The following is a 55,916-nucleotide window of genomic DNA, read 5'->3' on the forward strand; positions in this document are numbered from 1 at the left end:
ACTGAAAGAGCCTTATTTAGAGAAATCTAGGTAAGGCTCTTTTTGCATTCCATCGTGAGCGTAGATCCCGATGGAACTGGATTAGCTGTAGAAACAACAGTTAATATCATCGATTTGCCCGAAAAAAATGATTTGGATGGAAAACCTACAGCTAAAAACGGCCGAACTCTTATTTTTTGAGTCCTACATCAAGATTAGCTGTACAAAATCCATTTATATTGCTGAATGAGGCATATAGAGGGTGAATTACCTGTATGAAATCCAACTATTACAACCGAATGTGATCAATGAGTGCTTCATGACCCATAGGGAACATAATTGAAGTAGCCGGATCGGTGATACTTAGTAGAATGGTGGTTAATTGAGTGGTAATAACAGTTTTTTATTAAAGAACTTTCGAATAAATACCTAGGGAAAGTCAACAATAGTAAGGTTCAGATGAGGCTATCGGACCTGTGAGGAAGACATTTTAAGAGCAGTACTTGTCAAAAAGAAAGGAAATGATTATAATTTAGTTAAGGTCAAAGAAAGTCAAAGTCAATTTACTTCTAGAAATCTGGGAGGCCGAATTGATGCGCAATGTATCAGAAATTATTGAACAGTATTTGAAGCATGTTCTGCAACAAAGTACGGAAGGGGCTATCGAGATTCAACGAAACGATTTGGCGGACCAGTTTCAATGCGTGCCATCTCAAATCAATTATGTCATAAGTACAAGGTTTACCTTGGAAAAAGGCTATGTGGTGGAGAGCAAACGCGGCGGCGGTGGCTATATACGGATTCAGAAGATCGAGCTCAAGAGTCATGGATCTATTCTAGATCACATTTTCCGTACGATTCACACCCACATTGATCAAGTCACCTCAGAGGGGCTTATTTATCAATTGCAAGAGGGGCATTATATTTCCACCAGAGAAGCTAACCTGATTCGGGCAGCGATATCCAGAGATGTATTGACCTTTAAACTCCCGCTGCGCGATGAAATTCGGGCTAAGATTCTCAAAGCAATGCTGATATCCTTGCTTAGCAGATAAGGAGGCAGATGGAATGGTTTGTCAGGAATGCGGGAAACGACCGGCGACTCTTCACTTCACGAAGATTGTGAATGGAGACAAGAACGAGTTCCACATTTGTGAGAATTGTGCCCGTGAGAAGGGCGAGATGATCCCAGGAACATCGAATGGCTTTTCGATTCACAATTTGCTATCAGGTTTACTTGATTTTGAACCATTGTCCGCGGCAAAGTCTCAGGCAATTCGCTGTGATAACTGCGGTCTTACGTACTCGCAATTCAGTAAATTAGGTCGGTTTGGTTGTGGGTCCTGTTATCAAAGCTTCTCGGTCAAACTAGACCCTCTTTTCAAGCGAGTGCATGGGAATATCGTGCATGTTGGGAAAGTTCCTAAGCGAAGTGGCGGCATCATTCAAAGCAAGCGTGAAATCGATCTTTTGAAGAAAGATATGATGACCTGTATTGAAAGCGAAGAATTCGAGCAGGCTGCCCAGATACGTGACCAGATTCGTGATATTGAGAAGAAGATTGCGGGTATGTAGTTTGTAAGGGAGTGTGAATCCAGTGACTTTACAGCGGTTTACAGGAGATGCTTTGAGTGAATGGATGAAGGGTGAAGGGCCAGAGTCGGATATTGTCATAAGCAGTCGGATTCGTATTGCTCGTAACCTGAGAGATTATCCATATCCCATGCTCGCCACCAATCAACAATCCCAAGAAGTGCTAGAGCAGTTATCTGGTGTTCTTGAGAATGAAGAGTTGGAGACGATAAGCAACTTCTCGCTCATTCCACTCGCTGAGCTGAATGAGCTCGAGCGAATGGTGCTAGTGGAGAAACATTTGATTAGCCCAAATTTAGCTAACGAATCCAGGAATGGGGCCGTTATTTTAAGCGATAATGAATCAATCAGCATCATGATCAATGAAGAGGATCATCTTCGCATACAATGTTTATGTCCTGGTTTCCAGATTAAAGAAGTTTGGGATCTGGCTAACCAGATTGACGATATTTTTGAAACACAGATGGATTATGGATACGATGAAAAAAGAGGCTACCTCACGAGCTGCCCGACCAATGTCGGCACAGGAATTCGGGCTTCGGTTATGATGCACCTTCCTGCGTTAGTGCTTAGTCAGCAAATTAATCGCATTCTATCCGCAGTTACACAAGTTGGGTTGACGGTTAGAGGATTATACGGGGAAGGCAGCGAAGCTTTAGGTAATCTATTCCAAATCTCTAATCAAATTACATTAGGTCAGTCGGAAGAAGAGATTATAGATAATTTATATAGTGTGGCCAGGCAAATTATTGAGCATGAACGCGCTGCGAGACATAAGCTATTGCAAGAGTCTAGAATGCGGATCATTGATCGTGTGAATCGATCACTTGGTATTCTATCTTATGCGGGGATTATGGACTCTAAGGAAGCTGCACAGCGGTTATCAGATGTACGATTAGGAATCGATCTAGGTATCATCAACAATGTATCGTCACATGTTCTCAATGAATTACTGGTCATGACGCAACCTGGTTTTCTTCAGCAATATGCGGGTGAGAAGCTGAATGCGGAAGAGCGAGATATGCGACGTGCAGAATTGATTCGTGAGAAGTTTGGCAGGGTATGAAGAAAGAAGAAGCAAGATGAGATTCATCCTTTAGGAATTCTATAGATATACTACTTTTGGAGGTGTTCGCTATGATGTTTGGCAGATTTACGGAACGTGCGCAGAAGGTGCTTTCTCTTGCCCAAGAGGAGGCTGTTCGATTAGGACATAACAATATTGGAACAGAGCACATTTTACTAGGACTTATTCGTGAAGGTGAAGGCATTGCTGCTAAAGCACTCGTTGCGCTCGGCCTTGGTCTTGAGAAAATTCAAGATGAGGTTGAATCTCTAATTGGCAGAGGGCAAGAGCAGCCGACTAACATCGCGTATACACCTAGAGCTAAAAAAGTCATCGAGCTTTCGATGGATGAAGCGAGAAAATTAGGTCACACTTATGTGGGGACTGAACATATTTTGCTAGGACTTATCCGTGAGGGTGAAGGCGTAGCAGCAAGAGTGCTTAATAATCTAGGGGTTTCCTTGAATAAGGCACGTCAGCAAGTTCTACAGCTTCTAGGGAGCAGCGAAACGGTGTCACCTAGTCATGGTACCAATCCTAATGTGAACACGCCTACATTGGATGGTCTGGCAAGAGATCTGACTGCGTATGCGAAAGAGGGACATCTGGACCCAGTTATCGGCCGCAGCAAAGAGATTGAGCGTGTTATTCAAGTATTGAGTCGTAGAACGAAGAACAACCCAGTTCTGATCGGTGAACCAGGGGTTGGTAAAACAGCTATTGCCGAAGGTCTTGCTCAGAAAATTATTAACAATGAAATTCCGGAAACGTTAAAAGATAAACGTGTTATGACACTTGATATGGGGTCTGTTGTCGCTGGAACGAAGTATCGCGGTGAATTCGAAGATCGCCTCAAGAAAATCATGGACGAAATTCGTCAAGCGGGCAATATCGTATTGTTCATTGATGAGCTTCACACCTTGATTGGCGCTGGTGGAGCGGAAGGTGCAATTGATGCTTCAAACATCTTGAAGCCGGCTCTTGCTCGAGGTGAGTTGCAATGTATCGGTGCTACAACACTTGATGAGTACCGCAAATATATTGAGAAAGATGCTGCATTGGAGCGTCGTTTCCAACCGATTACGGTAGATCAACCATCACCGGAAGAAGCGGTTCAAATCCTTTATGGATTGCGTGATCGTTATGAAGCACATCACCGTGTGAAAATTACTGATGCTGCGATCCAAGAGGCTGTAAAGCTGTCGGATCGTTACATTACGGATCGTTTCTTACCGGATAAAGCGATCGACTTGATCGATGAAGCGAGTTCCAAAGTGAGATTGCGTTCCTATACGACGCCACCTTCATTGAAGCAGCTTGAAAGCAAGCTAGAGAACATCCGTAAAGAGAAGGATGCTGCGGTTCAAAGCCAAGAGTTTGAGAAGGCGGCAGGACTTCGTGATACGGAGCAAAAGCTTCGCGAAGAGCTAGACTCCACGAAGAATGAGTGGAAAGAGAAACAAGGTCGTCTGGATACAGAAGTAACCCCAGATGACATTGCACAAATTGTAGCGAGCTGGACGGGAATTCCGGTTAGCAAGCTTGCTGAAGAAGAAACAGATCGTTTGCTCAAGATGGAAGAAATTCTTCATGAGCGCGTCATTGGACAAGAAGAAGCGGTTAAAGCGGTAAGCCGTGCGATCCGCCGCGCAAGAGCAGGTTTGAAGGATCCGAAACGTCCGATGGGCTCCTTTATCTTCCTTGGACCAACGGGTGTTGGTAAAACCGAGCTTGCACGTGCCTTAGCAGAGTCCCTCTTCGGAGACGATAACGCCGTTGTTCGTATCGATATGTCCGAGTACATGGAGAAACACTCGACTTCACGATTAGTTGGGGCCCCTCCTGGGTATGTGGGATATGAAGAAGGCGGTCAGCTGACTGAGAAAGTTCGCCGTAAGCCATATTCCGTTGTTCTACTCGATGAAATCGAGAAAGCACATCCTGAAGTATTTAACATCTTGCTGCAAGTGTTGGAAGATGGTCGTTTAACGGATTCCAAAGGTCGCACCGTTGATTTCCGTAACACACTGATCATTATGACTTCCAACGTCGGCGCGGATATGATTAAAAAGAATTCTTCCCTGGGCTTCACTGCTGCACTGGATGCGGGTAAAGACTACAGCAACATGAAAGACAAAGTGATGGGCGAGTTGAAGAAAAGCTTCCGTCCTGAGTTCCTTAACCGGATCGATGAAATCATCGTATTCCACTCTTTGGATGAAGCGCACATTGCACAAATCGTTAGCTTAATGGCTGATGATCTACGCAAGCGTCTCAAAGAGCAAGAGGTTGATTTCTTGTTAACGGATAAAGCGAAGATGTTCCTCGCCAAGGAAGGCTTTGATCCAACGTATGGTGCTCGTCCATTACGCAGAGCGATTCAGAAGCATATTGAAGATCGCTTGTCAGAAGAGTTGCTAAGAGGCAATATTTCCAAAGGTGATTCTCTCACAATTGATGAGAATGAGGGCGAACTGGTTGTCCTGAAGGGCGAAGGCGTCTCTTTAACGAAATAAAAGCAAGTGAAAGAAGCATTTCACTTCATCCAATGAGGATGGGGTGAAATGTTTTTTATTTCAAATCGCAATCATCCTGGCATGACAGAATGCATTGAACGAAATTCCTTTCCTTATGTGTGTTGCCTGTCCAATGGGACAGTGTCGTCGTTTATTTTGTTTGGGCACTTTCATGAGAAACATAAAAATGGTAAACTTTATTGGTAAGGATAACCAAAAAGGATATCCCGATGTTAAGGAGCAATTTCTTCTATGAGTAAACAAAAAACCAAATTTAGTTGTCAAGAATGCGGTTATGATTCACCGAAATGGATGGGCAAATGCCCAGGTTGTCAGTCATGGAATACGATGGTGGAAGAAATTGAAACAGTCGTTCGTACGCAAGGTATGACATCTTCAATTCCCAAAACGAAAGAAAAAGCGATCCCCATCATACATATAGAAAGCAGCTCTGAACCGAGAGTTGTCACAAGTAACAAAGAATTGAATCGCGTCCTAGGCGGCGGAATTGTCCCTGGGTCACTAATCCTCGTTGGTGGAGATCCCGGTATTGGGAAATCAACCTTGCTTCTGCAAACGTCCTTCGAACTCACACAAGCCCAGCAAAAGGTCCTTTATATATCAGGAGAAGAATCCATTAAGCAGACTAAGCTTCGTGCCGACCGCTTAAATGCGTCATCCCCGCTGTTATACGTACTATGTGAGACGAACCTCGAACTCATCGAGGAAGCTATACAAGAAACAAATCCTGACTTTCTCGTTATTGACTCGATCCAAACGGTATTTCACCCGGCGATTACATCAGCCCCTGGGACGGTTTCACAGGTCCGAGAATGCACAGGCCATTTTATGAGAATAGCTAAGGGTAAGGGAATTGCAACGGTCCTAGTCGGGCATGTGACCAAGGAAGGGGCAATAGCGGGACCTAGAATGTTGGAGCATATGGTTGATTGCGTGCTCTACTTTGAAGGGGAGCGGCATCATTCCTATCGTGTATTAAGAGCGGTAAAGAATCGTTTCGGTTCAACCAATGAAATCGGTATCTTTGAAATGCAAGAGGTTGGACTTGTAGAAGTGAACAACCCATCGGAGCTGTTTCTATCCGAAAGGCCGCTTGGTGTGGCGGGTTCTGCCGTTGTGGCTAGTATGGAAGGGACGCGTCCCGTTTTGGTGGAAATTCAAGCACTGGTGTCCTCGACAAATTTCCCCTCTCCGAGAAGGATGGCGACGGGTGTGGATCACAATCGTCTCTCCTTAATTATTGCGGTATTAGAGAAACGCATGGGCATGTTCTTGCAAAATCAAGATGCTTATCTTAACGTGGCAGGCGGAATTAAGCTGGATGAACCAGCCGTGGATCTAGCTATAGCAATTAGTATCGCATCCAGTTTCAGGGATCAATCGACACAACCTTTTGATGTTGTGTTCGGTGAAATCGGCTTAACCGGAGAAGTCCGCGGCGTCTCTCGTATTGATCAACGTGTAAAGGAAGCAGAGAAGCTTGGGTTCCGCAGAGTGATTATGCCTGAGAAAAGTTTGAAGGGGTGGACACATCCGAAAGGGATGGAGATTATTGGGGTTAACACGGTAGCTGAGGCATTGAAAGCAGCACTGGGTTAGGATAAGTTCTGCAAGCTATAAGCCTTCAGGAGGAAAATGATGAGTAAAGAAGAGATGAAACGAGATGTGATGAGCCAATTGCTCCAATTGGTAGCACCTGGTACGCCATTTCGTGATGGTTTGGAGAATGTCTTACGCGCCAAAACAGGCGGACTGATCGTTGTTGGCTTCAGTTCTGAGGTAACTGAAATCGTGGATGGCGGTTTCTCCATAAATTGCGACTTTTCACCTAACTATTTGTATGAACTTGCTAAAATGGATGGTGCGATAATCCTTAGTGAGGACATCAAGCGCATTCTTTATGCGAACACCCAATTGATTCCGGATTCTTCTATTTCCTCCTCCGAAACGGGGATTAGACACCGAACGGCGGAGCGTGTGGCGAAGCAAACGAATAAATTAGTTGTTTCCATTTCACAGCGGCGGAATGTGATTACGCTGTATCAAGGAAATTTAAGATATGCGCTTAAGGATATCGGCGTCATCCTGACCAAAGCGAACCAAGCGATCCAAACGTTGGAGCGATACAAGGTTGTGTTGGATCAGTCGTTAACCAATCTAAGCGCATCGGAGTTCGAGGAGCTAGTTACCTTACATGATATTACGAATGTTATCGCCAGATTCGAGATGGTCCTACGCATCAAAGCAGAAATTAATCGTTATATTAACGAACTTGGCAACGAAGGACGACTAATTAGTATGCAATTAGAAGAACTTGTTGGGAATGCGGAACTTGAAGCGCGTTTGCTCGTAAAAGATTATGTAAGAGAATTATCAGAAGATAGAGTCAAGGAGATGCAGGCTGGTTTGAAGCGTCTATCATCTGATGAGCTGCTTGAGCCCCAGCAAATTATTCGCTTGCTAGGGTATTCTCATACCAATTCGATTGCTGAAGAGCCTGTTTCCCCACGTGGCTTCCGCATTTTAGGCAAAATTCCGCGATTACCATCCATCATTATTGGTAATCTAGTGGAGAAGTTTGGCTACTTGCCACACATGATGATGGCGACGATCGAGGAATTGGATGAAGTTGACGGAATCGGAGAAGTGAGGGCCCGCGCCATTAAGGAAGGTCTCAAAAGAATTCAGGAACAAGTGTTCATTGACAGACATATTTAAAGTGGATACAATCATAAAGTATCATTGTTAAGGTTTCATGTAGTCAAGTTTAGGGTATAGTAAATCCAGAGGTGGACAAAAACATATGTTAACGAAATCAATTCCCAGTCTCTTTACAGTAGGGAACTTATTCCTAGGCGTACTATCGATTATCCTAGCCTTCAGTGGAGAGCATGGCGTAGCTGCCGTTCTTGTCATTGTCGCTATGCTGTTGGATGGACTCGATGGACGTGTTGCGAGAGCGTTGAACGCTCAAAGTGAATTTGGTAAAGAGTTAGACTCCTTATCCGATGTGATCTCTTTCGGTGTCGCTCCTGCTTTCATCATGTATGTCGTTGCATTTAACGATCCAACAGTCATTAGCCCAGCTTTTGCTTGGATTGTCACAGCGATCTTCCCGATTTGTGGAGCGCTGCGTTTAGCTAGATTTAATGTCGTTGCCGGTACGCCTGGCTATTTCATCGGTTTACCGATTCCAGCAGCAGGCGGTGTTCTTTGTACATTAGCTCTTTTCGTGAATGATATTAACGTGTATGTGCTTCTCGTAAGTACAGTTCTATTGTCATACTTAATGGTTTCCACAGTGAAGTATCCGAATTTCAAAAAAGCGGGTATTCCTAAGGCTGCGATTTGGATTACGCCAATTATCGTTGCAGCTGCGATTCTGATTGCGATCAAATGGCCAGAATCCATTTCCAAAATGATTTTCGTACCGCTTCTTGGGTACGCGCTCTACGGCCTAAAAAAAAACGTTGATGGATACTTCATCCGTCTCCGTAATCTTCGCAGAAAGAACAAAAGACGTGGCGTAGACGACAACAACTCAGTGAAATCTGACGTGTAGGCACTTTGTTCGAAAATAAAAAGCATTTATTTTCTCCTGATATCAGGAAGAAAATAAATGCTTTTTTTGTTTTTCATCATCATGACATGTTGAATAGGCCTAGTGTTGTACATTTCTTTGATTCATTCTCAACGACTTGCTCCAAATTAATATCAAGAATGTTACTTAGGGCAGACATATAGAAGAGATTCCTGCCTAGCTCGCTACTAACGACCTCGATGCATTGTTCACACAAGTGACCAGATACATGGGTGCCTAGAACATCCTTAGCCTCATCCAAGGTCATCTCTGGATGATACTCTTGCTTAGCTGCATGAACTTGGATACATCCACACTCGGTAATGGATTTCACCACGGAACGGTTGGCAGCTGCGCCTGATTGTTGAAATTTGGATAAGACATCAAGCAGACTGCGGTGACGGAGTAACAATTCAGACACTTGATCTTGAAACTGCTTTAAAGTCAAGGAGCTCATTCCATCCACCTCGGGTAGGTTGGTAACTTCCATTTCATTATAATGGATGCCCTCTAATATTTCAATTTTCCGACGAAAGAAGTGATTAGCGTTGCATAAATTGGAACATAATTGTAATAAGGCTTGAAAAATGTGATACAGGAGGTGAATCTGTGATGAAGAAATGGGTACAAATCATTTTAGCAATCATGGGTGGCAGTTTAGGTTATAGGTGGAGTGATTCGTTCTTACAAACGACGGATATGACAAGTCAAGCAGGACAAGTATTTTGGATTAATATGTTATGTGCAGTAGGGATGTTTTTGATTTCAGCGTGGGTAGCTAACGTTGGCATGAACTTGCTGATGAGAGGTGAGCGCAATGTCACGGATATTCCCGTGTCGGACTTGCTTTCTGGTACATTGGGACTCGTGATTGGGCTATTGGTTTCAGTCATGTTATTTCCTGTGCTTGAGCAAGCCAAATGGGCAGGGCCATTTTTACCATTTCTCGTATCAGCTGTATTGGGCGTTATGGGCTTCCGTATCGGTTACAGCAAGCGGGAAGAACTTGTGCAGGTTATTGTGAAGAGCCGATCTGGCGGTCCTGAGAAGCAAACACATCGTCCGTACGAGGAACATAAGATTCTGGATACGAGTGTGATCATCGATGGCCGGATCGCGGATATTTGCAAGACAGGTTTTATCGAGGGAACCCTAGTTATCCCGGAGTTCGTCTTGGAAGAGTTGCAGCATATTGCGGACTCATCCGATCTCTTGAAGCGAAACCGTGGACGTCGCGGACTGGACATTTTGAACAAAATCCAAAAAGAACTTGAAGTGAAGGTCCTCATCTATGAAGGGGATTTCGAAGAAATTGCGGAAGTGGACAGCAAGCTGGTGCGCTTAGCCAAAGTACTTCAAGGGAAAGTGATTACGAATGATTTTAACTTAAATAAAGTGTGTGAACTACAAGGCGTATCCGTGCTTAATATCAACGACCTTGCGAATGCGGTGAAGCCAGTTGTTCTGCCGGGAGAAGAAATTATTGTTCAAGTCATTAAAGACGGCAAAGAACATGGACAAGGTGTCGCTTACCTTGATGATGGAACGATGATCGTAGTCGAAGGCGGACGCGATTTCATCGGTATGACGCTGGAAGTCATGGTAACGAGTGTGCTTCAGACTTCGGCGGGCCGGATGATTTTTGCGAAACCAAAACTATTGGAAAAAGCACAGTAAAACCAGTATGATAAGGAGATGTAACATAGCTCTTTCAAGTTGACTTGGGCTTATGATTACGAAGAAAGCTTTCGTGTGAAAGCGCCAAGTTGGAGGACTTATGGGGAAGCTAGGAGTTATCATCGTGGCAGCGGGCAAAGGTTCGCGCATGGGTACAGCAGAAAGCAAACAATACCTGCAACTGGGACAGAAGCCAATTCTGGTACATACCTTGCAATTATTTCAAAACATACATGAAGTGGATGAAATTATTCTCGTTGTGGGTGCCCATGATGTGAATCGCTGTAACGGCTATGTCACGAGCTATGAACTTACGAAGGTTACATCTGTGCTGGCGGGTGGCGCGGAGCGGCAAGATTCCGTTAGACAAGGTCTTCAGGCTTTACAAGAGGGCACGCATTGGGTACTTGTGCATGACGGAGTTCGTCCTTTCGTGAAAAAAGAACATATGTTCGAGTGCCTGGCGAAGGCGCAAGAAATAGGAGCAGCGGTCTTAGCCGTTCCGGTCAAAGATACAATTAAAGTAGTGGATGCCGCAGATAAGCGCATTCAATCAACACCTGATAGACGAAGCTTGTGGGCGATCCAAACGCCGCAGGCTTTTCGTCTTTCTCTCCTGCAGGAGGCCCATGAGAAGGCGCAGCAAGATGAATTCATGGGGACAGATGACGCGAGTTTAGTGGAACGTTTAGGTGCTGCAGTGCATGTGGTAGAAGGGGACTATTATAATATCAAAATAACGACCCCAGAAGATTTACCTTGGGCAGAGTGGATTTTACATAACGTAAGGGGAGAGGAACGTACATGATTCGTGTAGGAAATGGATTCGATGTTCATCAATTGGTAGAGGGCCGTAAATGCATCATTGGAGGCGTAACGATTCCTTATGAAAAAGGGTTGCTGGGGCACTCCGATGCGGACGTGCTATTGCATGCCATTAGTGATGCGATTTTAGGCGCATTAGGTCTAGGTGATATCGGGAAGCATTTCCCAGATACGGCTGCCGAGTACAAAGATGCGGATAGCTTAGTCTTGTTGAAGCAGGTATGGCAATTAGCGAAGGAGAAGGGGTACAAATTGGGGAATGCAGATTCCACGATTATCGCTCAGAAACCGAAGATGCTGCCATATATCCCGCAAATGATTGAAATTATAGCCGCTGCTTTGGAGACAGAGGTGGATCAAGTCAATGTTAAAGCGACGACGACAGAGTGGCTTGGTTTTACAGGACGTGGCGAAGGAATAGCTGCACAATCGGTTGTTTGTTTAATTCGTGATGTGATAAAATAGCAGATATTCATGCATGGAAGATGAAAAGGGGATACAACGATGAGTCAGCCTTTACGCGTGCGTTATGCACCTAGTCCGACTGGACATTTACATATTGGCGGTGCCCGTACGGCACTATTTGATTATCTATTAGCTCGTAAGAATGGCGGCGCATTTGTTGTGCGCTTTGAAGATACGGATCAAACACGTCATAAGGAGTCTGGCATCGAAGATCAGTTGAATGGTTTGAGATGGCTTGGCCTAGAATGGGATGAAAGTGTGGATATCGGCGGCCCTTACGGTCCTTACCGTCAGATGGAGAGACTAGATATCTACAAGACATACTTAGATAAATTGTTGGAGAGCGGTCACGCCTACGGTTGCTATTGCTCCGAGGCAGATTTAGAGCAAGAACGTGCTGAGCAAGAGGCTAGCGGTGAAATGGGCGGCTATTCCGGCAAATGCCGCAACTTGACGCCTGAGCAAATCGCTGCGTATCAAGCGGAAGGCCGTGTGCCTTCAACGCGTTTCCGTGTGCCAGCTGATCGTATCATTGCCATTGAAGACAAGGTACGCGAGCATGTAGAATTCGATTCCAATGGGATTGGCGATTTCATTATCGCGCGTCCAGATGGCATTCCGACCTATAACTTTGCCGTCATCGTGGATGATCATTTGATGAAAATCAACTTGGTTATTCGTGGGGAAGAACATTTATCTAATACGCCAAGACAGGTTTTGATGTACGAAGCTCTGGATATGCCGATTCCGGAATTTGCACATTTATCTTTGATTTTGAATACAGATCGTAAAAAGATGAGCAAACGGGATGAGTCCATCATCCAGTTCATTGAGCAGTACAAAGAGCTGGGCTATCTGCCTGAAGCAGTAGTAAACTTCATTGCGCTTCTTGGTTGGTCTCCTGGCGGAGAAGAAGAGATGTTCACGAAGGAAGAATTGATCGCGCAGTTTGATCTGGAACGTGTATCCAAGAGCCCGGCTGTATTTGATATGGATAAATTGAACTGGATGAACAATGCCTATTTGAAAAAGGCGCCGCTGTCTCGCATCGTAGACCTGTGTCTGCCTCATTTGCGTAAAGCGGGCTACCTTCAACAGGGTGACTTGGATGCGGCTACTGGGGCTTGGGTAGAGGCGCTTGTTGGTCTCAATCAAGAAAGAATGCGCTACGCGGCGGAAATCGTGGACTTGTCTGCGATCTTCTTCAAGGCAGAGCTGGTCATCGACGATGAAGCGGCTGCCATTCTGAAAGAAGATCATGTGCCAGTCGTGTTAACGAGCTTCTTGGCGCAGGTTGAGCAAGCGGAAGCTTTCACAGTTGAAGCGATGCCGGCGCTGCTGAAAGCCGTGCAGAAGGAAACAGGCTTCAAAGGGAAGCAACTGTTCATGTCAGTTCGCTCAGCATTGACAGGGCAAGTCCATGGACCGGACCTGAATGTATCCCTTTTCCTACTTGGGAAAGAAAAAATTGTTTCACGCCTTCAGAGCTTATTGTAAAGCGAGGTTCTTTTCGCTATACTTAATACAATGAAATAGGAAATGCGATGATCAGGAGAGTATGGTTCCGTGAGGATTTTTCAGAGAGGATAATCAAGGCCGTGAGGCTTTGGCTGTGAGTTATCCAATCCTTGTAATCAGAAATGCACCTGGGAGCAGCCGCGCCGAACACTCGTTAAGAGTAAGGTAGGCGCAGCCGGAACACCCACGTTACGGGTTTGAGTTGGGAGACTTCCGAGTCACCAAGCAGAGTGGAACCGCGATAACCACGCCTCTGCAGCCTTAGGGCTGCAGGGGCTTTTTTTAATTTGTACCAACATTATTCTAGCAAGAAGGTGAGCAATATGTGGTCAACGATCAAATCTGATATATCCGCCGTGTTCGATAACGACCCAGCAGCGCGCAGTTGGTTTGAGGTTGTTTTTACGTATTCGGGGCTTCATGCGATTTGGTCGCATCGGATTGGGCATTGGTTCTATACAAGAAGGATGTATACCCTCGCACGTATCGTTTCTCAAATAAGCCGGTTCATGACAGGCATCGAGATACATCCAGGAGCAACGATAGGCAGAAGGCTGTTTATTGATCACGGGATGGGCGTGGTCATTGGAGAAACCTGTGAGATCGGTGATGATGTCATCTTGTACCAAGGTGTAACTTTGGGTGGAACGGGGAAAGAGAAAGGTAAGAGACACCCAACAATTGGCAATAATGTAGTTATTGGGTCTGGTGCCAAAGTTCTCGGATCCTTCCTCGTCGGTGAGAATTCACGGGTTGGGTCGAATGCGGTTGTTATCCAGGAAGTTCCCCCTAACAGCACAGTTGTTACGGTTCCGGCTAAGGTAGTGAAACGAGATGGTGTTCGTGTAAACCGATTGGACCATGGCAATTTGCCTGATCCCATCGTTGATATTTTTCAAGAATTGCAGCAACAAATTAATGAGTTGAAATTCCAGTTAGAAGAAGAACGGAAGCAGAATGGAGAATTGAGGAGAACATGACACTCAAAGTTTATAATACCTTAACGCGCAAGAAGGAAGAGTTCATTCCGATTGAGCCTGGCAAAGTGAAGATGTACGTATGTGGACCAACCGTATACAACTATATTCATATTGGTAATGGCCGTCCTGTTATATTTTTCGACGTGGTTCGCCGTTATTTGGAATCGCAGCAGTATGAAGTCAACTACATTACAAACTTTACCGATGTGGATGATAAAATGATTCGTAAAGCCGAAGAAATGGCGGTTTCCGTACCCGAACTTGCCGAAACGTTCATCGCGGCTTTCTTGGAAGATATCCAATCTTTAGGTGTTCATGAAGCGACGCTGAACCCGCGTGTAACAGAGAATATTCAAGAAATCATCGATTTCATAGCTGCGCTTGTAGAGAAGGATTTTGCCTATGAAGCCCGTGGCGATGTTTACTATCGGACTTCTAAGTTTACGGATTACGGCAAGCTGTCTAAACAAAATTTGGAAGAACTTCAGCACGGAATTCGTATTGAGGTGGATGAGCGCAAAGAGAATCCACAAGACTTTGTCTTATGGAAAGCAGCGAAGCCAGGTGAGATTTATTGGGATAGCCCTTGGGGCCAAGGTCGCCCAGGCTGGCATATTGAGTGCTCCGCGATGGTGCGCAAATATTTGGGCGAAACGATCGATATTCACGGAGGTGGCCAAGACTTAACGTTCCCTCACCATGAATGTGAGATTGCTCAAACCGAAGCGGTAACGGGTCATCCGATGGCCAATTATTGGCTGCATAATGCTTTTCTAAATATCGATAATGAGAAAATGTCGAAATCACTCGGAAATGGTATTTTAATTCGAGATCTCATTAAACAAATTAAACCGCAAGTATTCCGTTTCTTTATGTTATCCGCTCACTATCGGAATCCACTTAATTTCAGTGATGAGAGCTTGAAGCAAGCGACCAATGCGTTGGAACGGATTCAGAATGCTTACGATAATATGAAGCACCGATTAGCTACGGCATCTGCAACTGGTGAAGTTGAAGCGGGCATCACAGATAAACTGCAGTCCATATCGAATCAATTTGTGGATAAAATGAATGATGATTTCAATACCCCCGATGCGATTACCGCGGTGTTCGATCTTGTCGCGGAAGCGAATTTGTACTTGCAACAGGAGCGGGTGAACGCGGAAGCGGTGAAGCTATTCATAGAGCAATTAGAAGCATTCGATGCAACGCTCGGCATTCTTTCCCAACAAGGGGATGAATTGCTGGATGAAGAGATTGAGCAACTGATCATTGAACGTACAGAGTCTCGGAAATCGAAGAATTGGGCGCGCGCGGATGAAATTCGTGATAGGCTGACGGAGAAAGGGATATTCCTTGAAGATACACCGCAAGGTATTCGCTGGCGCCGCAAATGACCGAGATGAAGCTAGATGCTGCTAACTTATTTTTGTTCCCCCCATCGAAAAGTCCGCATTTATTAAACCCATTAGTTTTAGCGTATATTGGAGATGCGGTGTATGAAGTCTACATCCGGCAATATGTGATCTCAGGAGCGAATCATCGCCCTAATCATTTGCATAAGGCTTCAACGGGATTTGTCTCAGCCAAAGCGCAGTCCAAATTACTAACGGCCTTGATGCCAACACTTACGGATGAAGAAGTGGACATCGTGAAGCGGGGGCGCAATGCCAAATCAGGAACAACAGCCAAAAACGCGGATGTGTTGGAATACCGACACAGCACCGCGTTTGAGTGCTTAATCGGCTATTTATATTACACACAATCGTTCGAACGATTGAAAGAGATATTAGACTTTGCAATCACGTTTAATGATAAACAGAAATAAAGAGACATAGAGAAGCATTCGCACGTACTTTTAGGAGGAATTAGGATGGATGAAGACATTATCGGAGGGAAGCACTCCGTATTGGAGGCGCTTCGTGCTGGACGGACGATTAATAAGATATGGATTGCCGAAGGCGCTCAGAAGCAGTTCGCAGGACCGATTGTGGCAGAAGCCAAAAATCTAGGCATTATTGTCCAATTTACGGACAAGCGTAAGCTGGATCAGATGGCAGAGGGGCTGCAGCATCAAGGTGTTGTTGCACAAGTTGCAGCGTATGCTTACGTGGAAGTTGAGGATATCTTGGCCAAAGCGAAAGCGTTGGGGCAAGAGCCGTTCATTTTGATACTCGATGAAATTGAAGATCCGCATAACCTAGGCTCCATTCTGCGTACGGCCGATTGTACGGGAGTTCATGGTGTGATCATACCGAAACGTCGATCCGTAGGGCTAACAGCAACAGTGTCCAAAACCTCGGCAGGCGCAGTAGAATATGTGCCGGTGGCTAGGGTGACGAATATTTCCCAAACGATTGAGCAATTAAAAGAACAAGGTGTATGGGTTGCAGGTACGGATGTTACTGCTGCTCAAGATGTATACAAAGCTAACTTTACGATTCCGATTGCTTTAGTTATTGGAAACGAGGGTAAAGGTGTGGGGCGACTCATTAAAGAAAGATGTGACTTCTTAGTCAAGCTGCCGATGGCCGGGCATGTTAATTCGTTGAATGCTTCCGTTGCCGCGGGTGTATTGATGTATGAAGTGGTCAGACAGCGCAATAAGGGCTAAATAGGATGGAACAGATCCTAATTGTAGATGGCTACAACATTATCGGCGCCTGGCCCGAGTTAAGTAAATTAAAAGATACCGATCTTGAAGGTGCTCGTGATGGTCTGATCCATATGCTTGCGGAATTTCAATCTTTTTCGGGTATGAAAGTCTATCTAGTCTTTGATGCTTACATGGTGCCTGGACTGGGTAAAAAATATGTGCAGAACAAATTGGCTGTGCTCTATACCAAAGAGAAGGAAACCGCAGATGAGCGAATCGAACGATTGGTGACAAGTCTGATGGGCAGGCGTAAGGAAATATTCGTGGCGACGTCGGATATGATCGAGCAGCATGTCATATTTGGCAAGGGAGCGCTTCGGATGCCCGCGAAAGAATTATTAGTGAAAATCAAACAAAATCGTAAAGATGTTCGTGAACGCATAATACCGGAGACAACAACCAAACGAAATCCATTCGGAGGCAAGCTGAGTGACGAGATGAAAGCGGAGTTAGAACGATGGCGAAGAGGGGAGTAAATCCTCCAAATGCTAGAAATGGTGGGGTTCCCCGTTGACGGTGTGAGATTTCATCATGTATACTTAACCTAACTTTTATAGTGAAATCTGGGTAGTCTTGCAGGCCGGAGGGATTGTTGGTGAGTGTCGACCTCAAAGAACTGAGAATGTATGATTATGACCTCAAGCCAGATGAAGACATTGTCGAAGCAGTCCGTGAAGGCAGTAGCGAAGCTTTGGAATATCTTATCAATAAGTATAAGAATTTTGTCCGTGCTAAAGCACGTTCATATTTTTTGATAGGTGCTGACCGAGAAGATATTGTGCAGGAAGGCATGATAGGTTTATATAAATCTATCCGCGACTTCCGAGGAGACAAGCTTGCTTCATTCAAAGCCTTTGCTGAACTGTGTATCACGCGGCAGATCATCACGGCGATTAAGACAGCAACTCGTCAAAAGCATATACCTCTTAATTCCTACGTGTCACTGGATAAGCCCATCTATGATGAAGATTCTGATCGTACGCTGCTTGATGTTATTAGCGGCTCCCGGGTGACAGATCCTGAGGAATTAGTTATTAATCAAGAAGAGTTTACGGGACTTGAAGATAAAATGGGAGAGATTTTAAGTGACTTAGAGCGTAGAGTGCTTATGCTCTATCTCGATGGCAGATCCTATCAAGAGATTGCAGTGGATCTCGATCGCCATGTGAAGTCAATTGACAATGCTCTCCAACGTGTTAAGCGCAAGCTTGAGCGGTATTTAGAAGTTAGAGATTTGTAGAAATGCCCGTGCTGCATAAGCTGTACGGGTGTTTTTCTTTCTTTATATGTTTAGTAACCCTCGGGAGAGTCTATACTGGTGATACTCTTGCATTTGTGAGACTTCTACCTTGACACTCGGGGGGCAGTTGTGATAAAGTGTTTCAGGTAGCCCTAAAAGTCGCTTTCTTTTTGATGCGCTTAGAAGGGCTTTAATTAGAAAGTGTCTGTAGGAGGTGTACATCATGCGGGTCATCATCACATTAGCGTGCACAAATTGCAAACAAAGAAACTATGCATCCACTAAAAATAAGCGCAACAATCCCGACCGTATTGAGTTGAAGAAATATTGCAAATTTTGCAATGAACATACTGCTCATCGCGAGACTAGGTAGTTCTTTGGAGGTGTAGTTTGTGGCGTTCTTGGCTAGAATGAGACAAAGCTTCGGATCCACTTTTTCCTTCTTCACCGATAGTTGGTCAGAACTCAAAAAGGTCAAGTGGCCAAGTCGCAAAGAGATGACTACTTATACGCTTGTCGTTATAGGTACAGTAACTTTTGTTGCTATTTATTTTTTTGTGCTGGATCTAGGAATTTCTGAGTTGCTGCGCCTTGTTTTTAAATAAACAGGACTATAGGTGAATTTATTCATGGAAAAAAGATGGTACGTCGTACATACCTATTCAGGGTATGAGAACAAAGTGAAAGCCAACTTAGAGAAGCGCGTTGAGTCTATGGAAATGACGGACAAGATCTTCCGTGTGCTTGTGCCTATGGAAGAAGAAATGGTAAACAAGGATGGCAAGAAGAAAGTTGTCATGCGTAAAGTTTATCCAGGGTATGTCCTCGTAGAAATGATTCAAACTGACGACTCTTGGTACGTAGTTCGTAATACGCCAGGAGTAACTGGATTCGTAGGTTCTACTGGATCTGGCTCTAAACCAACTGCATTATTACCTGAGGAAGTTGAATCAATCCTGAAGCATATGGGAATGGAAGAGCCGAAGGAAGTAATTGACTTTGAGCTCAAAGAGACTGTACGCGTTAAGGTTGGTCCATTTGCAAACTTTGTTGGCTCTGTCGAAGAGATTATTGCCGATAAGGGGAAACTGAAGGTACATGTTAACATGTTTGGAAGAGAGACACCGCTTGAACTCGATTTCGACCAAGTTGAGAAACTCTAAGAACATGACAACCAAAAGGCTCTACCAGGTCTATTCCTTGGGATAGACCTACGTTAGTGGGATCGCTTAGATTCATGAGTAGTGAGACTTTGATTCGTCAAGGACTCCTATATTACTGCAAGGAGGTGTCTATCATGGCAAAAAAGGTTATTAAAATCGTGAAGCTTCAAGTTCAAGCTGCGAAAGCAAATCCAGCACCACCGATCGGTCCAGCATTGGGTCAAGCAGGTGTGAACATCATGGCTTTCTGTAAAGAGTTTAACGCTCGTACTGCTGATCAAGTTGGTCTAATCATTCCAGTTGAAATCACAGTTTTCGAAGACCGCTCCTTTACATTCATCACTAAAACGCCTCCGGCTGCAGTTCTACTTCGCGTCGTTGCTGGTATCGAAAAAGGATCAGGCGAACCGAACAAGAAGAAAGTTGCAACTGTGAAACGCGCGAAAGTTCGCGAAATCGCGGAACAAAAAATGCCTGACCTAAATGCTGCATCCGTTGAGGCTGCAATGCGTATGGTTGAAGGTACTGCTCGCAGCATGGGAATCGTCATCGAAGATTAATTCCGCAAGGAATGCGACTGCGTAAGCATGATGCTTACAGAAATGTTTTCTACGAAAACACGGAAGTCGCTCGGTGGGAGGATTATCCGCTAATACCACTAAGGAGGATAAATATTATGCCTAAACACGGTAAAAAATACCGCGAAGTAGCTCAGCTTGTAAATGCTGAAACTTTGTATGATCCGTCAGAAGCAATCGAGCTTGTTAAGAAAACAGCTCCTGCTAAATTCGATGAAACTGTAGATGTTGCAGTTCGTCTGGGTGTAGACCCAAGAAAACAAGATCAGGCTGTTCGTGGTGTCGTTGTACTTCCACACGGAACTGGTAAAACAAAACGCGTTCTCGTATTTGCAAAAGGCGAGAAAGCAAAAGAGGCTGAAGCAGCTGGTGCAGATTTTGTTGGTGATGCAGACATGATCAACAAAATTCAACAAGGTTGGTTCGAGTTCGATGTTTGCGTAGCTACTCCGGACATGATGAGCGAAGTTGGTAAACTGGGTCGTATCCTCGGGGGTAAAGGTTTAATGCCAAACCCTAAAGCAGGAACAGTTACTTTCGACGTTACTAAAGCTGTTCAAGAGATCAAAGCTGGTAAAATCGAATACCGTCTTGATAAAGCAGGTCAAATTCATGCTCCACTTGGTAAAGTATCTTTCGATGCAGACAAGTTGAACGAAAACTTCAAAGCATTGGTTGATGCACTTGTTCGTGCGAAACCAGCAGCGGCTAAAGGTGTTTACCTTAAGAACATTGCTGTATCTTCCACAATGGGTCCAAGCGTACGTGTTAACCTGTCATCCTTCAGATAAGTAAAAGCTACCAGTTGACTTCGGTTGCTGGGCGTGATACTCTATCAAAGGTCCTAAAAATGAATATGCAAACCGTAGACAGTAGGTGCTGAATAGCTTAATTTCCTACCGAGGTGTTATGATATATATAACGATTTCTTTGTACATCAGGGAAAAAGTGAACACATCATGCCTTCGTAGCGTCTACGAAGGCATTTCTTATTCATAGATAAGAAATGCTAATGCTCCTACTGTTTGCGATCTTGAAAGATAAATGCATAAGAAGTGAGGTGTACTATGGCAAACGCGAAAATTCTTGCAGAGAAAGAACAAGCAGTAGCTGAAGTGACTGAGAAGTTTAAAGCTAGTGCTTCTACAATCATAGCGGACTACCGCGGTTTGAACGTAGCTCAAGTAACTCAGCTGCGCAAAAGCTTGCGCGAAGCTGGTATTGAATTCGTAGTTCTCAAGAACTCGTTGGCTAGACGCGCATCGGCGAATGCTGAACTTAGCGCATTGGATGAGTACCTAACAGGTCCAACTGCTATTGCTTTCAGCAAAGACGATCTAGTTGCTCCAGCGAAAATTTTGACTGAATTTGCGAAAAAGAATGATAAATTGAGCGTAAAAGGTGGCGTGGTCGAAGGCCGCGTAGTTGGATACGATCAAATCAAAGCACTTGCAGAACTTCCATCCAGAGATGGTCTTCTCTCCATGTTGCTTAGCGTTCTTCAAGCTCCAGTTCGTAACTTTGCACTTGCTGTTAAAGCAGTTGCAGAGAAAAAAGAAGCTGAAGGTCAAGCTTAATATTAACGAACGATTTGTTTTACAAACCCAAAAAATAATTTATTAATGATAATGGAGGTTTAACCATGAGCACAAATGCAACGATCCTAGAAGCAATCAAAGGCATGACAATCTTGGAATTGAACGACCTGGTTAAAGCAATCGAAGAAGAGTTTGGCGTAACAGCAGCAGCTCCAGTAGCAGCAGGCGGCGGCGCAGCAGTAGCAGTTGAAGAAGCTCAAACTGAGTTTGACGTTATCTTGACAAGCGCTGGCGCATCCAAAATCAACGTAATCAAAGTAGTTCGTGAAATCACAGGTCTTGGCCTGAAAGAAGCGAAAGACCTTGTTGACGGAGCTCCAAAAGCAGTTAAAGAAAAAGTTAGCCAAGAAGAAGCAGACGCTGTTAAAGCTAAGCTTACTGAAGCTGGCGCTTCCGTAGAAGTTAAGTAATTTCTTTTCGTGAGAAACCTCTTGAAGCTTGACTTCAAGAGGTTTTTTTCAACATATAAGTATGTATGGTTTCACAGGATATGAACGGCGGCAATGCCGTTTGTTGCGCCTAAGTTTGTACCCTTAGGAAAGCCTTAGAAACGCACGTGGTTATTTGTTTTCCTATAGGTAGAAAAGGAGGGAATTCAAACGTGTCAGAGCATTACTACACAAAGCAGCCAAGCGTAAAGAGTGATGTGCAAACTACGCAGGAAATACTTCGTGGTAAGACATTTACTTTTTTAACGGATGCGGGAGTGTTCTCGAAAAAAGGTGTCGATTATGGAAGTAAACATTTAATAGAAACTATGGAACTATCGGAAACAGACCAAGTTCTCGATGTAGGGTGTGGCTACGGCCCGATGGGACTGAGCGCAGCAATGATGTGTCCGAAAGGACATGTGACAATGGTCGACATCAATGAAAGAGCAGTCGAACTTTCGGTGGAGAATGCGCGGAGAAATGGTATTACGAATGTCACCATTCTACAAAGTGATTTATTGGAGCAAGTGAAAGATAAACAGTTTGATGCTGTTCTGACCAATCCGCCAATTCGCGCGGGAAAAGAAACGGTTCATAAGATTTTCGATGACGCTTACGATTGCTTGAAAGATGGAGGTTCTCTGTGGGTTGTCATACAGAAGAAGCAAGGGGCTCCATCAGCAGTGAAAAAGCTGGAGACCCTGTATAGCGAAGTAGTGGAAGTTTCGAAGGATAAGGGGTACCGGATTCTTAAAGCAACGAAGTAAGTCTCCACGAATATACGTGGGAATTTATTTGACTTGACATTTCAAATGTGATATTATTAAAAAATGTCAGTATTAAGATGGGACACATGTCTTTAGTTGGTAAAAATGTCAAGTCTTTTTTTCGCCCGATATGAATAAAATTCGAACTTGCAACGTATAATGTTTGAATTTTGGGAAATTCTAACAGGATGGAGACAATTTCTTGATAAAGCTATTGAATACAGAAAAAAACCTTCATCCATACAGTCGCTTAATTCGGACGGGCTCCACTAACGGAGGCGTCCTGAGTGTACGTCGGTCGAAGTTTTTCTTCTTTCTTTTTATTTATTGAGTAGAGTTGAGGGGTGAATGAAAGTTGGCGGGACATCTTGTTCAATTTGGACGACGTAAACGCAGGACTTATGCACGAATTAATGAGGTTCTGGGCATTCCAAACCTGATTGAAATCCAGCAAAAATCGTATGAGTGGTTTTTGGAAGAGGGACTTCGTGAGATGTTTCAGGATATCTCCCCGATTCAGGATTTTACAGGGAACCTAGTACTGGAGTTCATTGACTATAGCTTAGGCGATCCTAAGTATTCCGTTGATGAGTCCAAAGAACGCGACGTAACTTATGCGGCGCCGTTAAGAGTCAAAGTCCGTTTGATTAATAAGGAAACTGGCGAGGTCAAAGAACAAGAAGTGTTCATGGGGGATTTCCCTATTATGACCGATACAGGAACGTTCATTATTAACGGTGCGGAGCGTGTAATCGTCTCCCAGCTCGTTCGTTCTCCCAGTGTTTATTATAGCACGAAAGTGGATAAAAACGGCAAAAAAACTTACACAGCTACAGTAATTCCTAACCGTGGAGCATGGCTGGAACTTGAGACAGATGCGAAAGATATTATCTATGTTCGTATTGATCGCACGCGTAAAATCCCAGTAACCGTATTGCTTCGTTCATTAGGATTTGGTACGGATGCTGAGATTCTAGATTTGCTTGGCGATAACGAATATATTCGTAACACGCTAGATAAAGATAACACGGATTCTACGGAAAAAGCGTTAATCGAAATCTATGAGCGTCTTCGTCCAGGTGAACCGCCTACGCTTGATAATGCAAGAAGCTTGATCGTTGCTCGTTTCTTTGATCCGAAGCGTTATGATTTGGCTAACGTAGGTCGTTACAAAATCAATAAAAAATTACACATCAAAAACCGCCTATTCAATCAACGCTTGGCTGAAACTTTGGTAGATTCCGAAACAGGAGAAATCATTGCTGAAGCTGGACAGTTGTTGGATCGTCGTGTGCTAGATGAAATCCTACCTTTTATCGAAAAAGGTGCAGGATATAAAGAGTTTACGATTCCTAAAGGTGTAACTGGCGCGGATACAATCCCTGTTCAGTGCATTAATGTTTATTCGCCAACAGAAGAAGGCAAGGTAGTTAAGGTTATTTCTAACGGTGTAATTGATAAAGCTGTCAAGAACATCACGCCTGCCGATATCATCTCTTCCATTAACTACTTTATTAACTTACTGCATGGTATTGGAAATACGGATGATATTGACCATCTAGGTAACCGTCGACTTCGTTCTGTAGGTGAGTTGCTTCAAAATCAATTCCGTATTGGTCTTTCCCGTATGGAACGTGTTGTTCGTGAGCGTATGTCGATTCAAGACGCTAACGTGATTACGCCACAAGCGTTGATCAACATTCGTCCAGTTATCGCATCAATCAAAGAGTTCTTTGGTAGCTCCCAACTATCGCAATTTATGGACCAAACGAATCCGCTAGCTGAATTGACTCATAAGAGACGTCTATCTGCACTCGGACCCGGCGGTTTGACGAGAGAGCGCGCAGGGATGGAAGTTCGTGACGTGCATCACTCTCACTATGGCCGTATGTGTCCAATTGAGACGCCGGAGGGGCCGAACATTGGTTTGATCAACTCCTTGTCCACGTTTGCCCGTATTAACGAGTATGGCTTCATTGAAGCGCCTTACCGTTGGGTAGATCCGAAGACAGGATTGGTTACTGACCAAATCGCTTACTTGACGGCGGATGAAGAAGATAACTATGTTATCGCGCAAGCAAATGCAAAGTTGACGGAAGATAACAAATTCGTTGAAGATGCGATTATCGTTCGTTACAAAGATGATAACTTAACACTTCCGGTTGAACGTGTCGATTACATGGACGTATCTCCGAAGCAAGTTGTATCCGTTGCAACAGCGTTAATTCCGTTCCTTGAAAACGATGACTCCAACCGTGCGTTAATGGGTTCCAACATGCAGCGTCAAGCAGTTCCACTTCTAATTCCTAAAGCTCCGCTTGTAGGTACAGGGATGGAGCACAAGGTTGCTAAGGACTCAGGAGTATGTATTGTCTCCAAATTCGATGGAATTATTGAAAAAGCTGCTGCAAATGAAATTTGGTTGCGTCGCCAAGAAATGGTTGATGGCAAACTTGTCAGCGGTAACGTCGTGAAATATAAGCTCCACAAGTTTATGCGTTCCAACCAAGGGACTTGCATTAATCAACGTCCGATTGTCAAAAAAGGCCAATTGATTAAAGCGGGAGACATCCTTGCTGATGGACCATCTACAGAACAAGGCGAATTGGCGCTTGGACGCAACGTAGTCGTAGCTTTCATGACTTGGGAAGGTTACAACTATGAGGATGCGATCTTGCTAAGCCAAAAGCTTGTGAAGGAAGATGTGTACACCTCCATTCATATCGAGGAGTACGAGTCAGAAGCTCGTGATACGAAGCTTGGACCTGAAGAAATTACTCGCGACATCCCGAACGTAGGGGAAGACGCACTTAAGAATCTTGATGAGCGCGGAATCATCCGTGTTGGTGCTGAAATTGGCGCTGGCGATATTCTTGTTGGTAAAGTAACACCGAAAGGTGTAACGGAGCTAACAGCGGAAGAGAGATTGCTACACGCAATCTTCGGTGAGAAGGCTCGTGAGGTTCGTGATACGTCCCTACGCGTACCGCATGGTACAGATGGTATCGTGGTTGATGTGAAAGTATTTACACGTGAGAACGGCGATGAGCTGCCTCCAGGTGTTAACCAACTCGTTCGTGTCTATATTGCTCAAAAACGGAAAATTTCCGAAGGCGACAAGATGGCGGGACGGCATGGTAACAAAGGGGTAGTAGCACGTATTCTCCCTGAAGAAGATATGCCTTTCCTTCCAGATGGTACGCCAGTTGAAGTTGTTCTGAATCCACTAGGGGTTCCTTCCCGGATGAACATCGGTCAAGTACTTGAAGTTCACTTAGGTATGGCTTCCAAGTATTTGGGTATTCACGCTGCAACGCCAGTATTCGATGGAGCGCGTGAGTATGACGTATTTGATGCCATGGAAGAAGCAGGTATGCAACGTAGTGGTAAAACAATTCTGTACGATGGTCGTACAGGGGAGTCTTTCGAACGCGAAGTAACTGTTGGCGTGATGTACATGATTAAACTGGCACACATGGTTGATGATAAAATCCATGCCCGTTCCACAGGACCTTACTCCCTTGTTACTCAGCAGCCGCTGGGTGGTAAAGCGCAGTTTGGTGGACAACGTTTCGGGGAGATGGAGGTATGGGCACTCGAGGCTTATGGAGCTGCTTATACATTGCAAGAAATTCTTACCGTTAAGTCAGATGACGTTGTGGGCCGTGTGAAAACGTACGAATCCATTGTCAAAGGCGAGAACGTTCCAGAACCAGGTGTTCCGGAATCCTTCAAAGTTTTGATCAAAGAGCTTCAAAGTTTAGGTATGGATGTTAAGATCCTGTCTGGCGACGAAGAAGAGATCGAAATGCGCGAAGCGGATGACGATGATGAAGTAACTAGCGATAAATTAAACCTAAACATCGAGGGCTCCGAACTGGGAGTAAACGATTAGCATCATAGCACTAGATCGAGAACGATTCACTGAAAAGTGGGTTTAAATTTCTTAAAGGAGGGTTGCTCCTTGATGGACGTTAACAACTTCGAGTTTATGAAAATCGGCTTGGCATCACCCGATAAAATTCGCTCTTGGTCCCGTGGGGAAGTAAAGAAGCCGGAAACGATTAACTACAGAACCTTAAAACCTGAGAAAGAAGGTCTTTTCTGTGAAAAGATCTTCGGACCTACGAAAGATTGGGAATGTCATTGCGGTAAGTACAAACGCGTTCGTTATAAAGGCGTGGTTTGTGACCGTTGTGGCGTTGAAGTAACCCGTCAAAAAGTACGTCGTGAGCGCATGGGGCACATTGAGCTTGCTGCTCCTGTTTCACACATTTGGTACTTCAAAGGGATTCCTAGCCGTATGGGTCTTGCGCTGGATATGTCTCCAAGATCATTGGAAGAAATTATCTACTTCGCATCCTACGTAGTAACGGATCCAGGTGATACGCCACTTGAGAAAAAGCAACTATTGTCTGAGAAAGAATACCGTAGCTATCGTGAGAAATACGGCTATGCTTTCCAAGCGGGCATGGGTGCGGAAGCTGTCAAAAAGCTGCTTATCGATATTGATATCGAACGCGAAGTAGACACCCTTAAAGAGGAACTCAAAACAGCACAAGGTCAACGTCGTAATCGTGCGATTAAGCGTTTGGAAGTTATGGAAGCATTCCGTAATTCCAAAAACCTACCTGGTTGGATGGTACTGGATGTACTTCCTGTAATCCCTCCAGAGCTTCGTCCGATGGTACAGCTTGACGGGGGTCGTTTTGCGACATCCGATTTGAATGATCTCTATCGTCGTGTAATTAACCGTAATAACCGTCTGAAGAGATTGCTCGACCTAGGCGCTCCGGACATCATTGTTCAAAATGAGAAACGGATGCTTCAAGAAGCGGTTGATGCTTTGATCGATAACGGTCGTCGCGGCCGTCCAGTAACAGGTCCGGGTAACCGTCCTTTGAAATCCCTCAGCCACATGCTGAAAGGTAAACAAGGTCGTTTCCGTCAGAACTTGCTAGGTAAACGTGTTGACTACTCCGGTCGTTCTGTTATCGTAGTAGGACCTAACCTGAAGATGTACCAATGTGGTCTTCCGAAGGAAATGGCGCTTGAATTATTCAAGCCTTTTGTAATGAAAGAGCTTGTGAATAAAGGTTTGGCTCATAACATCAAGAGTGCGAAACGTAAAGTTGAGCGCGTAAGTCCAGATGTTTGGGACGTTCTTGAAGAAGTCATCAAGGAGCACCCGGTTCTTCTGAACCGTGCACCTACGTTGCATAGATTGGGTATTCAAGCTTTTGAACCGATTCTGGTTGAAGGCCGCGCTATTAAACTTCATCCACTCGTATGTACAGCTTACAATGCTGACTTCGACGGTGACCAAATGGCCGTTCACGTACCATTGTCCTCCGAAGCGCAAGCTGAAGCACGTTTGCTCATGCTAGCATCAGGTAACATTTTGAATCCGAAGGACGGTAAACCGGTTGTTACGCCTTCACAGGATATGGTCTTGGGAAGCTTCTATTTAACAACAGATAACAAATTCGCTAAAGGTGCAGGTTCTATTATTAGAACGGTTCACGAAGCAGTTTCTTCCTACCAATCGGGCAAAATGGCATTGCATGCACGTGTAGCGATTCCTGCTAAAGCACTGAACAAAACAAGCTTCACTGAGAAGCAACAAAACGCTATGTTAATCACAACAATCGGTAAAATTATTATGAACGAAATCTATCCTGCTGATTTCCCATTCATAAATGAGCCGACCAAAACAAACCTTTTGAATGGTATTCCAGATGCGCATTTCGTATTTGAAAAAGGTGCAGATCTGAAAGCGATCATGTTGGAACGTGATGAGAACAAAGCGGTAGGTAAAGAATATTTAGGATCGATTATTGCGGAATGCTTCCGTAAGTACCACACAACGCAAACATCGATGATTCTTGATAAAATTAAAGAGCTTGGATTCACGTATTCCACTAAAGCGGGTATTACCGTAGCAGTCTCTGACGTTGTTGTTCCAACTGAAAAAGTAGCGATCCTTAAGGATTGTGAAGAGAAAGTACGCGTAGTTACGAACCAATACCGACGTGGTTTGATTACAGATGAAGAGCGTTACGATCGCGTTATTGCGATCTGGAGTAAAGCTAAGGATGAAATCACTGAGATCTTGATGAAATCCCTTGATAAATACAACTCTATTTCCATGATGGTTGAATCCAAAGCACGGGGTAACAAATCTCAGATTACACAGCTTGGCGGTATGCGTGGTTTGATGGCGAATCCATCCGGTAAGATTATGGAGTTGCCGATTAAATCGAACTTCCGTGAAGGTTTGACAATCTTAGAATACTTTATTTCCACGCACGGAGCGCGTAAAGGTCTTGCCGATACAGCACTTCGTACAGCGGATTCCGGTTACTTGACTCGTCGTCTCGTTGACGTAGCGCAAGATGTTATCGTTCGTGAAGACGACTGTGGAACAGACAAAGGCTTTATGGTTAGCAAAATTCAAGACGGTAAAGAGGTTATTGAAGACCTTTACGATCGTATTGAAGGGCGCTACGCTTACGAAACTCTTCGTCACCCACAAACAGGTGAAGTTATCGTTCAACGTAATGAGCTTATCGAATCAGGTATTGCAGATCGTATTATTGAAGCAGGCATCGAGAAACTTCAAATTCGTTCTGTACTTAGCTGCCGCACCAATCATGGTGTTTGTAAGAAATGTTATGGTCGTAACTTGGCTACTGGTCAATTCGTTGAGGTTGGTGAGGCAGTTGGTATTATTGCCGCGCAATCCATTGGTGAGCCAGGAACACAGTTGACGATGCGTACATTCCATACCGGTGGTGTTGCCGGAGACGATATTACACAAGGTTTGCCGCGTATTCAGGAGCTCTTTGAAGCACGTAATCCGAAAGGTCAAGCGATCATTTCCGAAATCGACGGTGTCGTTAAGGAAATCCGTGAAGCTAAGGACCGTCGCGAAATTGAAGTTCAAGGCGAAGCGGAATCCAAAGTATATGCAGTTCCTTACGGATCTCGTGTACGTGTTTCATTGAATCAACAAGTTGAAGCTGGTGACGAGTTGACGGACGGGTCTATCGATCCGAAAGAAATGCTTCGCATCAAAGGTATTCGCGGCGTTCAGAACTATATTCTTCAAGAAGTACAACGTGTTTATCGTAACCAAGGGGTAGAAATTAACGATAAACATATTGAAGTTATGGTTCGTCAAATGCTACGTAAAATCCGCATCGTAGATGCTGGTGATACAACGCTACTACCTGGTTCATTTGTTGATATACATGAGTACGAAGCAGCTAATAAGGTTGCTTTGTTCGCTGGCAATGAGCCTGCGGTTGCTCGTCCAATCTTGCTCGGTATTACGAAAGCTTCACTTGAAACGGACTCCTTCTTGTCTGCAGCCTCATTCCAAGAGACGACACGTGTCTTGACTGATGCAGCGATTAAGGGGAAAGTCGACCAATTGTTAGGTTTGAAAGAGAATGTTATTATCGGTAAGTTGATCCCTGCGGGAACAGGTATGCCAAGATATCGTAACATTCGCATCACGAACCCGAACGAGGTTGTCGTTTTGGATGAAGACTTGGAAAAAGAAACAGTTGCCGTTGAGTAATTGAATATATGTAGAGAGGTAGCCACTTGATTAGGGGTGTGCTACCTCTTTCTATGTAACAAACTGTCTAAAGTCAAAGTAGAAATACTTAAACTAGCCCTTGACACTCTCTAATCAAAATGATAATATATCGTAGTGTGCCTAAGTCGATATTCTTTCCTTTCTTTGAAGGGGGTGCCTAATGTCATATGAAATAGTCAAACAGGCGAAGAATAGATGTGTAGGCACGAAGAAGGTTACAAAAACAGTCGAGCAAGGTAAGGCGATAGAAGTTTTTGTTTCTAAAGATGCAGATCCGCGATTGACGATAAATCTGGTAGCTCTCTGTACGCAGATGGGTGTGCCTGTAACCTACGTAGATTCTATGAAGATGCTAGGTAAAGCATGTGGAATTGAAGTTGGAGCTGCGGTAGCAGCTGTTGTAAATGAATAAGTGCTTAAGGTGTTTTTGTTAGTGGAAGATGATTGTATAAGTTCTCGTGACTTTGGCGACTCTCCATAACAAAGACTTTCTCTTTGCTCATTTATGACTCGCCTGGATCTGTGGGCTTGCAAGTAGCACATCATGTTATGAATGTAGGGAGGAGGTGGCGATATGCCAACAATTAACCAACTAGTACGTAAAGGTCGTCAAGCGAAGGTGGATAAGTCCAAATCACCAGCTTTGCAAAAAGGTTTTAACGCTTTGAAAAGAGAAGCAACGGATTTGAGCGCTCCTCAAAAACGTGGTGTCTGCACGCGTGTAGGTACTATGACTCCTAAGAAGCCTAACTCCGCACTTCGTAAATACGCTCGTGTTCGTTTAACGAACCGCGTAGAGGTGACAGCTTATATCCCAGGTATCGGTCACAACCTGCAAGAACACAGTGTTGTATTGATCCGTGGTGGTAGAATTAAAGATCTTCCAGGGGTACGTTATCACATCGTGCGTGGAGCACTTGATACTTCCGGTGTTAATAACCGTAAGCAATCCCGTTCCAAATACGGTACGAAGCGTCCGAAAGTTAAAAAATAAGAGATAATAATCAGGAATGATTCTTATAAGAAAGGGGGATAACTATGCCTCGTAAAGGTCCAGTTACTCGCAGAGACGTATTGCCAGATCCTATTTATAATAGCAAACTAGTTACTCGTCTTATCAACCGTATTATGGTTGATGGAAAAAGAGGGGTAGCACAAACGATTCTATACAACGCTTTTAACCTCGTGAAAGATCGTACAGGTAAAGAGCCGATGGAAGTGTTTGAAGCTGCTATCAAAAACATTATGCCAGTACTAGAAGTTAAAGCTCGCCGCGTTGGTGGAGCTAACTATCAAGTGCCTATCGAAGTTAGACCTGACCGTCGTTCGACATTAGGTTTGCGTTGGTTGGTTAACTATTCCCGTCTTCGCGGTGAGAAGACGATGGAAGAAAGATTGGCTTATGAAATTATCGATGCTAGCAATAGCACTGGTTCTTCCGTTAAGAAACGTGAAGATACACACAAAATGGCTGAAGCTAACAAAGCATTTGCTCACTACCGCTGGTAGAATTATAATATAATTAAGAGAAAGGAGACAAAACGACCTATGGCTAGAGAGTTCTCCTTAAAGAACACGCGTAATATCGGGATCATGGCTCATATCGATGCTGGTAAAACGACAACAACAGAGCGCATTTTGTATTACACTGGTAAAGTCCATAAAATCGGAGAGGTGCACGAAGGTGCAGCTACGATGGACTGGATGGAGCAGGAGCAAGAGCGCGGAATCACGATTACTTCCGCTGCTACAACTGCGCAATGGGAAGGTCACCGCATCAATATTATCGATACCCCGGGGCACGTTGACTTTACCGTTGAGGTAGAGCGTTCCCTTCGTGTGTTAGATGGAGCAGTTGGTGTATTTAGTGCGAAAGAGGGCGTTGAGCCTCAATCCGAAACAGTTTGGAGACAAGCTGATAAATACAACGTTCCACGTATTGCTTATGTAAACAAAATGGATATCATCGGTGCAGACTTCCTGCAAGTAGTTGAATCCATGCGTTTAAAACTAGGTGCAAATGCAGTAGCTATTCAACTTCCAATCGGTGCTGAGAATGATTTCAAAGGTATCATCGACTTAGTTGAAGAAACTGCTTATATGTACAAAGATGATCTTGGTAAGGATATCGAGAAAATCGAAATTCCTGCTGAGTTTAAAGATCAAGTTGCAGTGCTTCGTTTGGAACTAATCGAGAAAGTTGCTGAGCTTGATGAAGAGCTTACAATGAAATACCTCGAGGGCGAAGAAATCTCTGTTGATGAGATCAAAGCAGCTCTACGTAAAGGTGTCTGCGAAGTGAAAATCTTCCCAGTTATCGTAGGGTCTTCTTATAGAAACAAAGGTGTTCAATTGATGTTGGATGCGGTTATTAACTACCTGCCTTCACCACTTGATGTACCTGATATTAAAGGTGTACTTGACGATGGTACCGAAGTGGTTCGTAAGTCTGCTGACGATCAACCTTTCTCAGCGCTTGCATTTAAAATCATGACGGATCCTTTCGTTGGTCGTCTTACTTTCTTCCGTGTTTACTCTGGTACCTTGAACTCCGGTTCCTATGTCTCTAACGCGACAAAAGGAAAACGTGAGCGTGTTGGTCGTATTCTGCAAATGCATGCGAACAGCCGTCAAGAGATCAGCATTGTATACGCTGGTGATATTGCCGCAGCTGTTGGATTGAAAGATACAACAACTGGTGATACACTTTGTGATGAGAAGAATCCAGTTATCCTTGAAAGAATGGTCTTTCCTGAACCGGTTATCCAGCTTGCTGTTGAACCGAAGACGAAAGCCGATCAAGATAAAATGGGTATCGCATTGCAAAAGCTTGCTGAAGAAGATCCAACTTTCCGTGCTTCCACAGACGAAGAAACTGGACAAACGATCATCGCAGGTATGGGTGAGCTTCACCTTGAAATCCTAGTTGACCGTATGCTTCGTGAGTTCAAAGTTGAAACCAATGTAGGTAAACCACAAGTTGCTTACCGCGAAACATTCCGCGCGGCAGCTAAAGTTGAAGGTAAATTCGTTCGTCAATCCGGTGGTCGTGGTCAATACGGACATTGTTGGGTTGAGTTCGAACCACAAGAAGCAGGCACAGGTTTCATCTTCGAAAACAAAGTTGTGGGCGGATCTATTCCTAGAGAGTATATCGCACCTATTCAAGCTGGTATCGAAGAGTCCATGAAGAACGGTGTAATCGCAGGATTCCCGCTTGTGGATATCAAAGCTACTGTTGTTGATGGATCTTACCATGACGTTGACTCCAATGAAATGGCGTTCAAAATCGCGGGTTCCATGGCACTTAAAGCAGCGAAAGAAAAATGTAAACCGGTTCTTCTTGAGCCAATCATGAAGGTTGAAGTTACTGTACCAGAAGAGTACATGGGCGATGTTATGGGTGACCTTAACTCTCGTCGTGGACGTATCGAAGGTATGGATAGCCGTCATGGAGCACAAGTCATTCGTGCTAAGGTGCCTTTGTCCGAGATGTTTGGATATTCCACAACACTTCGTTCAAGAACACAAGGCCGTGGCGTTTACTCCATGGAGCTTTCGCATTATGAAGAAGTACCTAAGTCCATTGCAGAAGAAATTATTGCAAAAGGCAAAGGCGCTTAATATAAAAATTTTAGTTACTCTAAGGAGGAATCGTTTAAAATGGCAAAGGCTAAATTTGAACGTAATAAACCGCATGTTAACATCGGTACTATCGGTCACGTCGACCATGGTAAAACTACTTTGACAGCTGCAATCACAACTGTACTGTCCAAAAGATACGGTGGAGCTGCAGTAGCATTCGACCAAATCGATAAAGCACCAGAAGAGCGCGAGCGCGGTATCACAATCTCCACAGCTCACGTTGAGTACGAAACTCCTAACCGTCACTACGCACACGTAGACTGCCCAGGACATGCTGACTATGTTAAAAACATGATCACTGGTGCTGCTCAAATGGACGGCGCTATCCTAGTTGTATCCGCAGCTGATGGCCCTATGCCACAAACACGTGAGCACATTCTTCTTTCCCGTCAAGTAGGCGTACCTTACATCGTGGTATTCCTTAACAAATGTGACATGGTTGAAGACGAAGAGTTGCTTGAATTGGTTGAGATGGAAGTTCGCGACCTTCTTAACGAATATGAGTTCCCAGGCGATGATACTCCAATCATCCGTGGAGCAGCTCGTGAAGCTCTTCAAAACCCAGATGGCGCATGGGCTGATAAAATTATCGAATTGTTCGAACAAGTTGATACTTATATCCCAACTCCTGAGCGTCAAACTGACAAACCTTTCCTTATGCCGGTTGAGGATGTATTCTCAATCACTGGTCGTGGTACAGTTGCTACAGGCCGTGTAGAGCGTGGAACTGTTAAAGTACAAGAAGAAGTAGAAATCGTTGGTATCGCTGAAGAAACTCGCAAATGCGTAGTTACAGGCGTAGAGATGTTCCGTAAATTGCTTGACTCCGCTCAAGCAGGTGACAACATCGGTGCCCTTCTTCGTGGTGTTGATCGTAAAGACATCGAGCGTGGACAAGTACTTGCTAAGCCAGGTTCAGTTAAACCACACACGAACTTTACAGCTCAAATCTACGTTCTAACTAAAGAAGAGGGTGGCCGTCACAAGCCTTTCTTCACTGGTTACCGTCCACAGTTCTACTTCCGTACAACTGACGTTACTGGTATCATCAACCTTCCAGAAGGAACAGAGATGGTAATGCCAGGTGATAACATCACTGTTACTGTAGAACTAATCAACCCGATCGCAATCGAAGAAGGTACTCGCTTCGCGATTCGTGAAGGCGGACGTACTGTTGGTGCGGGCGCGGTTGCTACAATTCAAAAGTAATCTCTCTTTGAGAGGTCGAACATCCATCGATTTATCGGTGGATGTTTTTTTGTTTCATTAATTATCGTTATAAACGTAGAGTGCATTATCACTAATGCCAAATGGAAACAGATTGCAGTAGTTTTATTAATAATCTTTTATTATAATGTAGGAACGGATTCAGGAAACGACTACGGATGCTTACTTATATAGAAGGAAAAATAGCTTGCGAATAAATATGTGTGTTTACCTAAAATTTCGCTTGCATTTCGTTTTATAATTTTATATAATATTAAACGTTGGTCTGTGACGTTGCGATGATGTGAAAGGTTGCCGACACACCAGGCCCCTTTGCCATGGGGATGGCTGTTGGAGAATTTTCACGGAGTATGTCCGATACTAAATTGGGCGATAGAAGGAGGGACTTTAAATGGCAAAGCAAAAAATTCGTATCCGTTTGAAGGCGTATGATCACAGAATTATTGATCAATCAGCTGAGAAAATCGTGGAAACTGCCAAGCGTTCCGGTGCAGGTGTATCCGGTCCGATTCCGCTTCCGACAGAGAAGCAAATCATCACGATTCTTCGTGCGGTGCACAAGTACAAGGATTCGCGTGAGCAATTCGAAATGCGTACGCATAAGCGTCTAATCGATATTGTGAATCCAACACCACAAACAGTTGATGCTTTGATGCGTCTAGACTTACCGTCTGGCGTTGACATCGAGATCAAACTGTAAAACAACTATAGAGTTAACAATGGAAGGAAAAGAGGTGTCAACGATGAAAGGTATCTTAGGAAAAAAACTTGGGATGACACAATTGTTTACTCCGGAGGGTAATGTAGTTCCGGTAACTGTCATTCAAGCGGGACCATGTGTGGTACTGCAAAAGAAAGATGTGGATAACGATGGTTATGAGTCGATCCAAATCGGTTTTGATGATGTAAAAGCTAGTCGTATCATTAAACCAGAGCTTGGCCATGCGAAAAAAGCAGGGGCAACGCCTAAGCGCTACGTTAAAGAAATTCGTGGCATTCAGTTGGGTGACTATGAAGTGGGTCAAGAACTGAAAGCAGATCTGTTCGCAGAGGGCGAATTCGTTGATGTAACGGGTACTTCCAAAGGTAAAGGTTTCCAAGGTAACATCAAAAGACATAACCAATCCACAGGGCCGATGGCACACGGATCACGTTATCACCGCGGACCAGGTTCGATGGGTTCCATTCAAGCAAACCGCGTTCCTAAAGGTAAGAAATTGCCAGGACATATGGGTAACGAAACAGTAACATTGCAAAATCTTCAAATTATCAAAGTAGATGCTGAACGTAATGTATTGCTAGTTAAAGGTTCCATTCCGGGTCCTAAAAACAGCTACGTTAGCGTGAAGTCTGCTGTTAAAAAGTAAGAAAGGAGGAAGACAGATGCCAAAAGTAGCTTTATATAATGTAACAGGTGCTCAGGTAGGAGAAATTGAACTGTCTGACGTTGTTTTCGGAATTGAACCTCACGTTCATGCGATTCACGAAGCTGTTCTTTTACAACAAGCAGCTGTGCGTCAAGGAACTCACAAAACAAAAGGTCGTTCAGAAGTTCGCGGCGGTGGTCGTAAACCTTGGAAACAAAAAGGTACAGGTCGTGCGCGTCAAGGTAGTATTCGTGCTCCACAGTGGAAAGGCGGCGGTACCGTATTCGGACCAACTCCTCGTAGCTATGGCTTCAAATTGCCTAGAAAAGTTCGTCGCTTAGCGATTAAATCCGCTTTGTCCTCGAAACTTATCGATAACAACTTGATCGTTCTGGATCAACTTCAATTGAATGCTCCGAAAACGAAAGAATTCGTTGCAATTTTGAACAACCTGAAAGTAGATCGCAAAGTACTAGTTGTAGGCGTTGCTAACGACTCCAATGTTGCTTTGTCTGCTCGTAACATCCCAGGTGTGAAATTCGTTGCTGCTGATGGAGTTAACGTTCTTGATGTCATGCTTTATGACAAATTGATCTTAACGCAAGAAGCTGTACAGAAAGTTGAGGAGGTGCTTGCACAATGAAAAATCCACGCGACATTATCAAGCGCCCGATCATCACTGAGCGTACAAGCGACCTAATGGCTAATAAAAAGTATGTTTTCGAAGTGGATCTTCGCGCTAACAAAACAGAAATTAAACAAGCTATCGAAGCAATCTTCAAAGTGAAAGTTACAAATGTAAACACACTCAGAATGCCAGCTAAGCCTAAGCGTTATGGCAAACACTCTGGTTACACTTCCATCTGGAAGAAAGCTATCGTGTCCCTAAGCGCAGAAAGCAAAGAATTGGAATTCTTCGAAACAGTATAATCCATTTCTCAAAGTAAGGAGGAAACAGAGTGCCAATTAAAAAATACAAACCAACCTCACCAGCTCGTCGTGCGATGTCGGTTTCTACTTTTGAAGAAATCACAACATCAACACCCGAGAAATCATTGCTTGCTCCTTTGTTCAAGCATGCTGGTCGTAATAACCAAGGTAAAATTACGGTTCGTCACCATGGTGGTGGACACAAACGTAAATACCGTATTATCGATTTTAAACGTACTAAAGATGGAATACCAGGACGCGTTGCTACAGTTGAGTACGATCCTAACCGTTCCGCAAACATCGCGTTGATTCATTATGCTGATGGCGAAAAAACATACATCATCGCTCCTAAAGGTCTTAAAGTGGATGATCGTATCGTTTCTGGACCGCAAGCAGATATCAAAGTAGGTAACGCACTTCCATTGGAAAACATTCCAGTCGGTACAGTTATCCACAACATTGAGTTGAAACCTGGTAAAGGTGCACAACTAGTGCGCGCTGCTGGTACTGAAGCTCAATTGCTTGGTAAAGAAGAGTCTTACGTAACAATTCGCTTATCTTCTGGTGAAGTTCGTAAAGTACTTAAAGTTTGCCGCGCAACAATCGGTTCTGTTGGTAACGAAGATCACGAACTAGTAAAAATCGGTAAAGCAGGACGTAACCGTTGGAAAGGCAATCGTCCACAAGTTCGTGGGGTTGTTATGAACCCGAATGATCACCCACACGGTGGTGGTGAAGGACGTGCACCAATCGGACGTAAATCACCTATGTCTCCATGGGGTAAACCGACACTTGGTTTCAAAACACGTAAAAAAGGTAAAGCATCCGATAAATACATTGTACGTCGTCGTACGAAGTAATCTAGGATATAGATATTCTCTTGAGGTTCAAGGAAGGGAGGAACATCCATGGGTCGCAGCTTAAAGAAGGGTCCATTTATCGATGGTCACTTACTGAAAAAAGTAGAAGACTTAAACACTGCGGAAAAGAAAGTTGTTGTCAAAACGTGGTCCCGTCGTTCTACAATTTACCCGCAATTCGTTGGTCACACTTTCGGAGTTTATGACGGAAGAAAACACGTGCCAGTATATGTAACGGAAGATATGGTTGGGCATAAGCTTGGTGAATTTGCTCCAACACGTACGTATAAAGGTCACGATGACGATAAGAAAACCGGAAAACGTTAATTCATTTTTAACCGAGAGGAGGTACTACCATGCAAGCTAAAGCAATATTGAACCACGCTCGGATTGCTCCTCGTAAAGCAAAGCTAGTTGTTGACTTGATTCGGGGAAAAGCGGTAGGTGAAGCGATCGCAATTTTGCGTCATACACCAAAAGCAGCTTCTCCAATTCTGGAGAAACTATTGAATTCCGCAATTGCCAATGCAGAGCATAACTATTCATTAGATCCAAACAAACTTGTTGTTTCCGAGACTTTTGTAAATCAAGGGCCAACAATGAAAAGATTCCAACAACGTGCAATGGGCCGCGCTAGCGCGATCAAAAAACGTACCAGCCACATCACAATCGTGGTATCTGAAAAATAAGGAGGGGTAACGTGTGGGTCAGAAAGTACACCCGATAGGTTTTAGAATTGGTGTCATTCGTGATTGGGAGTCCAAATGGTTTGCAGAAAAAGATTTCGGAACTCTGCTGCTTGAAGACGTCAAAATTCGCGAATACTTAAAGAATAAACTTAAAGATTCTGCAGTTTCCCATATCGATATCGAGCGCGCGGCTAACCGTGTTAACGTAACGATTCATACTGCTAAACCAGGAATGGTTATTGGTAAAGGCGGAGCTGAAGTTGAAGTTATTCGTAACTACATCGCAGCTATGTCGAACAAAAAAGTTCATATCAACATTTCTGAAATCAAACACCCAGATCTTGATGCTATCCTAGTAGCTGAAGCTGTTGCACTTCAATTGGAGCGTCGTGTTTCTTTCCGTCGTGCGATGAAGCAAGCTATGCAAAGAACAATGAGATCCGGAGCAAAAGGTATTAAAGTTGCAACTAGCGGACGTCTTGGCGGTGCCGAGATTGCTCGTACGGAAGGATATAGCGAAGGAACTGTTCCACTTCATACACTTCGTGCGGATATTGACTATGGTACAGCTGAAGCAGCTACTACTTATGGACGTATTGGTGTAAAAGTATGGATTTATCGTGGAGAAGTGCTTCCGACAGCTAAGAAAAAGGCTCAGCCGGAAGGAGGAAATTAAATCATGTTAGTACCTAAACGTGTAAAACACCGCAAAGAACACCGCGGTAGCATGAAAGGTCGCGCTAAAGGCGGTACGGAAGTTGCTTTTGGCGAATTCGGATTGCAAGCGACAGAGCCGGCATGGGTAACCAACCGTCAAATCGAGGCAGCTCGTATTGCCATGACACGTTACATCAAACGTGGCGGTAAAGTTTGGATTAAAATCTTCCCAGCTAAACCAGTTACACAAAAACCGCTTGAAGTCCGTATGGGTAGTGGTAAAGGTAGCGTGGAAAAATGGGTTTCCGTTGTAAAACCGGGCAAAATTTTGTTTGAACTTGCTGGTGTAAGCGAAGAGGTTGCTCGCGAAGCAATGCGTCTTGCAGCTCACAAGCTTCCAATCAAAACGAAGTTCGTGAAAAGAGAAGAAGTAGGCGGTGAAGCAAATGAAGGGTAGTGAATTCCGGAACTTAACCACTGCTGAAATCGAGCAAAAAGTTAATGGTTTTAAAGAAGAACTCTTTAACCTCCGTTTTCAATTAGCTACTGGTCAATTGGACAACCCGACTCAAATTCGTGATTTGCGTAAAGAGATCGCTCGTGCCAAGACTATTTTGCGTGAAAGAGAACTGGGTATTGGGTAACCAAATCTAGAAGGGAGTGTTCCTTAGATGGCTGAACGTAACGATCGTAAAGTTCTGATCGGTAAAGTTGTCAGCGATAAAATGGATAAAACCATTGTTGTTGCTGTAGAAACTTACAAAAAACATGAACTCTATCACAAGAGAATCAAACATACGAAAAAGTTTAAAGCGCATGACGAAAACAACCAAGCTAAGATTGGTGACACTGTGAAAATCAGTGAAACTAGACCGTTGTCCAAAGATAAAAGTTGGAGACTGGTTGAAATTCTTGAAGTGGCAGTTGTTATCTAATATTCTAGATATGAACCCCGAAAGGAGGGAATACGATGATTCAACCATTTACTCGTTTGGCTGTCGCTGACAACTCAGGTGCGAAACAATTAATGTGTATCCGCGTTTTGGGTGGTACTGGTCGTCGCGTTGGTCACATCGGTGATTTGATCGTATGTTCAGTAAAAGAAGCAACACCAGGTGGCGTTGTCAAAAAAGGTGACGTTGTTAAAGCAGTTATCGTTCGTACGAAGAGCGGTGCTCGCCGTAAAGACGGTTCATATATCTCATTTGATGAAAATGCAGCTGTTATCGTGAAAGAAGATAAGAGCCCACGTGGTACTCGTATCTTCGGACCAGTTGCTCGCGAACTTCGCGATAGAGACTTCATGAAGATCGTATCCTTGGCTCCAGAAGTTATCTAAGACGTGTTACGATGTTGTTTTCCGATCCGGAGAACCCCAGGAGGTGTAGAAGCTAATGCCAAGACTTAAAAAGAGACTTGAGTCTCATAACAATAAATTGCACGTGAAAAAAGACGATACTGTTTTCGTTATCACTGGCAAAGACAAAGGTAAGAAAGGCCGCGTTATCGCTGCTTACCCACGTCAAAATCGTGTTCTTGTTGAAGGTGTAAATATGGTTAAGAAACATGCGAAACCATCCCAACTTAACCCACAAGGCGGTATCTTGAATCAAGAAGCTGCTATCCACGTTTCTAACGTGATGCTGATTGATCCTAAGAGCGGCAAACCTACTCGCGTAGGATACAAAGTATTAGATAACGGAACGAAAGTTCGTATCGCGAAAAAATCCGGCGAAGTTATTGACTAATACACACATGTAAGGAAAGGAGGAAACTAAGTCATGACAGTAAGATTGAAAGATCGTTACTTGAACGAGATTACACCAGCTTTAATTCAAAAGTTCAACTACACGACAGTTATGCAAGTACCGAAAATTGAGAAAGTTGTTATCAACATGGGTGTTGGTGAAGCTGTATCAAACTCCAAAGTACTTGATACTGCAGTAGAAGATCTTCAAAAAATCTCTGGTCAAAAACCAGTTGTAACTAAATCCAAAAAAGCGATCGCAGGTTTCAAACTTCGCGAAAATATGCCGATTGGTGCGAAAGTAACTCTTCGCGGCGAACGCATGTACCACTTCTTGGACAAATTATTTAACGTATCACTCCCACGTGTACGTGACTTCCGCGGTATTTCCAACAAAGCATTTGATGGTCGCGGTAACTACACACTTGGTTTGAAAGAACAACTCATTTTCCCTGAAATTGAGTATGATAAAATCGATAAAGTTCGTGGTATGGATATTGTTATCGTAACGACGGCTAAGTCCGATGAGGAAGCTCGCGAGCTTTTAACACAACTCGGAGCGCCTTTCGTAAAATAGGTTACCAGTCGTACCTATCAGGAGGTGTTATATTAAGTGGCAAAAACTTCGATGAAAGTCAAGCAACAACGTACCCCGAAGTTTAAAGTGCAAGCATACACACGTTGTGAGCGCTGCGGACGTCCGCATTCAGTGCTTCGCAAGTTCAAAATTTGTCGGATTTGTTTCCGCGAATTAGCACACTTGGGTCAGATTCCAGGCGTGAAAAAAGCAAGCTGGTAATCACCCTATTTTCGGGAAGGAGGTTTACACAAAATGGTCATGTCAGATCCAATTGCAGATATGCTAACACGCATTCGTAATGCGAATATCGTACGTCATGAGACAGTTGAAATCCCAGCTTCAAAAGTGAAGAGGGAAATCGCTGAAATCCTTAAAAAAGAAGGATTTATCCGTGATGCTGAGTACGTTCAAGATAGCAAACAAGGTATCATTCGTTTGTTCCTGAAATATGGTTCAAACAATGAGCGTGTTATCTCTGGTTTGAAAAGAATTTCGAAACCAGGTCTACGCGTTTATACAAAATCACAAGAAGTCCCTCGTGTTCTGGGCGGTTTAGGGATTGCCATCATCTCCACGTCTCAAGGAGTTATGACGGATAAAGATGCTCGTCAATCCAAAGCTGGCGGAGAGGTTATCTGCTACGTTTGGTAATACAATTGTAATTGAATGGAGGTGCAAACATGTCTCGTATTGGTCGTAAACCAATCACCATTCCAAGTGGTGTAAATGTAACACTAGACAATACTCAAATCACGATTAGTGGACCTAAAGGTTCCCTTTCCCGTGTACTTCATACTGATATGAAAGTTAACGTTCTAGAAAACGAGATTTCCGTTGAGCGTCCTTCCGATAACAAACTCCACCGTTCCCTGCATGGTACAACACGTAGTGTTGTTGCCAACATGGTAAGTGGTGTTACGGAAGGGTTCACGAAATCGTTGGATCTAGTAGGCGTTGGTTACCGTGCAAACAAAAGCGGTGACAAATTAGTTCTTAACGTTGGGTACTCCCATCCAGTTGAGATCAATCCTGAGAACGGTATTGAGTTTGATGTTCCTACGAACACCAAAATCATCGTTAAAGGTATTGATAAAGAGCTAGTTGGCGCAATGGCAGCGAAAGTTCGTTCCGTACGTGAACCAGAGCCGTATAAAGGTAAAGGTATCAAGTATGAAGGCGAACGTATTCTTCGTAAAGAAGGTAAAGCTGGTAAGAAGAAATAAGATCGAAAGATCGCGGGTAATAGCTAAGAGTTTTCTTATGAAAACTTGCTACGTAAGCATAAGCCTCGCATCATAAGATGATGAAAGGAGTGTAAGTATAGATGATTACTAAAAGCGATAAAAATAAAGCTCGTCTGAAAAGACACCTTCGTGTTCGTAAGAAAATCGAAGGAACAACTCTTCGCCCACGTTTGAACATCTTCCGTTCTTCCAAACATATGTATGCTCAACTTATCGATGATACAACTGGTGCAACTATCGTTGCAGCATCAACACAAGATAAAGAGCTTAAAAGTGAAGTAGGTAACGGTGGAAACGTTGAAGCTGCTCGTAAAGTTGGCGCATTGATTGCGGCACGTGCGAAAGAAAAAGGTGTAGTTCAAGTGGTTTTTGACCGCGGTGGATACCTTTATCATGGACGTGTTCAAGCATTGGCTGATGCAGCTCGTGAAGCTGGACTTGAATTCTAGAAATACATTAATAAGGAGGTAAAAGACTTGCGTGTAGATCCTAATACTTTAGAGCTAACAGAAAAAGTCGTAAATATTAATCGCGTAGCTAAAGTAGTAAAAGGCGGACGTCGTTTCAGCTTCAGTGCACTTGTTGTCGTTGGCGATGGCAATGGCTGGGTTGGTGCAGGAATCGGTAAAGCTTCCGAAGTTCCAGATGCAATCCGTAAAGGCATTGAAGATGCGAAAAAGAACTTGATTCATGTTCCTATCGTAGGCACTTCGATTCCTCACCTTGTTACTGGTAAATTTGGCGCGGGGCGCGTTCTATTGAAACCAGCATCCCAAGGTACAGGAGTTATCGCAGGTGGACCAGTTCGTGCAGTACTTGAACTTGCTGGTGTAGGCGATATCTTGACAAAATCCCTAGGTTCATCGAACTCCATGAACATGGTTAACGCAACGCTTGAAGGCTTAAGCCGCTTGAAAAAAGCGGAAGAAGTTGCAAAGCTTCGCGGTAAATCTGTTCAAGAGCTATTAGGTTAGGAGGGGTATACATGGCTAAACAATTACAAGTTACCCTAAAACGCAGCTTGATCGGCCGCCCTGAAACGCAACGCGTTACTGTGAAAACACTTGGTCTTCGCAAGATTAACCAAACTGTTCTTCACCAAGATAATGCTGCAATCAGAGGTATGGTTAACCAAGTAAGCCATTTGGTAGAAGTTAAAGAAATTGAAGCATAGAAATATGAATTTAAGATCTAGAGGAGGTGTACAACGATGAAGTTACATGAGCTAAGTTCTGCTACTGGCGCTCGTAAATCACCTAAGCGTGTTGGACGTGGAACAAGTAGTGGTATGGGTAAAACATCAACTCGCGGACATAAAGGTCAAAACGCACGTTCCGGTGGAGGCGTTCGTCCTGGTTTCGAGGGTGGACAAAACCCATTGTACCGTCGTTTACCTAAGCGCGGATTTACGAACCGTTTCCGTACGGAGTACGCGATCGTTAATCTTGAAGACTTGAACAGTTTCGCAGCTGGTACTGAAGTTACTCCAGAAGTATTAATGGAGACTGGTATTGTTAAAGCTCCTAAAGACGGCATTAAGATTTTAGGAAACGGTGAAATCACAGTAAAATTAACCGTTAAAGCGAACAAGTTCTCTCAATCAGCGATTGAGAAAATCCAAGCTGCCGGCGGTCAAACCGAGGTGATTTAATGTTCAATACCATAGCCAACATCTTCAAAGTAGAAGATTTACGCAGAAGGATTCTCTTCACGCTAATCTTGCTAATCGTCTACCGTTTGGGTGCCTTTATTCCGGTTCCAAACATTAATACAGATGTTCTGAAACTTCAAGATCAAGCGAATCAGAGCGATGTCTTTGGTTTGCTTAACACGTTCTCCGGCGGTGCGCTCTTCCAATTCTCCATCTTCGCGATGGGAATTATGCCTTATATCACGGCTTCGATCATTGTTCAGCTTTTGTCCATGGATGTTATCCCGCGCTTCGCGCAATGGGCAAAAGAAGGAGATGTAGGAAGAAAGAAAATGACGCAGGTGACTCGTTACGGTACGATCGTTCTAGGGTTGATTCAAGCTTTCGGTTTATCAATTGGCTTTAACCGCCTATACAGTGGTTTGGTTATTGATGCTGGGTTTACAACTTTCGCACTAATCGCTATCGTGTTGACAGCTGGTACAGCTTTCTTGATGTGGCTAGGTGAGCAAATCACGGAATACGGTATTGGTAACGGTATTTCCATTATCATCTTTGCTGGTATCGTTTCAGCGATTCCAACAAGCATACAACAAATCTACAAAACGCTTTTTGCAACCGATGGAGCCCTGTTCCTGAACATTGTGAAACTAATCATTATTGCTTTAGTTGTTATCCTGATTATTGCTGGCGTTATATTTGTACAACAAGGTGTTCGTAAGATACCTGTACAATATGCGAAGCGAGTAGTTGGTCGTAAAATGTATGGTGGGCAAACAACACACATTCCACTTAAAGTGAATGCTGCTGGTGTTATCCCTGTAATCTTCGCATTATCACTTTTGATGTTTCCTCCAACCATTGCAAGTTACTGGAGAGGAAATGTAGTCGCAGAATGGATTATTAACAACTTGAGTATTAACCAAACTGCACCATTAGCGATTGTACTGTATGTACTGCTGATTATCGGTTTCACCTACTTCTACACCTTCGTACAAATTAATCCAGTTCAAATGGCTGATCAGATGAAGAAGAATGGCGGATACATACCAGGTATTAGACCAGGTAAAACGACTTCGACTTATCTGACTCGCGTAATGACTAGAATTACTCTTTCTGGAGCTTTGTTCCTTTCCGCAATTTCGATTCTTCCTATGTTATTTGGAGGACTTGCCGGATTGCCTAGCTCGGTTCAAATAGGTGGTACATCTTTGCTTATCGTAGTAGGCGTTGGTCTTGAGACAATGAAGCAAATCGAGAGCCAATTGATTAAGCGTCATTACAAAGGGTTCATCAATAAATAGCTAATAGGTACTGATGGGGCAAGTTCTGCGACATCGGCACCTATTGTGCTGTTCGTAATGCCGAGTGCGATGGGGAGGTTTTAATTGTGAACGTAATATTTATGGGGCCTCCTGGTGCAGGCAAAGGTACGCAAGCAGAGAAAATCGTTTCGGAGTTTCAAATTCCGCATATTTCAACTGGCGATGCATTTCGCGCAGCCATGAGCCAAGGTACTCCAATGGGTATCGAAGCTAAGGGATATGTAGATAAAGGGCTTCTTGTTCCTGATGAAATTACGAATGGTATTGTGAGAGAGCGTCTTGCTCAGCCGGATTGCGATAAAGGATTTTTGTTAGATGGGTTTCCTAGAACGGTAGCTCAAGCTGATGCATTGTCTGATATCGTTGATTCACTTGGTAAGAAGATTGAGGTCGTAATCAATCTTGCTGTTGATCGCAGTTATCTGTTAGCACGACTAACTGGCCGAAGAATTTGTAAATCCTGTGGTTCTACGTATCATGTCATCTTCAACCCACCTCAGCAAGAAGGCGTATGCGATAAATGTTCCGGTGAGTTGTACCAACGATCTGATGATACGGAAGAGAAAGTCGGAACACGTTTGGATGAATACATCAACAAAACGGCTCCGCTTCTGGATTACTACCAAAAGAGGGAATTATTGCGTGAGGTTAACGGGGAACAAGACATTCATGCGGTAACCGAACAAATTAGCTCACTGCTACGAGGTCTAGCGTAATGATCATTTGTAAGTCCGAGGTTGAACTAGACCTAATGCGAGAAGCAGGTCGTATCGTAGCCGAAACGCACCGCTTATTGGCAAGGGCGATTCGTCCGAACATTACAACGAAAGAACTTGATCAGATCGCAGAGGAATTCATTCGCAGTCAGGGAGCAATTCCATCTTTCAAAGGTTACAATGGTTTTCCTGGGAGCATTTGTGCTTCAGTCAACGAAGAATTAGTTCATGGTATTCCTGGTCCAAGAAAGCTAGTTGAGGGCGACATTATCTCTATTGATATTGGTGCTCAATATAAAGGTTATCATGGAGATTCTGCTTGGACATATCCTGTTGGTGAAATTTCTGAAACAGCTCGGCGTTTGTTGACTGTAACAGAAGAATCACTCTACCGAGGCATTGCACAAGCTAAACCGGATGCTAGACTCTACACGTTGTCGCATGCAATCCAAACTTGTATTGAAGACGCAGGCTTCTCCGTGGTTATAGAGTATGTCGGTCATGGTATTGGAACGGATCTTCACGAAGAACCACAAATTCCGAACTATGGTATACCTGACAAAGGTCCTCGACTCAAACCAGGCATGGTCTTAGCCATTGAACCCATGGTGGTTGTTGGCGAAAGATTCGTCCAAACACTCGAAGACGATTGGACCGTAGTCACTTCAGATCGTACCTTATGTGCTCATTTCGAACATACGGTTGCCATAACGGCAGCTGGTTATGAAATACTAACTTTGCCTAGATCGTAGGTGAACTGAGTGGATAGTATGATTCCGCAAGTGGGTCAAATCGTAAAGGTGCTTCGCGGTAGAGATCCCGGAGAATATGCGGTCGTGATTCGTATTGAAGATCATCGTTTTGTCTGGCTTGCCGATGGCGATCATCGTAAATTCGATCAACCGAAGAAGAAGAACCTGAATCATCTTCATTTACAAGAAACGATTAGCAGTGAAGTAGCGTCAAGCATTAGGGAAACAGGTCGTGTGACTAATGGGAAATTGCGCTTTGCAATCGCCAAATTCGTTGAACTTATGCAAGTTGAAGCACAAGAGAAAGGAGAATGACTGTGGCCAAAGAAGATGTAATTGAAGTAGAAGGTACAGTGATTGAACCTCTTCCGAATGCAATGTTTAAAGTTGAATTGGAAAATGGTCATAAAATCCTAGCCCATGTTTCAGGAAAGATCAGAATGCATTTTATTCGCATTTTGCCTGGAGATAAGGTTACCGTAGAATTATCGCCTTATGATTTGACGAGAGGCCGTATAACCTACCGTTTCAAATAAATGTTCGGCTTTAGAAGTAATACTCTCTCAAGGCGTATGCTTACGAAGCAAGTTTTCTAACGAAAACGCAACATGGTTGCTTACGATAAAAAGGAGGGCTTAAAATGAAAGTAAGACCGTCTGTAAAACCGATTTGTGAGAAATGTAAAGTTATTCGCCGTAAAGGCAATGTAATGGTTATTTGCGAAAACCCTAAGCACAAACAAAAACAAGGGTAAAAGGAGGTGCATCTGTAGATGGCACGTTTAGCTGGAGTTGACTTACCTCGTGACAAACGAGTTATAATTGCGTTGACTTACATTTTCGGTATTGGTAACACTACTGCTCAAAAAATCATTGAATCCACGGGAATCAATGGAAGCACTCGCGTTCGCGACCTTACGGAAGATGAAGTGAGCAAAATCCGTGATGTAATTGACAAAACCCTTAAAGTAGAAGGCGATCTTCGTCGTGAGATTTCCCTAAACATCAAACGTCTAATCGAAATCGGATCCTACCGTGGTCTTCGTCACCGCCGTGGTCTTCCTGTTCGTGGTCAACGTACTAAAACTAATGCTCGTACACGTAAAGGTCCTCGTCGTACAGTAGCTAATAAGAAGAAATAATAAAGGGGGTTAGAGCTAATGGCAAAACCTAAAAAAGTCGTCCGTACGAAACGTCGTGACCGGAAAAATATTGAGAGCGGTGTAGCACACATCCGTTCAACATTTAACAACACGATCGTAACGATCACGGATCCACATGGTAACGCAATTTCTTGGGCAAGTTCAGGAAACCTTGGATTCAAAGGTTCCCGTAAAAGCACTCCTTTCGCAGCACAAATGGCAGCTGAAAAAGCAGCTAAAGCAGCAATGGAGCACGGCTTGAAAACTGTTGAAGTTATGGTTAAAGGTCCAGGCGCTGGCCGCGAAGCAGCAATCCGCTCTTTGCAAGCAGCAGGTCTTGAAGTAAACCTGATTAAAGACGTGACGCCGGTTCCTCATAATGGCTGCCGTCCTCCAAAACGTCGTCGCGTATAATTCAGGATCACTTTGTAGTATAATTATTCCAAATCCGTGAATAATGGATTGAAGGATAGGCATACTATGAAATTTTCAACGAAGTATCCAGAGGGAACCGACGTATTGAATGGAGGGTACATTTCATGATCGAAATCGAAAAGCCAAAAATAGAAACTGTAGCATTAAGTGAAGATGGCGCTTATGGTAGATTTATCATTGAGCCTTTGGAGCGTGGCTACGGTACAACCTTAGGAAACTCACTACGTCGTATCTTACTGTCCTCCTTACCGGGGGCAGCAGTAACCTCTGTCCAAATCGATGGCGTTTTGCACGAATTTTCAACGATTCCTGGTGTGCTTGAGGATGTTACGGAAATTATCCTTAATCTCAAAGGTTTGTCGTTGAAGATTCACTCCGATGAGGAGAAAGTGCTAGAAATTGATGCAGAAGGAGAAGGTAACATTACTGCGGCTGATATCCGTGGTGATAGTGACGTGGAAATCCTTAACCCGGATTTACACATCGCTACCTTGTCTCCAGATGCACGTCTTCACATGAGGATTCATGCGGGCAGAGGGCGCGGTTACGTCCAGTCAGACAAAAATAAGCATGAAGAACAACCAATTGGTGTTATTCCAATTGATTCAATCTACACGCCTATTACTCGGGTAAACTACGCAATTGAGAATACTCGCGTCGGTCAAGTGACTAACTATGATAAGTTGACTCTCGAAGTGTGGACCGATGGAAGTATTCGTCCAGAAGAAGCAGTAAGCTTGGGCGCGAAAATCTTAACAGAACATTTGCTCTTGTTCGTTGGTTTGACGGACGAAGCAAAAGACGCTGAGATTATGGTTGAAAAAGAAGAAGATAAGAAAGAAAAAGTTCTTGAGATGACGATCGAAGAACTAGATCTTTCCGTTCGCTCTTACAACTGTCTCAAACGTGCTGGGATTAATACCGTACAAGAGCTGATTACCAAAACAGAAGAAGACATGATGAAAGTTCGGAACTTAGGTCGCAAATCACTTGAAGAAGTTCAAGAGAAGCTCGAAGAGCTGGGTTTAGGTCTACGTACTGAGGAATAGTCTTGTCAGAAGGAGGTTAACTCAATGAACTACAGAAAATTGAACCGCGATTCCAGTAATCGTAAAGCATTATTTCGTGATCTGGTAACGGATCTGTTCATACATGAGCGCATTCAAACAACAGAAGCAAAAGCTAAAGAGATTCGTTCAATCGCTGAGAAGTTAATTACTCTTGCGAAACGCGGAGATCTTCACGCACGCCGTCAGGTTGCTGCTTTTGTTCGCAGAGAAGCTGCCAACGAAAATCAAGATGCGATTCAAAAACTATTCTCTGATTTGGCTACTCGTTACTCCGAGCGTCCAGGCGGATACACACGTATCCTTAAACTGGGACCACGCCGCGGTGACGCAGCACCAATGGTTTACCTAGAGCTAGTAGATCGCGCATAGAAGACGGATGGGAAAGGGTGGACGGAATCTACTTAGATTCTGGTGAAGCCCTTTTTTTGCAGTCTTGGATCGCATTCTAGTGGATTGGGGTGAATAGCACCTCAAGCTAGGTAGGAAGGATGACTCATGGAGGAACATGCCTTGAGAAATCTACGTTTTACCATAAGTTATGATGGGTCATCGTATTCTGGCTTTCAGATACAGCCTAGGTCCGACACGGTACAATACCGTTTAGAGCAGGCCGTTTTCTTGTTGACAGGTGAGACAGTGAAAGTCATATCTTCAGGGCGTACAGATGCTGGTGTTCACGCGAAAGCACAGGTTATTAATTTTACTACGAGTTCTAAGATTCCAGTAGAACGTTGGTGTTTAGCTCTAAATGCTAGACTACCCAGGGACATCGTCGCACATACTGCCGAAGAAGTTCTCCCTACTTTTCACGCTCGCAAAGCCGCGAAACGTAAAACCTATTGTTATACAATTCGATCGGCGCGCTTCCCTGATGTCTTTCACCGCAACTTCGAGTATCATCACCCCACGTATTTAAATGTGGAAGCCATGAGAGAGGCGCTCCCTTGCTTGCTAGGTGAGCATGATTTTACTTCGTTTTGCACAGTGAGAACGGATAAGGAAATCAAAGTGAGGACCTTATATGAGGTACGTATGGAGACGGAATCGGATGAGTTGCTGGCGACAGGTAAAGTAGAACGTATCCGGTTAATCATAACGGGCAATGGTTTTCTTTATAACATGGTCAGGATCATCGTAGGGACGTTAATTCAGATCGGTGAGGGTAAGAGACCACCTAGCGATATGCAGCGTGTTCTCGAGGCCAGAGATCGCTCTCAAGCTGGGCCTACTGCTGAAGCCATGGGATTGACCTTGTGGAAAGTCGACTATTAAAAAGTTATCATCACTACTTGATTATTGAGACTTTATCGTGTAAAATATAAATTGGCGTTTGGCGATCGGCTACCCCACAGCCCCTGATCACAAATGGCCATAGCTATCCATCGCATATGAATAAATGACAACTATAACTTATGTATTTCAGATATATTTTTAGGAGGATTAAGCATGCGCACCACATATATGGCTAAGCCAAATGAAGTAGAGCGTAAATGGTACATTGTTGACGCTGCAGGCCAAACACTTGGCCGTCTTGCAAGTGAAGTTGCTAGCATTATCCGCGGTAAGCACAAACCGGAGTTCACTCCACACGTAGATACTGGTGATTTCGTTGTTGTTATCAATGCTTCCCAAATTAAGCTTACTGGTAAGAAAATGCAAAACAAAATGTACTACCGTCACTCTTTGTACCAAGGTGGTTTGAAAGTGACTTCCGCTCAAGACTTGCTTAACAGCAAGCCTGATCGTATGATTGAGTTCGCAGTTCATGGTATGCTTCCTAAGAACCGTCTTGGCGACAGCTTGAAAACTAAGCTTAAAGTCTACGGTGGAGCAGAGCACCCGCACACAGCACAACAACCAGAAGTTTGGAATCTTCGCGGTTAATATAAGGAGGAACGTTTCGTGGCACAAGTTCAATATTATGGAACGGGTCGTCGTAAGCATTCGGTAGCGCGTGTGCGCTTAGTACCGGGCGAAGGACGCATCATCATCAACAAACGTGATCTAGATGAGTATTTTGGTCTAGAAACATTGAAGCTAATCGTTAAACAACCACTTGCTCTAACTGAAACAATCGGTCAATACGATGTTCTAGTTCTTGCAAATGGTGGCGGAATCAGCGGACAAGCAGGCGCAATTCGTCACGGTATCTCCCGTGCATTGTTGAAAGCTGATCCGGAATACCGTGGATCCTTGAAAAAAGCTGGATTCCTAACACGTGATTCCCGTATGAAAGAGCGTAAAAAATACGGATTGAAAGCAGCACGTCGTGCTCCTCAATTCTCCAAACGTTAAGATATGGTGCCTATGGCACGCAAGAAAACCTTTTCCGCCTTTGGCTGGAAAGGTTTTCTTTTATTATATGGACATAATGTATCGAACAGCATATATCAGTATAGAGCGATAGAAAGTTAATACCAAAATGATAAAAAGTCATTGACACCTTGCGGAAGTCAGATATAATAAGTATAAATCATACAATATCAGTCGGGATTATCGACTATTGGAGGAATCGGACGATGAATCTATTTGAGAAAGAAGCATTTGTAACGAAAGCTGCGGAAGAATTCGAGAATCAATCGCCTGAAGCCTTATTGCAACTTGCAGTAGAGACGTTCGGAAGTTTGACCCTAGCTTGTAGTTTTGGAGCTGAAGATGTCGTGTTGGTTGATATGCTCCAAAAAGTTAATCCTAACGTTGATATTTTTTACTTAGATACAAATGTACATTTTGACGAAACGTATGAAACAAAAGAAAGACTTGAGCAACACTATGGTATGAAGTTCATTCAAGTACTACCAAAACTTACGCTGGATGAGCAGGCTGATAAATTTGGGGATGAGCTTTGGAAAAGTGATGCGAACCAATGCTGCAATATTCGTAAAGTAGATCCACTTACAGATATTCTTGGAAACTACGATGCCTGGATTACGGGTATTCGCCGCGATCAAGCACCTACACGTGCAAATGCTAAGAAAGTGGAATATGATGTGAAATTTGGCTTGATCAAATTCAATCCTTTGGCTAATTGGACATCAGAAGACGTATGGCAATACATTCGCGACAATGATGTTATTTACAATCCATTGCATGATCGTAACTATCCAAGTATCGGATGTTCACACTGCACTCGTCAAGTCGCTGAAGGAGAAGATCCACGTGCCGGACGTTGGGCGACTATTGAGAAAACAGAGTGTGGTTTGCACAAGTAAACTTGAAAGCCTGGTATATAAGTCCACCCTGTCCCATATAGATGTTACAGAGTCTATATGGGAACAGAGGTGGATTTTTTATGCGCAAAAGAAAGAAAAGGTTGGTGGTATGGCTGACCTTTCACAGTAGTCTGAAGTTATTGCTTTCAGCGATGCTGGTTGCATTGGTTGTCTTTATTTATGCGTACGAGCTCCCTGCAACGAAGACTTGGTCGGACTGGACGCTACCTTTATCGGGTAAGACAATTGCGCTAGATGCCGGTCATGGGGGGCCTGATGGCGGAGCGGAGAGCAAGGATGGTATCATTGAAAAGGATATCAATTTAGCTATTACTTTGCGGTTGCGTGATTACTTACAACAGGCTGGGGCGATTGTAGTATTGACAAGAGAAACGGATACGGATTTAGCAGAGTCAGGCACTAAAGGTTATAGCAAACGTAAGACCCAAGATCTACATAACCGTGCGGGTTTGATTGAAAAAAATAAAGCCGATATGTTTTTAAGCATACATTTGAACAGCATTCCGTCTGATAAATGGAGAGGCGCACAAACGTTCTATTATTTAAATAACCCTGATAATCCTAATCTAGCGGCACTTATTCAATCGGAGCTTAAGCGGAATCTAGAAAATACGGATCGTGTCGCTAAACCGGCGGATAAGACAGTATACCTGTTGAAAACGCTCAAAATTCCAAGTGCGCTTGTTGAGGTAGGTTTTCTATCCAACCCAGAAGAGGCTAAGTTATTAGCGGATGAGAATTATCAGAAGATGCTGGCTGCTTCGGTGTATCAAGGGATTTTGAGATATTATGCAGGTGAAAAAGTGGGTTCTGCTTCATAATGTGTTATAATAAAAGCCGCTAATACAATGTCCCAATAAAGGTGTGATGTGGCAATGGTACATAAAGATCAAATTCTAGAAGCGTTGAATAAGCTAATAGATCCTCAGTTTAACAAAAGTGTCGTGGAATTAAATTTAATCCGTGATGTAATGGTGAAAGAAGATGCTGTATCCTTAAGCTTGCTCGTGGTAACCGAGGATGAAGGATATAAAGAACAAGCCAAAGCATTCATTCAACAATCTTTAGCTAATATAGGGGTAACTCAAGTTCATATCCGATTTAGATTGATGACGGACCTTGAACGGAGTCGTTTGGATGGTACTTCACAATCGTCGGATACAAATCCCCAGAAGCCTGTTCAACCTCCAATTCAGCAACCGATTCTTGGACAATCCTCTACAGTTGAGTTTATTGCAGTAGCTAGCGGTAAGGGTGGGGTTGGTAAATCAACGGTTACAGTTAATCTAGCGGTCGCTCTGGCTCGTAAGGGGAAAAAGGTAGGGATTATTGATGCGGATATATATGGATTCAGTATTCCAGATATGATGGGGATTGAAGAACAGCCGCAACTTGTAGAAAACGTAATTATGCCTGTTGAAAAATTCGGGGTTAAAGTGATATCAATGGGCTTCTTTGTCCAGGACAATGCACCTGTTGTATGGCGTGGACCGATGTTAGGCAAAATGTTGCGCAATTTCTTCAATGAAGTAAATTGGGGAGATGTGGAATATATCCTCTTGGATCTTCCTCCAGGTACGGGGGATGTCGCATTAGATGTGCATCAGCTCATTCCGCAAAGTAAAGAGATCATTGTTACGACTCCACATGCTACTGCGGCATTTGTAGCTGCTAGAGCGGGGGCGATGGCCATTCAAACGAATCATGAAATTTTGGGCATTGTTGAGAATATGTCCTACTATGAGAGTAAAGATGGCAGCGTTGAGCACATTTTTGGTAGAGGTGGAGGAGCAAAGCTTGCTGAAGATCTTCATAGTGAGCTGTTAGCACAAATTCCATTAGGAGCTCCAGATAATCATATATCTGAAAAGGATTACTCGCCATCCGTATATAAGGCAGAATCCAAAGCAGGGCAAATCTACTTGGAAATAGCCGATCGGATGATTGCTAAGCTAGATAAATAGTGCAAAAAGGAAGAGGAAGCAGTGAGAACCTGCCAACTCTTCCTTTTCTTTCTTTGTTTAAGAATCAGAACCTCCGTCTTTCTTTTCTTCACCCTGTTTCTCGGAGTCCCCTGAAGACTCTTCCTTCTGCTTTTCATCCCCGCCTTCGTCTTTTTTATCTCCTTCTTTGGCTTTATCTGCACTTTTTTCTGTGCTCTTTGCGGAGGGCATTTGTTCAGGCTTGCTTTGTTGCGCGATAGCAGACTTAAGTAATTCGACCATTTGTGCCCTGAAAAGTGGGCTTTGGATGGATTCTTCCATCACAGTCATCATTTGTTGGCGGTAGGGTGCTGTTTTCATGACATCAAGAACCATTTTCTCGTAATCAGGATTTTTCATAACATCAATTAGGGATTTCTGGTAAGTAGGGTCTTTGAGTAATTCC

72 protein-coding genes and 1 other annotated feature (1 of these 73 running past the window's edge) are annotated in these 55,916 nt (G+C 43.8%); of the genes, 70 read left to right on the top strand and 2 right to left on the bottom strand.

The window, feature by feature from the left end:
• Positions 1-42 precede the first annotated feature (42 nt).
• From A8708_RS36000 to pssA, 8 genes are all read left to right on the top strand, one after another.
• Positions 43-180, top strand: coding sequence for a hypothetical protein (locus tag A8708_RS36000; protein WP_204787453.1), 138 nt, complete (start codon positions 43-45; stop codon positions 178-180).
• A 392-nt stretch (positions 181-572) separates the two neighbouring features.
• Positions 573-1,034, top strand: coding sequence for a CtsR family transcriptional regulator (locus A8708_RS01905; protein WP_056618373.1), 462 nt, complete (start codon positions 573-575; stop codon positions 1,032-1,034).
• Positions 1,035-1,047: 13 nt separating this feature from the next.
• Positions 1,048-1,554 carry a UvrB/UvrC motif-containing protein gene (locus tag A8708_RS01910; protein ID WP_068661858.1) on the top strand — a complete coding sequence of 169 codons (507 nt, stop codon included), beginning with the start codon at positions 1,048-1,050 and terminating at the stop codon, positions 1,552-1,554.
• A gap of 22 nt (positions 1,555-1,576) precedes the next feature.
• The gene (locus A8708_RS01915; protein WP_082927216.1) at positions 1,577-2,638 is read left to right on the top strand and encodes a protein arginine kinase; all 1,062 of its coding nucleotides are present in this window, start codon (positions 1,577-1,579) and stop codon (positions 2,636-2,638) included.
• 71 nt (positions 2,639-2,709) lie between these two features.
• Positions 2,710-5,154, top strand: coding sequence for an ATP-dependent protease ATP-binding subunit ClpC (gene clpC, locus A8708_RS01920; protein WP_068661859.1), 2,445 nt, complete (start codon positions 2,710-2,712; stop codon positions 5,152-5,154).
• 252 nt (positions 5,155-5,406) lie between these two features.
• On the top strand, positions 5,407-6,774 hold the full coding sequence (gene radA, locus A8708_RS01925) for a DNA repair protein RadA (RefSeq protein WP_068661860.1): 1,368 nt from the start codon (positions 5,407-5,409) through the stop codon (positions 6,772-6,774).
• Positions 6,775-6,813: 39 nt separating this feature from the next.
• Complete coding sequence (gene disA / locus A8708_RS01930; protein WP_082593528.1) at positions 6,814-7,893, top strand: DNA integrity scanning diadenylate cyclase DisA; 1,080 nt, start codon at positions 6,814-6,816, stop codon at positions 7,891-7,893.
• 85 nt (positions 7,894-7,978) lie between these two features.
• The gene (gene pssA / locus A8708_RS01935) at positions 7,979-8,737 is read left to right on the top strand and encodes a CDP-diacylglycerol--serine O-phosphatidyltransferase (protein ID WP_068661861.1); all 759 of its coding nucleotides are present in this window, start codon (positions 7,979-7,981) and stop codon (positions 8,735-8,737) included.
• Between the two features lie 79 nt (positions 8,738-8,816).
• Here pssA and A8708_RS01940 read toward each other — a convergent pair whose 3' ends face one another.
• Positions 8,817-9,212 carry a hypothetical protein gene (locus A8708_RS01940; protein WP_056618352.1) on the bottom strand — a complete coding sequence of 132 codons (396 nt, stop codon included), beginning with the start codon at positions 9,210-9,212 and terminating at the stop codon, positions 8,817-8,819.
• Positions 9,213-9,364: 152 nt separating this feature from the next.
• On the opposite strand from A8708_RS01940, the gene A8708_RS01945 reads away from it, so the two are divergent.
• The 62 genes from A8708_RS01945 (at position 9,365) to A8708_RS02245 (ending at position 55,492) form a co-directional block, all read left to right on the top strand.
• Entirely contained in the window at positions 9,365-10,432 is a 1,068-nt protein-coding gene (locus tag A8708_RS01945; protein ID WP_068661862.1) for a PIN/TRAM domain-containing protein, read from the top strand.
• Between the two features lie 100 nt (positions 10,433-10,532).
• Positions 10,533-11,240, top strand: a complete 708-nt coding sequence (gene ispD / locus A8708_RS01950; protein WP_068661863.1) for a 2-C-methyl-D-erythritol 4-phosphate cytidylyltransferase — start codon at positions 10,533-10,535, stop codon at positions 11,238-11,240.
• Positions 11,237-11,722: a 2-C-methyl-D-erythritol 2,4-cyclodiphosphate synthase gene (ispF, locus tag A8708_RS01955; protein WP_068661864.1), complete on the top strand. Its 486-nt coding sequence runs from the start codon at positions 11,237-11,239 to the stop codon at positions 11,720-11,722. The genes ispD and ispF overlap by 4 nt, the downstream gene beginning before the upstream one ends.
• Positions 11,723-11,761: 39 nt before the next feature.
• Positions 11,762-13,219: a glutamate--tRNA ligase gene (gene gltX / locus A8708_RS01960; protein ID WP_068661865.1), complete on the top strand. Its 1,458-nt coding sequence runs from the start codon at positions 11,762-11,764 to the stop codon at positions 13,217-13,219.
• A 344-nt stretch (positions 13,220-13,563) separates the two neighbouring features.
• Entirely contained in the window at positions 13,564-14,220 is a 657-nt protein-coding gene (gene cysE, locus A8708_RS01965) for a serine O-acetyltransferase (protein WP_068661866.1), read from the top strand.
• A complete protein-coding gene (cysS, locus tag A8708_RS01970) occupies positions 14,217-15,617 on the top strand; it encodes a cysteine--tRNA ligase (RefSeq protein WP_068661867.1) in 1,401 nt (466 codons plus the stop codon). Before cysE ends, cysS begins: the two co-directional genes overlap by 4 nt.
• Positions 15,614-16,048 (top strand): Mini-ribonuclease 3, encoded by a 435-nt coding sequence (locus A8708_RS01975; RefSeq protein ID WP_068661868.1) that lies wholly within the window; start codon positions 15,614-15,616, stop codon positions 16,046-16,048. Before cysS ends, A8708_RS01975 begins: the two co-directional genes overlap by 4 nt.
• A 45-nt stretch (positions 16,049-16,093) precedes the next feature.
• The gene (gene rlmB, locus A8708_RS01980; protein WP_068661869.1) at positions 16,094-16,834 is read left to right on the top strand and encodes a 23S rRNA (guanosine(2251)-2'-O)-methyltransferase RlmB; all 741 of its coding nucleotides are present in this window, start codon (positions 16,094-16,096) and stop codon (positions 16,832-16,834) included.
• Between the two features lie 5 nt (positions 16,835-16,839).
• The gene (locus A8708_RS01985) at positions 16,840-17,352 is read left to right on the top strand and encodes an NYN domain-containing protein (protein WP_068661870.1); all 513 of its coding nucleotides are present in this window, start codon (positions 16,840-16,842) and stop codon (positions 17,350-17,352) included.
• A 119-nt stretch (positions 17,353-17,471) separates the two neighbouring features.
• Entirely contained in the window at positions 17,472-18,116 is a 645-nt protein-coding gene (gene sigH / locus A8708_RS01990; protein WP_028557511.1) for an RNA polymerase sporulation sigma factor SigH, read from the top strand.
• Positions 18,117-18,339: 223 nt separating this feature from the next.
• Complete coding sequence (gene rpmG, locus A8708_RS34640; RefSeq protein WP_079418041.1) at positions 18,340-18,489, top strand: 50S ribosomal protein L33; 150 nt, start codon at positions 18,340-18,342, stop codon at positions 18,487-18,489.
• A gap of 19 nt (positions 18,490-18,508) precedes the next feature.
• Positions 18,509-18,721 (top strand): preprotein translocase subunit SecE, encoded by a 213-nt coding sequence (gene secE, locus A8708_RS01995; protein WP_047683213.1) that lies wholly within the window; start codon positions 18,509-18,511, stop codon positions 18,719-18,721.
• Between the two features lie 24 nt (positions 18,722-18,745).
• Positions 18,746-19,279: a transcription termination/antitermination protein NusG gene (nusG, locus tag A8708_RS02000; protein WP_068661871.1), complete on the top strand. Its 534-nt coding sequence runs from the start codon at positions 18,746-18,748 to the stop codon at positions 19,277-19,279.
• A 134-nt stretch (positions 19,280-19,413) separates the two neighbouring features.
• Positions 19,414-19,839: a 50S ribosomal protein L11 gene (gene rplK, locus A8708_RS02005; RefSeq protein ID WP_028557508.1), complete on the top strand. Its 426-nt coding sequence runs from the start codon at positions 19,414-19,416 to the stop codon at positions 19,837-19,839.
• A 116-nt stretch (positions 19,840-19,955) separates the two neighbouring features.
• Positions 19,956-20,648 (top strand): 50S ribosomal protein L1, encoded by a 693-nt coding sequence (rplA, locus tag A8708_RS02010; protein WP_028557507.1) that lies wholly within the window; start codon positions 19,956-19,958, stop codon positions 20,646-20,648.
• Between the two features lie 54 nt (positions 20,649-20,702).
• Positions 20,703-20,856: a sequence feature (ribosomal protein L10 leader region), on the top strand.
• Between the two features lie 68 nt (positions 20,857-20,924).
• Positions 20,925-21,434 (top strand): 50S ribosomal protein L10, encoded by a 510-nt coding sequence (gene rplJ, locus A8708_RS02015; protein WP_068661872.1) that lies wholly within the window; start codon positions 20,925-20,927, stop codon positions 21,432-21,434.
• Between the two features lie 65 nt (positions 21,435-21,499).
• The gene (gene rplL, locus A8708_RS02020; RefSeq protein ID WP_057313458.1) at positions 21,500-21,865 is read left to right on the top strand and encodes a 50S ribosomal protein L7/L12; all 366 of its coding nucleotides are present in this window, start codon (positions 21,500-21,502) and stop codon (positions 21,863-21,865) included.
• 191 nt (positions 21,866-22,056) lie between these two features.
• Positions 22,057-22,653, top strand: coding sequence for a class I SAM-dependent methyltransferase (locus A8708_RS02025; protein WP_068661873.1), 597 nt, complete (start codon positions 22,057-22,059; stop codon positions 22,651-22,653).
• A 355-nt stretch (positions 22,654-23,008) separates the two neighbouring features.
• Complete coding sequence (rpoB, locus tag A8708_RS02030; RefSeq protein WP_068661874.1) at positions 23,009-26,548, top strand: DNA-directed RNA polymerase subunit beta; 3,540 nt, start codon at positions 23,009-23,011, stop codon at positions 26,546-26,548.
• Between the two features lie 69 nt (positions 26,549-26,617).
• Positions 26,618-30,238 carry a DNA-directed RNA polymerase subunit beta' gene (gene rpoC / locus A8708_RS02035; RefSeq protein ID WP_068661875.1) on the top strand — a complete coding sequence of 1,207 codons (3,621 nt, stop codon included), beginning with the start codon at positions 26,618-26,620 and terminating at the stop codon, positions 30,236-30,238.
• Positions 30,239-30,419: 181 nt separating this feature from the next.
• Positions 30,420-30,671 carry a ribosomal L7Ae/L30e/S12e/Gadd45 family protein gene (locus A8708_RS02040; protein ID WP_056618306.1) on the top strand — a complete coding sequence of 84 codons (252 nt, stop codon included), beginning with the start codon at positions 30,420-30,422 and terminating at the stop codon, positions 30,669-30,671.
• A 162-nt stretch (positions 30,672-30,833) separates the two neighbouring features.
• Positions 30,834-31,253 carry a 30S ribosomal protein S12 gene (gene rpsL / locus A8708_RS02045; protein WP_028557500.1) on the top strand — a complete coding sequence of 140 codons (420 nt, stop codon included), beginning with the start codon at positions 30,834-30,836 and terminating at the stop codon, positions 31,251-31,253.
• 44 nt (positions 31,254-31,297) lie between these two features.
• Positions 31,298-31,768 (top strand): 30S ribosomal protein S7, encoded by a 471-nt coding sequence (gene rpsG / locus A8708_RS02050; RefSeq protein ID WP_028557499.1) that lies wholly within the window; start codon positions 31,298-31,300, stop codon positions 31,766-31,768.
• Positions 31,769-31,807: 39 nt separating this feature from the next.
• Positions 31,808-33,883 carry an elongation factor G gene (gene fusA / locus A8708_RS02055; protein ID WP_068661876.1) on the top strand — a complete coding sequence of 692 codons (2,076 nt, stop codon included), beginning with the start codon at positions 31,808-31,810 and terminating at the stop codon, positions 33,881-33,883.
• 39 nt (positions 33,884-33,922) lie between these two features.
• Positions 33,923-35,113: an elongation factor Tu gene (tuf, locus tag A8708_RS02060; RefSeq protein ID WP_068661877.1), complete on the top strand. Its 1,191-nt coding sequence runs from the start codon at positions 33,923-33,925 to the stop codon at positions 35,111-35,113.
• Positions 35,114-35,522: 409 nt separating this feature from the next.
• Positions 35,523-35,831: a 30S ribosomal protein S10 gene (gene rpsJ, locus A8708_RS02065; RefSeq protein ID WP_028557496.1), complete on the top strand. Its 309-nt coding sequence runs from the start codon at positions 35,523-35,525 to the stop codon at positions 35,829-35,831.
• Between the two features lie 43 nt (positions 35,832-35,874).
• Positions 35,875-36,498: a 50S ribosomal protein L3 gene (gene rplC, locus A8708_RS02070; protein ID WP_056618299.1), complete on the top strand. Its 624-nt coding sequence runs from the start codon at positions 35,875-35,877 to the stop codon at positions 36,496-36,498.
• Positions 36,499-36,514: 16 nt separating this feature from the next.
• Entirely contained in the window at positions 36,515-37,141 is a 627-nt protein-coding gene (rplD, locus tag A8708_RS02075) for a 50S ribosomal protein L4 (RefSeq protein WP_068661878.1), read from the top strand.
• On the top strand, positions 37,138-37,428 hold the full coding sequence (gene rplW / locus A8708_RS02080) for a 50S ribosomal protein L23 (protein WP_056618288.1): 291 nt from the start codon (positions 37,138-37,140) through the stop codon (positions 37,426-37,428). The genes rplD and rplW overlap by 4 nt, the downstream gene beginning before the upstream one ends.
• 29 nt (positions 37,429-37,457) lie before the next feature.
• Positions 37,458-38,288, top strand: coding sequence for a 50S ribosomal protein L2 (rplB, locus tag A8708_RS02085; protein WP_068661879.1), 831 nt, complete (start codon positions 37,458-37,460; stop codon positions 38,286-38,288).
• Positions 38,289-38,336: 48 nt separating this feature from the next.
• A complete protein-coding gene (rpsS, locus tag A8708_RS02090; RefSeq protein ID WP_068661880.1) occupies positions 38,337-38,615 on the top strand; it encodes a 30S ribosomal protein S19 in 279 nt (92 codons plus the stop codon).
• A 29-nt stretch (positions 38,616-38,644) separates the two neighbouring features.
• A complete protein-coding gene (gene rplV, locus A8708_RS02095; protein WP_028557490.1) occupies positions 38,645-38,977 on the top strand; it encodes a 50S ribosomal protein L22 in 333 nt (110 codons plus the stop codon).
• A gap of 13 nt (positions 38,978-38,990) precedes the next feature.
• On the top strand, positions 38,991-39,653 hold the full coding sequence (gene rpsC, locus A8708_RS02100) for a 30S ribosomal protein S3 (protein ID WP_028557489.1): 663 nt from the start codon (positions 38,991-38,993) through the stop codon (positions 39,651-39,653).
• A 3-nt stretch (positions 39,654-39,656) separates the two neighbouring features.
• Positions 39,657-40,091, top strand: a complete 435-nt coding sequence (gene rplP / locus A8708_RS02105) for a 50S ribosomal protein L16 (protein WP_068661881.1) — start codon at positions 39,657-39,659, stop codon at positions 40,089-40,091.
• Positions 40,081-40,278, top strand: a complete 198-nt coding sequence (rpmC, locus tag A8708_RS02110) for a 50S ribosomal protein L29 (protein ID WP_028557487.1) — start codon at positions 40,081-40,083, stop codon at positions 40,276-40,278. The genes rplP and rpmC overlap by 11 nt, the downstream gene beginning before the upstream one ends.
• A gap of 27 nt (positions 40,279-40,305) precedes the next feature.
• The gene (gene rpsQ / locus A8708_RS02115; RefSeq protein ID WP_068661882.1) at positions 40,306-40,569 is read left to right on the top strand and encodes a 30S ribosomal protein S17; all 264 of its coding nucleotides are present in this window, start codon (positions 40,306-40,308) and stop codon (positions 40,567-40,569) included.
• Between the two features lie 35 nt (positions 40,570-40,604).
• Positions 40,605-40,973 (top strand): 50S ribosomal protein L14, encoded by a 369-nt coding sequence (gene rplN, locus A8708_RS02120; protein WP_028557485.1) that lies wholly within the window; start codon positions 40,605-40,607, stop codon positions 40,971-40,973.
• A gap of 55 nt (positions 40,974-41,028) precedes the next feature.
• Complete coding sequence (gene rplX / locus A8708_RS02125) at positions 41,029-41,382, top strand: 50S ribosomal protein L24 (protein WP_081787661.1); 354 nt, start codon at positions 41,029-41,031, stop codon at positions 41,380-41,382.
• 33 nt (positions 41,383-41,415) lie between these two features.
• Positions 41,416-41,958 carry a 50S ribosomal protein L5 gene (gene rplE / locus A8708_RS02130; RefSeq protein WP_057313451.1) on the top strand — a complete coding sequence of 181 codons (543 nt, stop codon included), beginning with the start codon at positions 41,416-41,418 and terminating at the stop codon, positions 41,956-41,958.
• Between the two features lie 36 nt (positions 41,959-41,994).
• Positions 41,995-42,180, top strand: a complete 186-nt coding sequence (locus A8708_RS02135) for a type Z 30S ribosomal protein S14 (RefSeq protein WP_028557482.1) — start codon at positions 41,995-41,997, stop codon at positions 42,178-42,180.
• A gap of 33 nt (positions 42,181-42,213) precedes the next feature.
• Positions 42,214-42,612 carry a 30S ribosomal protein S8 gene (gene rpsH, locus A8708_RS02140; RefSeq protein WP_028557481.1) on the top strand — a complete coding sequence of 133 codons (399 nt, stop codon included), beginning with the start codon at positions 42,214-42,216 and terminating at the stop codon, positions 42,610-42,612.
• Positions 42,613-42,641: 29 nt separating this feature from the next.
• Positions 42,642-43,184 carry a 50S ribosomal protein L6 gene (gene rplF, locus A8708_RS02145; RefSeq protein ID WP_068661883.1) on the top strand — a complete coding sequence of 181 codons (543 nt, stop codon included), beginning with the start codon at positions 42,642-42,644 and terminating at the stop codon, positions 43,182-43,184.
• Between the two features lie 101 nt (positions 43,185-43,285).
• A complete protein-coding gene (rplR, locus tag A8708_RS02150; protein ID WP_057313450.1) occupies positions 43,286-43,654 on the top strand; it encodes a 50S ribosomal protein L18 in 369 nt (122 codons plus the stop codon).
• 27 nt (positions 43,655-43,681) lie between these two features.
• On the top strand, positions 43,682-44,179 hold the full coding sequence (gene rpsE, locus A8708_RS02155; protein ID WP_028557478.1) for a 30S ribosomal protein S5: 498 nt from the start codon (positions 43,682-43,684) through the stop codon (positions 44,177-44,179).
• An 11-nt stretch (positions 44,180-44,190) separates the two neighbouring features.
• Entirely contained in the window at positions 44,191-44,379 is a 189-nt protein-coding gene (gene rpmD / locus A8708_RS02160; protein WP_057313449.1) for a 50S ribosomal protein L30, read from the top strand.
• A gap of 36 nt (positions 44,380-44,415) precedes the next feature.
• A complete protein-coding gene (gene rplO, locus A8708_RS02165) occupies positions 44,416-44,856 on the top strand; it encodes a 50S ribosomal protein L15 (RefSeq protein ID WP_068661884.1) in 441 nt (146 codons plus the stop codon).
• A complete protein-coding gene (secY, locus tag A8708_RS02170; RefSeq protein WP_057313448.1) occupies positions 44,856-46,160 on the top strand; it encodes a preprotein translocase subunit SecY in 1,305 nt (434 codons plus the stop codon). The genes rplO and secY overlap by 1 nt, the downstream gene beginning before the upstream one ends.
• Positions 46,161-46,246: 86 nt before the next feature.
• Entirely contained in the window at positions 46,247-46,897 is a 651-nt protein-coding gene (locus tag A8708_RS02175; RefSeq protein WP_068661885.1) for an adenylate kinase, read from the top strand.
• Complete coding sequence (gene map / locus A8708_RS02180) at positions 46,897-47,649, top strand: type I methionyl aminopeptidase (protein ID WP_068661886.1); 753 nt, start codon at positions 46,897-46,899, stop codon at positions 47,647-47,649. Before A8708_RS02175 ends, map begins: the two co-directional genes overlap by 1 nt.
• Positions 47,650-47,667: 18 nt before the next feature.
• A complete protein-coding gene (locus A8708_RS02185; protein ID WP_068661887.1) occupies positions 47,668-47,964 on the top strand; it encodes a KOW domain-containing RNA-binding protein in 297 nt (98 codons plus the stop codon).
• 2 nt (positions 47,965-47,966) lie between these two features.
• Complete coding sequence (infA, locus tag A8708_RS02190; RefSeq protein ID WP_009676800.1) at positions 47,967-48,185, top strand: translation initiation factor IF-1; 219 nt, start codon at positions 47,967-47,969, stop codon at positions 48,183-48,185.
• Positions 48,186-48,289: 104 nt separating this feature from the next.
• Positions 48,290-48,403: a 50S ribosomal protein L36 gene (rpmJ, locus tag A8708_RS02195; RefSeq protein WP_003333770.1), complete on the top strand. Its 114-nt coding sequence runs from the start codon at positions 48,290-48,292 to the stop codon at positions 48,401-48,403.
• Positions 48,404-48,421: 18 nt separating this feature from the next.
• Positions 48,422-48,790: a 30S ribosomal protein S13 gene (gene rpsM, locus A8708_RS02200; protein ID WP_068661888.1), complete on the top strand. Its 369-nt coding sequence runs from the start codon at positions 48,422-48,424 to the stop codon at positions 48,788-48,790.
• 18 nt (positions 48,791-48,808) lie between these two features.
• A complete protein-coding gene (gene rpsK / locus A8708_RS02205) occupies positions 48,809-49,204 on the top strand; it encodes a 30S ribosomal protein S11 (RefSeq protein WP_028557470.1) in 396 nt (131 codons plus the stop codon).
• A 125-nt stretch (positions 49,205-49,329) separates the two neighbouring features.
• Complete coding sequence (locus A8708_RS02210; protein WP_056618255.1) at positions 49,330-50,274, top strand: DNA-directed RNA polymerase subunit alpha; 945 nt, start codon at positions 49,330-49,332, stop codon at positions 50,272-50,274.
• A gap of 24 nt (positions 50,275-50,298) precedes the next feature.
• Positions 50,299-50,664: a 50S ribosomal protein L17 gene (gene rplQ / locus A8708_RS02215; protein ID WP_057304263.1), complete on the top strand. Its 366-nt coding sequence runs from the start codon at positions 50,299-50,301 to the stop codon at positions 50,662-50,664.
• A 141-nt stretch (positions 50,665-50,805) separates the two neighbouring features.
• Positions 50,806-51,567: a tRNA pseudouridine(38-40) synthase TruA gene (gene truA, locus A8708_RS02220; RefSeq protein WP_068661897.1), complete on the top strand. Its 762-nt coding sequence runs from the start codon at positions 50,806-50,808 to the stop codon at positions 51,565-51,567.
• Between the two features lie 174 nt (positions 51,568-51,741).
• Entirely contained in the window at positions 51,742-52,179 is a 438-nt protein-coding gene (gene rplM / locus A8708_RS02225; RefSeq protein ID WP_057313445.1) for a 50S ribosomal protein L13, read from the top strand.
• 18 nt (positions 52,180-52,197) lie between these two features.
• Positions 52,198-52,590, top strand: a complete 393-nt coding sequence (gene rpsI, locus A8708_RS02230) for a 30S ribosomal protein S9 (protein ID WP_057313444.1) — start codon at positions 52,198-52,200, stop codon at positions 52,588-52,590.
• A gap of 224 nt (positions 52,591-52,814) precedes the next feature.
• The gene (locus A8708_RS02235) at positions 52,815-53,507 is read left to right on the top strand and encodes a phosphoadenylyl-sulfate reductase (RefSeq protein WP_068661889.1); all 693 of its coding nucleotides are present in this window, start codon (positions 52,815-52,817) and stop codon (positions 53,505-53,507) included.
• 80 nt (positions 53,508-53,587) lie between these two features.
• The gene (gene cwlD, locus A8708_RS02240; protein ID WP_068661890.1) at positions 53,588-54,349 is read left to right on the top strand and encodes an N-acetylmuramoyl-L-alanine amidase CwlD; all 762 of its coding nucleotides are present in this window, start codon (positions 53,588-53,590) and stop codon (positions 54,347-54,349) included.
• 54 nt (positions 54,350-54,403) lie between these two features.
• Positions 54,404-55,492, top strand: a complete 1,089-nt coding sequence (locus A8708_RS02245) for a P-loop NTPase (protein ID WP_068661891.1) — start codon at positions 54,404-54,406, stop codon at positions 55,490-55,492.
• 57 nt (positions 55,493-55,549) lie between these two features.
• Here the strand turns inward: A8708_RS02245 and gerD are convergent, their stop codons facing one another.
• Positions 55,550-55,916, bottom strand: the final stretch of a protein-coding gene (gene gerD / locus A8708_RS02250; protein WP_068661892.1) for a spore germination lipoprotein GerD. Its footprint extends 407 nt past the window's final position; 367 of the gene's 774 nt are visible here — the last part of the coding sequence; its start codon lies beyond the right edge, outside the window; it ends in the stop codon at positions 55,550-55,552.

The sequence above is a fragment of the Paenibacillus oryzisoli genome (assembly GCF_001653565.1).
Taxonomy (GTDB): Bacteria; Bacillota; Bacilli; order Paenibacillales; family NBRC-103111; genus Paenibacillus_E; species Paenibacillus_E oryzisoli.

Bases quoted from the DNA above. Each gene is read 5' to 3' on its own strand.
- A8708_RS01940 (WP_056618352.1), bottom strand. From the start codon at position 9,212: ATGAGCTCCTTGACTTTAAAGCAGTTTCAAGATCAAGTGTCTGAATTG.
- rpsK (WP_028557470.1), top strand. From the start codon at position 48,809: ATGGCAAAACCTAAAAAAGTCGTCCGTACGAAACGTCGTGACCGGAAA.
- rpmC (WP_028557487.1), top strand. From the start codon at position 40,081: ATGAAGGGTAGTGAATTCCGGAACTTAACCACTGCTGAAATCGAGCAA.
- rplN (WP_028557485.1), top strand. From the start codon at position 40,605: ATGATTCAACCATTTACTCGTTTGGCTGTCGCTGACAACTCAGGTGCG.
- A8708_RS01905 (WP_056618373.1), top strand. From the start codon at position 573: ATGCGCAATGTATCAGAAATTATTGAACAGTATTTGAAGCATGTTCTG.
- rpsM (WP_068661888.1), top strand. From the start codon at position 48,422: ATGGCACGTTTAGCTGGAGTTGACTTACCTCGTGACAAACGAGTTATA.
- rplF (WP_068661883.1), top strand. From the start codon at position 42,642: ATGTCTCGTATTGGTCGTAAACCAATCACCATTCCAAGTGGTGTAAAT.
- A8708_RS01975 (WP_068661868.1), top strand. From the start codon at position 15,614: ATGACCGAGATGAAGCTAGATGCTGCTAACTTATTTTTGTTCCCCCCA.
- A8708_RS01910 (WP_068661858.1), top strand. From the start codon at position 1,048: ATGGTTTGTCAGGAATGCGGGAAACGACCGGCGACTCTTCACTTCACG.
- rplE (WP_057313451.1), top strand. From the start codon at position 41,416: ATGACAGTAAGATTGAAAGATCGTTACTTGAACGAGATTACACCAGCT.
- rpmD (WP_057313449.1), top strand. From the start codon at position 44,191: ATGGCTAAACAATTACAAGTTACCCTAAAACGCAGCTTGATCGGCCGC.
- rplL (WP_057313458.1), top strand. From the start codon at position 21,500: ATGAGCACAAATGCAACGATCCTAGAAGCAATCAAAGGCATGACAATC.
- A8708_RS02040 (WP_056618306.1), top strand. From the start codon at position 30,420: ATGTCATATGAAATAGTCAAACAGGCGAAGAATAGATGTGTAGGCACG.
- secY (WP_057313448.1), top strand. From the start codon at position 44,856: ATGTTCAATACCATAGCCAACATCTTCAAAGTAGAAGATTTACGCAGA.
- rplX (WP_081787661.1), top strand. From the start codon at position 41,029: ATGCCAAGACTTAAAAAGAGACTTGAGTCTCATAACAATAAATTGCAC.
- pssA (WP_068661861.1), top strand. From the start codon at position 7,979: ATGTTAACGAAATCAATTCCCAGTCTCTTTACAGTAGGGAACTTATTC.
- cwlD (WP_068661890.1), top strand. From the start codon at position 53,588: ATGCGCAAAAGAAAGAAAAGGTTGGTGGTATGGCTGACCTTTCACAGT.
- nusG (WP_068661871.1), top strand. From the start codon at position 18,746: ATGGAAAAAAGATGGTACGTCGTACATACCTATTCAGGGTATGAGAAC.
- rpmG (WP_079418041.1), top strand. From the start codon at position 18,340: ATGCGGGTCATCATCACATTAGCGTGCACAAATTGCAAACAAAGAAAC.
- rpsQ (WP_068661882.1), top strand. From the start codon at position 40,306: ATGGCTGAACGTAACGATCGTAAAGTTCTGATCGGTAAAGTTGTCAGC.
- A8708_RS02245 (WP_068661891.1), top strand. From the start codon at position 54,404: ATGGTACATAAAGATCAAATTCTAGAAGCGTTGAATAAGCTAATAGAT.
- ispF (WP_068661864.1), top strand. From the start codon at position 11,237: ATGATTCGTGTAGGAAATGGATTCGATGTTCATCAATTGGTAGAGGGC.
- cysE (WP_068661866.1), top strand. From the start codon at position 13,564: ATGTGGTCAACGATCAAATCTGATATATCCGCCGTGTTCGATAACGAC.
- rpsH (WP_028557481.1), top strand. From the start codon at position 42,214: ATGGTCATGTCAGATCCAATTGCAGATATGCTAACACGCATTCGTAAT.
- rlmB (WP_068661869.1), top strand. From the start codon at position 16,094: ATGGATGAAGACATTATCGGAGGGAAGCACTCCGTATTGGAGGCGCTT.
- rplW (WP_056618288.1), top strand. From the start codon at position 37,138: ATGAAAAATCCACGCGACATTATCAAGCGCCCGATCATCACTGAGCGT.
- disA (WP_082593528.1), top strand. From the start codon at position 6,814: ATGAGTAAAGAAGAGATGAAACGAGATGTGATGAGCCAATTGCTCCAA.
- rplK (WP_028557508.1), top strand. From the start codon at position 19,414: ATGGCAAAAAAGGTTATTAAAATCGTGAAGCTTCAAGTTCAAGCTGCG.
- A8708_RS02235 (WP_068661889.1), top strand. From the start codon at position 52,815: ATGAATCTATTTGAGAAAGAAGCATTTGTAACGAAAGCTGCGGAAGAA.
- rplO (WP_068661884.1), top strand. From the start codon at position 44,416: ATGAAGTTACATGAGCTAAGTTCTGCTACTGGCGCTCGTAAATCACCT.
- cysS (WP_068661867.1), top strand. From the start codon at position 14,217: ATGACACTCAAAGTTTATAATACCTTAACGCGCAAGAAGGAAGAGTTC.
- rplP (WP_068661881.1), top strand. From the start codon at position 39,657: ATGTTAGTACCTAAACGTGTAAAACACCGCAAAGAACACCGCGGTAGC.
- A8708_RS01985 (WP_068661870.1), top strand. From the start codon at position 16,840: ATGGAACAGATCCTAATTGTAGATGGCTACAACATTATCGGCGCCTGG.
- A8708_RS02210 (WP_056618255.1), top strand. From the start codon at position 49,330: ATGATCGAAATCGAAAAGCCAAAAATAGAAACTGTAGCATTAAGTGAA.
- rpsG (WP_028557499.1), top strand. From the start codon at position 31,298: ATGCCTCGTAAAGGTCCAGTTACTCGCAGAGACGTATTGCCAGATCCT.
- tuf (WP_068661877.1), top strand. From the start codon at position 33,923: ATGGCAAAGGCTAAATTTGAACGTAATAAACCGCATGTTAACATCGGT.
- ispD (WP_068661863.1), top strand. From the start codon at position 10,533: ATGGGGAAGCTAGGAGTTATCATCGTGGCAGCGGGCAAAGGTTCGCGC.
- rpsS (WP_068661880.1), top strand. From the start codon at position 38,337: ATGGGTCGCAGCTTAAAGAAGGGTCCATTTATCGATGGTCACTTACTG.
- rplC (WP_056618299.1), top strand. From the start codon at position 35,875: ATGAAAGGTATCTTAGGAAAAAAACTTGGGATGACACAATTGTTTACT.
- rplM (WP_057313445.1), top strand. From the start codon at position 51,742: ATGCGCACCACATATATGGCTAAGCCAAATGAAGTAGAGCGTAAATGG.
- radA (WP_068661860.1), top strand. From the start codon at position 5,407: ATGAGTAAACAAAAAACCAAATTTAGTTGTCAAGAATGCGGTTATGAT.
- rplD (WP_068661878.1), top strand. From the start codon at position 36,515: ATGCCAAAAGTAGCTTTATATAATGTAACAGGTGCTCAGGTAGGAGAA.
- gltX (WP_068661865.1), top strand. From the start codon at position 11,762: ATGAGTCAGCCTTTACGCGTGCGTTATGCACCTAGTCCGACTGGACAT.
- A8708_RS02185 (WP_068661887.1), top strand. From the start codon at position 47,668: ATGATTCCGCAAGTGGGTCAAATCGTAAAGGTGCTTCGCGGTAGAGAT.
- rplV (WP_028557490.1), top strand. From the start codon at position 38,645: ATGCAAGCTAAAGCAATATTGAACCACGCTCGGATTGCTCCTCGTAAA.
- rplQ (WP_057304263.1), top strand. From the start codon at position 50,299: ATGAACTACAGAAAATTGAACCGCGATTCCAGTAATCGTAAAGCATTA.
- rpmJ (WP_003333770.1), top strand. From the start codon at position 48,290: ATGAAAGTAAGACCGTCTGTAAAACCGATTTGTGAGAAATGTAAAGTT.
- rpsL (WP_028557500.1), top strand. From the start codon at position 30,834: ATGCCAACAATTAACCAACTAGTACGTAAAGGTCGTCAAGCGAAGGTG.
- map (WP_068661886.1), top strand. From the start codon at position 46,897: ATGATCATTTGTAAGTCCGAGGTTGAACTAGACCTAATGCGAGAAGCA.
- fusA (WP_068661876.1), top strand. From the start codon at position 31,808: ATGGCTAGAGAGTTCTCCTTAAAGAACACGCGTAATATCGGGATCATG.
- clpC (WP_068661859.1), top strand. From the start codon at position 2,710: ATGATGTTTGGCAGATTTACGGAACGTGCGCAGAAGGTGCTTTCTCTT.
- rpsJ (WP_028557496.1), top strand. From the start codon at position 35,523: ATGGCAAAGCAAAAAATTCGTATCCGTTTGAAGGCGTATGATCACAGA.
- rplA (WP_028557507.1), top strand. From the start codon at position 19,956: ATGCCTAAACACGGTAAAAAATACCGCGAAGTAGCTCAGCTTGTAAAT.
- rplR (WP_057313450.1), top strand. From the start codon at position 43,286: ATGATTACTAAAAGCGATAAAAATAAAGCTCGTCTGAAAAGACACCTT.
- rplJ (WP_068661872.1), top strand. From the start codon at position 20,925: ATGGCAAACGCGAAAATTCTTGCAGAGAAAGAACAAGCAGTAGCTGAA.